A 55,539-nucleotide genomic window follows, 5' to 3' on the forward strand; every position below is an offset into this window, starting at 1 on the left:
CACCCGTCGCTGCCGCCCTCTCGCGGCCCGCGCGGCGCGGGGCGGCACCGCCTGCCGCGAGGCATACTCACTGCGTGAGCGAGCACCTGCTGGTCTTCCCCGACCGTGACACCGCCGACGAGGTCGCGGCCGAGCTCGTGGAGGAGGGTTTCGCGGCCCAGGTCGTGCGCGAGGCCCTGGCCGGCGAGGACGACTCCGAGGACCACGAGTGGGCGGTCCACGTGGTCGAGGAGAACGTCGCCGACGAGTCCGGCCCCGTCGAGGGTGGCCTGCGTGACCGGTTCAGCGCGCTCGCCGAGGAGCGGGGCGGCTGGTACGACCCGGAGCCCACGACGCCCGCCGGGCTCTGACGACGGTCGACGGGACCTAGTACTCCTGCGCTCTAAGGTTGAGCGGAATACACTCAACTTTGGAGCGGTTGCCTCCAGTGAGCGACTGACCAGCAGCTGCACGACCCCGTTTGAACCACACAGGAGCACCCAGGCATGGATCTGAAGCCCACCGCCAAGGTCGGCGAGGCCCTCGCCCTCGCCCAGCGCGCCGCCCAGACGGCCGGCAACCCCGAGATCACCCCCGACCACCTCACGAGCGCCCTGATCCAGCTCGAGAACGCTCAGGCCGACGTGCTGCTCCAGGCTGCCGGCACGGGGGCGGCCCACGTGCTCGGCCAGGCCGACGCGCGGCTGCGCACCCTGCCGACGACCACGGGCGCCAACCAGCCGCCGACGTTCGGGCGCGAGGCGGTCGCCGTCCTGCAGCACGCCGACACCCTGATGCGCGCACGGGGCGACGCCTACCTCGCGGTCGACCTGCTCCTGCTCGCGCTGGCCGAGACCGGCCACCTCGCGGCGGTGAAGCAGCGCGGCGCCAAGGACATGGAGGCCAAGATCGACGCCCTGCGGGCCGGTCGCAAGGTCAGCAGCGAGACGCCGGCCGAGGCCGGCGAGGCGCTGGAGAAGTACGGCTCGGACCTCACCCAGATGGCCCGCGACGGCAAGCTCGACCCGGTCATCGGCCGCGACACCGAGATCCGCCGCGTCGTCCAGGTGCTCGCGCGCCGCACCAAGAACAACCCCGTCCTGATCGGCGAGCCGGGTGTCGGCAAGACCGCCGTGGTCGAGGGGCTGGCCCAGCGCATCGTGGACGGCGACGTGCCGGAGTCCCTGCGCGAGAAGCGGCTCATCAGCCTCGACCTCGGGGCGATGGTGGCCGGCGCGAAGTACCGCGGCGAGTTCGAGGAGCGGCTCAAGGCCGTGCTCGAGGAGATCAGGGCCAGCAACGGGCAGATCGTCACGTTCATCGACGAGCTGCACACCGTCGTCGGGGCGGGGGCGACCGGCGAGGGCGCCATGGACGCCGGCAACATGCTCAAGCCGCTGCTGGCCCGGGGCGAGCTGCGCCTGGTCGGCGCGACGACGCTCGACGAGTACCGCCAGCACATCGAGAAGGACCCCGCCCTCGAGCGCCGGTTCCAGCAGGTCTTCGTCGGCGAGCCGTCGGTCGAGGACACCATCGCCATCCTGCGCGGCCTCAAGGAGCGCTACGAGGCGCACCACAAGGTCGAGATCGAGGACGCCGCGCTCGTCGCCGCGGCCAGCCTGTCCGACCGCTACATCAGCGGGCGCCAGCTGCCCGACAAGGCCATCGACCTGGTCGACGAGGCTGCCTCCCGGCTGCGCATGGAGATCGACTCCTCGCCGGTCGAGATCGACCAGCTCCGGCGTGCGGTCGACCGGTTGCGCATGGAGGAGCTGCACCTCGCCCGCGAGACGGACGAGGCCTCGGTCGAGCGCCTCGAGCGGCTGCGCAAGGACCTCGCCGACAAGTCCGAGGAGCTCGCCGCCCTCAACGCCCGCTGGGAGTCCGAGAAGTCCGGCCTCAACCGCGTCGGCGACCTCAAGTCGCAGATCGACGAGGCGCGCAGTCAGGCCGACCGGCTCCAGCGCGAGGGCGACTACGAGAAGGCGTCGCGGATCCTCTACGGCGAGATCCCGGCCCTGGAGACGTCGCTGCGCAGCGCGCAGGAGGCCGAGGGCAGCCAGGCCGAGGACCTCATGGTCAAGGAGCGCGTGGGCGCCGACGACATCGCCGAGGTCATCTCCGCGTGGACCGGCATCCCCGCCGGCCGCCTGCTGCAGGGCGAGACCGCGAAGCTGCTGTCGATGGAGTCGATCATCGGCGCGCGCCTCATCGGCCAGTCCACGGCGGTGGCGGCCGTGAGCGACGCGGTACGGCGCTCGCGGGCCGGCCTCGCCGACCCCAACCGGCCGACCGGGTCGTTCCTCTTCCTCGGACCGACCGGTGTCGGCAAGACCGAGCTCGCGAAGAGCCTCGCCGACTTCCTGTTCGACGACGAGCGCGCCATGGTGCGCATCGACATGAGCGAGTACTCCGAGCGGCACTCGGTCGCGCGCCTCATCGGGGCGCCCCCCGGGTACGTCGGGTACGAGGAGGGCGGCCAGCTCACCGAGGCGGTGCGCCGGCGCCCCTACTCGGTCGTGCTCCTCGACGAGGTGGAGAAGGCTCACCCGGAGACGTTCGACATCCTGCTGCAGGTCCTCGACGACGGCCGGCTCACCGACGGGCAGGGCCGCACGGTCGACTTCCGCAACGTCATCCTCGTCATGACCAGCAACCTCGGCAGCCAGTTCCTCATCGACCCGCTGATGGACGAGCAGGCCAAGCGCGACGCCGTCATGGGGGTGGTGCGGGCGAGCTTCAAGCCGGAGTTCCTCAACCGACTCGACGAGGTCGTCATCTTCGACCCGCTGTCCTCCGACGAGCTCAGCCACATCGTCGAGCTGCAGGTGCGCGAGCTGGCCACCCGCCTGGTCGACCGCCGCATCACCCTCGAGGTCACCGACGCGGCGAGGGAGTGGCTGGCCATCACCGGCTACGACCCGGCCTACGGCGCGCGCCCGCTGCGGCGACTGGTGCAGAAGGAGATCGGCGACCGGCTGGCCAAGGCCGTGCTGTCCGGGCAGGTCCGTGACGGCGAGAGCGTGGTGGTCGACCGCGACGACGACGCCGACCACCTCGTGGTGCGCGCCGCCGCCTGATCGCGCAGACTTCCAGCATGAGCGAGGAGCACGTGGACGGGCAGGGTGGCCGGCGGGCCCGGCCGGGCGAGGAGGGCCTCGACCGGCGGCCGGAGGGTGTCGACGACGCCACCGTCGAGGCGGTCGGCAAGGTGAGCGAGGCGTTCGAGGCGATCGAGGAGGTGCGCGGCCGGCTCTACGGCCTGCACCGCCTCACCGGCACCGCCGACCTCGCCCTCGGCGACGCCTGCGACCTGCTGCGCAAGGCCGGCCACGACGCGCTCGCCGACCGCCTCGAGACCGAGCTCGTCGGCCGCAACGTCCTCGACGGCCGCTGGACCTTCCAGCTCGTCGAGGAGTTCGACGACGGCTACTACGCCGACTTCCAGCGGCTGGAGAAGCTGGTGCGCGACGAGCTGGTGCAGGGGCGCCGGCACGTCTTCGAGGCCGAGATGAAGGCCGAGCGACGCACCCCCGGGCGGCCCGGTCACGAGGCGACGCCCGACTGACGCTGGGGTATGGCGCGTGGTGACCACGCGCCATACCCCAGCCCGGTGGTGCTGGTCAGCGGATCGGGCGCACCACGTAGGGCATGACGCCGGACTCGCCGCGGGAGAAGGCGCGGACGCGGATGTCGGGGCCGCTCACGCGGTTGGCCTCCGCGATCTTGCCGTCACCGATGTAGAGGGCGACGTGGTGGATGCCGGACGCGGTCCTGCTCGAGCTGGACCAGAAGACCATGTCTCCGGCCTTGATCTGGGAGATCGGGACGCGGGGCCCGTCGGCGTACTGGCTGCGCGAGGTGCTCGACAGGCGCAGGCCGGCGCCCTTGTGGAAGACGTACTCCATGAAGCCGGAGCAGTCGAAGCCCACGGTGTTGCGGTCGTCGATCCCGCTGGGGCTGCAGCAGATCCCCTTGGTCGGGCCGAAGGCGTTGCCGCCACCCCATGAGTACGGGTACCTGCCGAGCATCCCCTTGGCGGCGGCGATCGTGGCGGTGACCTTGGCCGACTGGGTGTGCGTCGGCGGCGGAGGCGTGGTGCCCTTGCAGAGCGGGGCGACCAGGCCGTCGGAGCCGGTCTTGACGAAGGCGTCGCTGACGTAGCCGCCGCTCTTGAGCTTGTCCCAGACCGTCGAGCTGCCATAGGTGCCCGACACCTGCTGGCCGTAGGTCTGGCAGGTGATGGTGACGCGCGCCCCGTCGGCGCGGGTGCCGACGACGGTGGAGCTCGTCGTCGGGGCCGAGCGGACCTTGAGCGCGGCGCCGCTCGTGTTGACGCGGCCCGTCGCGGTGTCCGCCGCGTTCGCTGCGACGGTCGAGACCAGTGGGGCGGCGACCAGGACGACGGACGCGGCGGCGGTCGCCAGCCGGCGGCGGTGGGTGCTGAGCAGCTGCATGGGAGTTCCCCCTCGTGACGGCCGGCACGGTGCCGGTGTGCGGGGAACGCTAGGAGCCGCAAGGCGAACCGACCATGGGGAGCGGTCCCCTGCGCGGCCTGCGCGTCCGGACCTGTGGTGGGTGCCGGGCGGTTACGGTGGGCCTGTGCGCGCCACCCTCCGCCCAGCCGTTGCAGCTGTCGCCGCCGTCCTGTCGTTGCTGGCGGTGGCCGGCTGCTCGAGTGGTGGCGACGGCGGTGCGGTGGAGCAGTCCCCGGCCCAGCAGCTCGCGGCGGCCCGCGCCAAGCTGGAGAAGAGCCCTGCGGTGGACTTCACCCTCGAGTCGACGGGGCTGCCCGGCAAGGCCGTCGGCGTCTCGGCCGCCAAGGGCACCGGCGTCTTCACCCCGCCGTCCTTCCAAGGCACCCTCAACGCCTCGATCCGCGGCATCACCGGCACAGTGCAGGTCGTCGCCGTGGAGCAGGACGTCTACATGAAGTTCTTCACGCCGTCGTTCGTCAAGATCGACCCGGCCAAGTACGGCGCCCCCAACCCGGCCCAGCTGTTCAACACCTCGACCGGCATCACCAGCCTCATCACGAGGACGCAGGACCTCGCCAAGGCCTCCACCGTCCGTGACGGGGCAGACGTCCTCAACACCTTCACGGGCAAGCTCCCCGGCGGCGCGGTGGCCGACCTGCTCGTCACCGGCGACCGCAACGGCACCTTCGACGTGACCTACGGCGTGACCCGCTCCGACAAGGAGCTGCGCACCGTCGTCATCAAGGGCCCGTTCTACGCCGGCGCCACCTCGACCTACACCCTGCACCTCACGAGCCTGGCCAAGGCCGTTGCGATCACCCGCCCCTAGGGCCCTGCTCGCCACGGCCTCCGTGGCCGTGGCGCTCGCGGCGGCCGACACGTATGTCGTCGTGCTGGCGCTCACCGACATGATGACCGGCGTCGGCCTGGGCATCGACGCGCTGCAGAAGGCGACCCCGATCATCTCGGGCTTCCTGCTCGGCTACATCGCCGTGCTGCCGCTGATCGGACGACTCGCGGACCTCGTTGCGCGGCAACGGATCCTGGTGGCCTGCCTGGCGATCTTCGTCGTCGGGTCGGCGGTGACCGCCCTCGCCGTCGAGCTGCCGGTGCTCGTCTCGGGGCGAGTGCTGCAGGGGATCGGCGGCGGTGGTCTCGTGCCGGCGACCCTGGCCCTCGTGGCCGACCTCTGGCCCGTCGGGAGGCGCGGCGTGCCACTGGGCGTCGTGGGGGCGGTGCAGGAGCTCGGCAGCGTGCTCGGGCCCGTGCTCGGCGCTGTGGTGCTCGCGGTCTCGGGCTGGCGGACGATCTTCTGGCTCAACGCGATCGCCGGTGTCGTGCTGACCGGCGCGGTGCTGCTCGCCGGCGGTCAGCGGCCGGGGCGGCCCCGCGCCGTGCCGCTCGTCGTCGGTGTCCTGGCCCTCGTCGTCACGGGCGTCGCCCTCGCGGCGCCGCAGCGGTTGGTCACGGACGTGACCCTCGGTGTGCCGTTCGTGCCGTTCGGCGGGTCGACCTCGCGGCTGGCCACCCCGGTCGGCGTCGTGGCGCTCGTCCTGGTGCTCGCGTGGCTGGCGGTCAGCGCCCGCGGCTGGTGGGCCGTGCTCGGGCGCGCCGACCTGCCCGGCGCGCTGCTCCTGGCCGTCGCGCTCGGCAGCGTCGTGCTGACCTTCGCCGCCAGCGACCCGGAGCGGGAGGTCGTCGGGCCGCTGGGGCTCGCGCTCCTGCCGTTGGGGGCGTTGGCCTTCGGCGCCTACCTGTGGCGGCACCGCCGGGTCGAGACGCCGCTCGTGGCGCGTGGGGTCGTCCGCGGCCGCGCGCGGTACGCCCTGCTGGTGAGTGCCTGCGCCGGGGTCGCGCTCGTGGCCGTGGTGGTCGACGTGCCGGTGCTGGCCCGGCTCACGCTGACCAGCTCCCAGACCGAGGCCGCGCTGGTGCTCGTCCGGTTCCTGGTCGCCGTGCCGGTGGGTGCGCTGCTCGGTGGATGGTCGCTGCGTCGGCTCGGCGACGGCGTCGTCAGCGGCGTGGGCCTGGCCCTGGCGGCGGTCGGCCTGTTCGTGATGAGCCGCTGGGGCGACGGCGCCCTGGACCACCTCTCCGCGACGGTCGTCCTGGCGCTGGTCGGCCTCGGCATCGGGCTGGCCCTCGCCCCCGTCAACAACGCCGCGCTGACCGCCGCCCCCCACGAGGCTCACGGTGTCGCCTCCGCGCTGGTCGTCGTCGCACGGATGGTCGGCATGGTGGTCGGGCTCGCGCTCCTGACCGCCATCGGCCTGCACCGCTACTACGCCACGGTCGCGGCCCTGCCCGACCAGTCCGACACCAAGGCGCTGGTCGCTGCCGGGGTCGTGCAGGTGCAGACCGTCTTCGCCGGGGCCGCCGTCGCCGCCCTCGCCGGGGCCGCCGCGTCCACAGGGCTGGGCCTCCGCCCGGCCGTCGCGACACCGGCGCAACACGGCGTCTTCTCGGCAGAACGGGCTCTGTAGTCCCCGTTTCCCAGAGCAACCGCCGTGTTGCGTGGCTCGGTCAGTCGGCGATCTCGACGACGACGGGGGCGTGGTCGGAGGCGCCCTTGCCCTTGCGCTCCTCGCGGTCGATGGCCGCGCCCAGCACCCGGTCGGCGAACGCCGGGGAGCCGAGGATGAAGTCGATCCGCATGCCGCGGCGCTTCTGGAAGCTCAGGCGCGTGTAGTCCCAGTAGGTGAAGGTGCCGGGCTCGGACGTGTGGGGCCGCACGACGTCGACGAAGCCGGTGTCGAGCACCGCCTGGAAGGCCGCCCGCTCGGGCGCCGACACGTGGCTCTTGTCGAGGTAGTACTCCATCGACCAGACGTCCTCGTCCTGAGGCGCGATGTTCCAGTCGCCCATGATGGCGGCGGTCTCGCCGGCCTCGACCGAGTGCTGGGCCTGCGCACGCAGGGCGGCGAGCCACTGCAGCTTGTAGGCCATGTGGGGGTCCTCGAGAGCCCGGCCGTTCGGCACGTAGACGGAGGTGACCTTGATGCCGCCGCAGGTCGCGGTCAGCGCGCGGGCCTCCACCACGGGCGGCTCGCCCCACGAGGGTGCGTCCGCGAAGGAGGGCACCACGTCGGCAAGCCCCACACGCGAGACGATGGCCACGCCGTTCCAGTGGTTGAGCCCGTGGTGGGCCACCTCGTAGCCGAGCGCAGCGAGCCGGTCGAACGGGAACTGGGCGTCCGTGGCCTTGGTCTCCTGGATCGCCAGGACGTCGACGTCCGTGCGCTGGAGCCACGCCTCGACGCGGTCGATCCGGGACCTGATGGAGTTGACGTTCCACGTCGCGATGCGCACGGGGCAACCCTAAGGGGACGCACCTACAGTGGGCCCATGAGCACTGCCCTCGTCACCGGCGCGACCGCCGGCATCGGCCTCTCGTTCGCCCACCAGCTCGCCGAGCGGGGCCACGACGTGGTGCTCGTCGCCCGCGACCGCGCCCGGCTCGAGAACGTCTCGGACGAGCTCCAGGCCAAGTACGGCGTGGCCACGGAGATCCTCGTGGCCGACCTGTCCGACCGGGCCGACACCGGCAAGGTCGCCGAGCGCCTCGCCGACGCCGCCCGGCCGGTCGACCTGCTCGTCAACAACGCCGGGTACTCCCTGCGCAAGCGGTTCCTCGACAACGAGGTCAGCCAGGAGGAGGCCGTCTTCGACGTGCTCTGCCGGGCCGTCCTGGTCCTCTCGCACGCGGGGGCGCGGGCCATGCGCGAACGCGGGCACGGCGCCATCGTCAACGTCTCGTCGGTGGCCGGCTTCATCACCTCGGGCAGCTACTCGGCGGAGAAGTCCTTCGTCACCGTCTTCACCGAGTCGCTCGCCGGCGAGCTGGCCGGGACCGGGGTCACCGCCATGGCGCTCTGCCCCGGTTTCACCCACACCGAGTTCCACCAGCGTGCCGGGGTCACCATGTCGGGTGTGCCGGGGTTCATGTGGCTCGACGCCCGTCGTCTCGTGCACGACTGCCTCGAGGACGTCGCCAAGGGCAAGGTCGTGTCCGTGCCCGGGGCGCAGTACAAGGCCATCGTCGCCGGGCTGCGCTTCCTCCCTCGCGCACTGGTCCGCTCGCGCGCCCGTACGGTGCACCGTCCGAAGCAGCGTCGCGACGCTCGGTAGGCTGCTGAGCCGTGACCGACACCTCCGCCGCCCGCGCCCGCCTGCTCGAGATCATCAAGGACAAGGCCATCGTCCACGGCCGCGTCACCCTCTCCTCGGGCAAGGAGGCGGACTACTACGTCGACCTGCGCCGGATCACCCTCGACGGTGAGGCGGCGCCGCTGGTGGGCCTGGTCATGCGCGACCTCGTCTCCGACCTGGCGTACGACGCGGTGGGCGGTCTGACCCTCGGTGCCGACCCGGTCGCCACGTCGATCCTGCACGCCAGCGCCGCCGCGGGGGAGCGCAAGGACGCGTTCGTGGTCCGCAAGGCCGGCAAGGCGCACGGCCTGCAGCAGCGCATCGAGGGCCCCTCGATCGAGGGTCGCCGTGTCGTCATCGTCGAGGACACCTCGACCACCGGCGCCTCGCCGCTCGAGGCCGCGAACGCCGCCCGCGAAGCCGGCGCCGAGGTCGTCGCCGTGGCCACCATCGCCGACCGGGCCACCGGTGCCGCGGAGAAGTTCGCCGAGGCCGGGTTCGAGTACCGCTTCGTCTACGGGCTCGAGGAGCTCGGCCTCGCCTGAGCCGCCCGGCGCACTGCCCGCGGCCGCGCGCAGGGCCTAGGCTCAGGGCACTCGCGCAGACCAAGGGGAGTCTCATGATCGTCTGGATCGTCATCGCCGTCGTCGTCGTGCTGCTGGTCCTCGCGGCCGTCGGCATCTACAACGGCCTCATCAAGCTGCGCAACCTCGTGCAGGAGGCCTGGCGCCAGATCGACGTCGAGCTCAAGCGCCGGCACGACCTCATCGGCAACCTCGTCGAGACGGTCAAGGGCTACGCGGCCCACGAGCGCGGCACCCTCGAGGACGTCATGAAGGCCCGGTCGGCCGCCATGGCCGGTGGCCAGAGCCCCGCCCAGCAGGCGCAGAGCGAGGGCCTGCTGAGCCAGGCGCTCGGCCGCCTCATCGCCGTCGCCGAGGCCTACCCCGACCTCAAGGCCAACCAGAACTTCCTGGCCCTGCAGCAGGAGCTCACCGCGACGGAGGACCGCATCGCCTCCGCGCGGCGCTACTACAACGCCAACGTGCGCGAGCTCAACACCAAGGTCGAGACGGTGCCCAGCAACATCGTGGCGAACATGTTCGGCATCCACCGCGAGGAGTACTTCGAGGTGCAGGGCGAGGAGCGCGACGCGGTGAAGGTCGACTTCGGCCAGCGCGACGCGACCATCCCGCCCCCGAGCGGGTACGCCGCCGGGTCCGGCCCCGCGGCGACCCCGCCGCCTGCCGGGCAGCCCCCGGCGTCGCCCCCCACCCGGCCCTGACCCGTCGTCCACCGGTCGGTGGACGACGGTTCAACCGGAAAGTGCTCCCGCGCGGGTCTGCTGTCGCGGCAGGCTGGTCCCATGGACGCACCCATCACCGTGACCGGCCTGCGCAAGACCTACGGGTCCCGTGAGGCGGTCGACGGCATCGACCTGCAGATCGAGGCGGGCGAGGTCTTCGCCCTGCTCGGCCCGAACGGCGCCGGCAAGACCACCACCGTCGAGGTCCTCGAGGGCTTCCGGCGCCGCGACGGCGGGGACGTGAAGGTCCTCGGCAGCGACCCGGAGGACGCCGATCTCGCGTGGCGCAACCGCATCGGGATCGTGCTGCAGACCTCCACCGGCCTCGACCTGCTCACCCCGCGGGAGGCCGTCGCCAGCACCGCCAAGGTCTACCGCGACCCCCGCGACGTCGACGAGGTCATCGCCGCGGTCGGCCTGCAGGACAAGGCGGACGACCGCATCGGCAAGCTCAGCGGGGGCCAGCGACGCCGGCTCGACGTCGGCCTCGGGATCGTCGGCTCCCCGGAGCTGCTGTTCCTCGACGAGCCGACGACCGGGTTCGACCCGCAGGCGCGTCGCGACTTCTGGGACCTCATCCGCTCCCTCGCCGACGGCGGCACGACGATCCTGCTGACCACCCACTACCTCGACGAGGCCGAGCACCTCGCCGACCGGGTCGGGGTCATCGCCGCGGGCCGGATGCTCGCCCTCGACACCCCGGCCAACCTCGGTGGCCGCGCCTCCTCGGAGGCCACGGTCTCGTGGGAGGAGGGCGGCGCCCGCCGCACCGAGCGGACCAGTCTCCCCACGCAGTACGTCGCGGAGCTGTCCGCCCGCCTGGGGGGTGAGGTGCCGCGGCTCACGGTCACGCGGCCCTCGCTCGAGGACACCTACCTGTCGCTGATCGCCCCGCACCTCGACGAGGTCGCGCCGGCCGATTCGATGGCGGTGTCGGCATGAACGCCGCAGCGATCGGCTGGGACCGCACGGTCCTGGAGCTGAAGATGTACTTCCGCGAGAAGGAGGCGGTGTTCTTCTCGTTCGCCTTCCCGATCCTCATGCTGTCGATGTTCGCGGTGATCTTCGGTGACTCGTTCTCCGAGGGCGACGCGGCCGACGCCGGCGTCAATGCCGCCCGGTTCTTCCTGCCCGGCATGGTCGCGGCCGGCGTGATGCTCACGAGCTTCCAGTCGATGGCGCTCAGCGTCGCGGTGGAGCGCGACGACGGCACGCTCAAGCGGCTGCGCTCGACGCCGATGCCCCCCGTGGCCTACTTCCTCGGCAAGGTCGGGCTGGTCGCCAGCACCTCCCTGGCGCAGTTCGTGCTGCTCATCGCCATCGCGCGGCTCGGGTTCGGCGTGCAGCTGCCCACCGACGCGGTGCACTGGTTCACGTTCGTGTGGGTCTTCCTGCTCGGCGTCGCCTGCGGCACCGTGCTCGGGATCGCCTACTCCTCGGTGGCGACGTCCTCCCGGTCGGTGGGGGCCGTGGTCATCGCCCCGACGCTGGTCCTGCAGTTCATCTCCGGCGTCTACTTCGCCTTCACGGACCTGCCCGACTGGCTCAAGCAGGTGGCGTCGCTCTTCCCGCTGAAGTGGATCGCCCAGGGCATGCGCTCGGTGTTCTTCCCCCAGGACTGGCAGGGCCAGGAGATGGCCGGGGTCTGGGAGCACGGCCGGACCGCGCTCGTCCTGGGCGCGTGGCTCGTCGCGGGGCTCGTCATCTGCGCGCGGACGTTCCGCTGGACCAAGCGCGGCACGACATGATGGGCCGATGAGCGCCGACCAGCCCGTGGACTGCCGGCCGGTGCCGGGCACCTCCACGGGTGAGCTCGACGAGATGTGGCGTCGCCAGCTCGTCTGGTGGCACGTCTTCTTCGGCGTCCTGGTCGCCACGACGGCCGGCGTCCTGGTCGCCGAGAAGCCAGACCACCTCGGGTGGTCCCTGCTCGGGGTGGGCGTCATCGCCGCCGCGTACCTCGTCTGGGGCCGTCGCGGCATCGGTGACGAGGAACGGACCGCCGGCGTCCGCTACGTCGCCGTCGCCTGGGTCGCCCTCGTGGCGCTCATGGCGGTGGACGGGACGGGTACGGCGTGGGTCCTCACCTTCGGGCTCTTCCCCCAGACCTGGGCGATGCTGCGGCGCAACCACGCCGCTGCGGTGGTGGTCGCCGCGGTCCTGGCCATCGGCGCCGTACGCCTCTGGCAGGCCCCCCGCACCGGCGACGACGTCCTCGGCATCGCCATCAGCACGGTCATCACGCTGACCCTCTCCCTGGTCATGGGGCTGTTCATCCACAAGCTCATCCGCGAGGCCGACTCCCGGGCGTTCACCATCGACGAGCTCCGTCGCACCCAGGCGCAGCTGGCAGCCGCCGAGCGTGCCCAGGGGGTCGCGAGCGAGCGCGAACGCATGTCCCGCGAGATCCACGACACGCTGGCCCAGGGGTTCACCTCGGTGGTCACCCTGGCCCGGGCCACCGAGGCGGCGCTCGACCGGGGCGACCTCGAGGTGGTCCGCGAGCGCGTGCGCCTCATCGAGCAGACCGCCGCCGACAACCTCTCCGAGGCGCGGCTCATCGTGGCCGAGATGACGCCGGGCCACCTGCAGTCCCGCACGCTGTCCGAGGCGCTCGGCCGACTGGTCGACGCCGTCGCCGCCGAGTCTGGCATGGCGGGCACCCTCGTCGTGCAGGGTCAGCCGACGGTGCTCCCCGCCAACTCCGAGGTCGTCCTGCTCCGCACCGCCCAGGAGGGGCTGGCCAACGTCCGCAGGCACGCGCAGGCGCGGACCTTCGAGGTCCGCCTCACGTATGCCGCCGACGCGCCGGTCTCGCTCGAGGTCGCCGACGACGGCGTGGGCTTCGCCCCCGACGACCCGGATCGCGGCTACGGCCTCGACGGTGCCACCGCGCGGGCCGGCGAGGTGGGCGGGCGCTTCGAGGTCAGCAGCGCCCCCGGCGCGGGGACACGGCTGCGCATGGAGGTGCCCCGATGACGTTGCGGCTGCTGGTCGTCGACGACCACCCGGTCGTGCGGATGGGGCTCGCGGCGATGCTCTCGGAGCACCCCGACTTCGAGGTCGTCGGGGAGGCCGCCGACGGTGCGGAGGCGGTCCTGCTCGTCGAGCGGCTGTCGCCCGACGTCGTCCTCATGGACCTGCGGATGCCGGTGCTCGACGGCGCCGCCGCGACGGCCCGGCTGCGGGCACGACCCGACGCCCCGGCCGTCCTCGTCCTCACCACCTACGACACCGACGCCGACATCGTCCGGGCCGTCGAGGCGGGGGCCAACGGCTACCTGCTCAAGGACTCGCCCCGCGAGGTGCTGGCCGACGCCATCCGGCGAGCGGCCCGCGGCGAGACCGTCCTCGCCCCGCCGGTCATGGCGACCCTGGCCAGCCGGCTCCGCGCGCCGGCCGGACCCTCGCTCACCGAGCGGGAGACCGAGGTCCTGCGCTGCGTCGCCCGTGGGCTGTCCAACGCCGCGGTCGGGCGCGAGCTGCACATCGGCGAGGCCACGGTGAAGACGCACCTGCTGCGGGCGTTCGAGAAGCTCGACGTCACCGACCGCACCGCCGCGGTCACCGCAGCCCTGCGGGCCGGCCTGATCGAGCTGTAGGGATCAGGCGCGCTCGTCGGTGAGGTCGTCGTACGCCTCGCCGGCCTCGTCCACGATCGTCTCGGAGGTGGTGTAGCCGCGACGGGCCCGGACGACCTCGACGACCATCGGGACGACCGAGACCGCCACGATGGCCAGGATCGCGAGCTCGAGGTGGTCCTTCAGCGCGGGGAACGAGTTGCCGAGGAAGTAGCCGAGCAGGGTGACGACCCACACCCACAGGACCGCGCCCACGCCGCTCCACACGAAGAAGTGGCGGCGGTCCATGCGGCTGACGCCGGCGACGACGGTGATGAACGTGCGCACGATCGGCACGAAGCGGCCGATGACCAGCGCCTTGGCGCCGTGCTTCTCGAAGAAGGCGTGGCTGTCGTCGAAGTACTTCTTCTTGAGCAGCCGGCCGTCGCGCTCGTACAGGGGACGTCCCACGGCGCGCCCGATCTCGTAGCCGACGACGTTGCCGGCGAACGCGGCCGCGCTCAGGACGAGCAGGGCCACGACGAGGTTCATGCTGAAGTCGCCGGTGCTGATGAACAGCCCGATCGCGAACAGCAGCGAGTCGCCGGGCAGGATCGGGAAGAGCAGCCCGCACTCGACGAAGACGATCGCGACGCTCACCCAGAAGAACTGGGAGCCGAAGTGGTCGAGGAGCCACTGGGGGTCCATCCAGTTGGTGCTGAGTGAGTGCATGGGTCAAGGGTACGGGTCGCAGCCGGGTGCTCCCTGTGCGTCACCTGAGCGCGGGCTCGCCGGGGGCCTACCGGGCTGGCCAGCTGCGCAGGACACGCCCCAGTCTCCGACCTGCGCGAACGGGTCGGGCAGGGCCCGGGTGCGACGCGGTGGGGGACCGGTCACCGGCGCGTGGTGGTCCAGGACGGTGGTGAGCACCCCCTCGCCCCGCGTCAGGTGCGGCAGCCGCTGGGCGAGGCCGTGGACCTCGTCGGCCGGCACGTCGCCGCTCAGCACGGCGGCAGCGGTCGCGGAGGTGCCGGGCACCCGGGTGTCGTGGGGTACGGCGCGGTGGTGGGGCAGCTCGGCGAGCACCGTCCCGACCAGGTCCTGCGGCACCTCGAGCTCGAACCGGTGCACGGGCGCGCAGACGACCGTCCCGGCCCGGGCGAGGGCCTCGGCGAGCACGAGCCGGGCCAGGCTGCGGAAGTCCGCCGCGGTGCTCGACATCTTCTTGTCGAACCCGGCGTGCATCGCGCTCTGCCTCGGGTAGTAGCCCGAGTGGGTCACCACCACGCGGCAGTCCGGCACCGACCAGCCGTGCACGGCCTCGGTGAGGGTGCCGTCGACGCCCTCGCGGACGGCGGCGAAGAACGCCGGTGGCATCGAGCCGAGCTCGACCTCCAGCGCGAGGTCGACGCCGCTGCCGACCGGCGCCGGCTCGACCCGCAGCCCCACCGTGGCGAGGAACGGGTTGGGGCTGACGTCGATCAGCTGGTGCGCCGATCCGGCCGCCCGGACGCGCTCGACGCAGATCGGGGTCGTCGGCCGGAACGACGCCTGCACGCCGTGGTCCTCGGCGAGGAAGGTGGCGATCACCTCCTTCTGGACCTCGCCGTAGAGCGAGACCGCCACCTCGCCACGGCCGTCGTCGAGGCGCAGGGCGATGAGCGGGTCCTGCTCCGCGAGCTCGGTCAGGGCGGCGAACAGCCGTCCTCGTTGGCTGGGCTCGACCGGGTCCACGACCGTCTCGAGGCTGGGCCGGCCCAGCTCGACCTGCCGCGCCCGGAGCCCACCGGTGCCGAAGGTGTCGCCCACCCGGGCCGTCACCGGACCGCGGAGCACGGCGATCCGCCCCCGGTCGACCTGCTCGACCCTGCGCAGCCCGTCGGGGCCGAAGACCTCCAGACCCGTCACGCGTTCGGGTGCGCGTCCGCCCAGCTCGAGCCGGTCGCGGACCCGCAGCGTGCCGCCCGTCACCCTCACGTAGGTCAGCCGGCTCCCCGCGGCGGACCGGTCGAGCTTGAAGACGGTCCCGGCGGCGGGCTCGTGGTCGTGGTCGTGGTCGGGGTCCTGGCCCTGCAGGAGGTGGTGGTGGTCCTCGCCCGGGGGTGTCGTGCAGGCGGCGTCCTCGGCGACGAGGTCCGTGAGGGCGTCGAGCAGGGCCGGCACCCCGGCTCCTGTGATCGCCGACCCGAAGACCACCGGCTGCACCCGGGCCGCCCGCGTCCCCTCCCGCAGGTCGGCGCGTTCGCCGTCCGACGGCACGAACGGCAGGTATGCCGCCTGCGGGGTCCCGGGCGCGTCCACCGTCCCGAGGGGCACCGCGTCGGAGGTGAGGCGTTCGCCCACCTGTGCGAGGACCCGGTCCGGGTCGGCGCCGGCGCGGTCGAGCTTGTTGACGAACAGCACGGTCGGCAGCCCGAGCCGCTGCAGGGCGCGGGCGAGCACCAGGGTCTGCGCCTGCACCCCCTCGACCGAGCACACGACGAGGACGGCGGCGTCGAGGACGGCCAGCGAGCGCTCGACCTCGGCGACGAAGTCCGAGTGCCCGGGGGTGTCGACGAGGTTGACGAGGGTGTCGTGCCACGCGAACGAGGCGACCGCGGAGCGGATCGTGATGCCGCGGCGTCGCTCGAGGTCGAGCGAGTCGGTCCGGGTGTCACCGGCGTCGACGCTGCCGGGGTGGTCGAGGACTCCCGCCTCGTGCAGGATCCGTTCGGTCAGGCTGGTCTTGCCGGCGTCAACATGCGCGACGACCCCGACGGTCAACGTGCGCAACTGCCTTCACATCCATTCGGTAGGTGGGTACCTGGCGGGACGTGTCGGCAGCTCGCATCGGTTTCTCCGGTCTGTGGGTCGTTCGGGTGGGTGGGTCGTGCTCCTCCATGGCAGCAGCCGCACCCCCGGCCGGGCAACGGCTTTTCCGTCGTGGGGTGGCCGCGCGCCTAGGGTGGCCCCCGTGAGCGACGACGACCTGGCGGGCGCTGGCCGTGGCCGCGCCGGCCGTGATGACGAGATCGGCGTCGGGCCGTGGGTCGGTGAGTGGCCGGCGGGGGACCAGTGGGATGCCGAGCTGCTGCGCGACGGCGACCGCCGCAACGTCGTCGACGCCTACCGCTACTGGCGGCACGACGCGATCGTCGCCGACCTCGACACCCGCCGCCACGACTTCCACGTCGCCGTCGAGAACTGGGGCCACGACTTCAACATCGGCTCGGTCATCAGGACCGCGAACGCCTTCAACGCCAAGGCTTTCCACATCGTCGGCAAGCGGCGCTGGAACCGGCGTGGGGCGATGGTGACCGACCGCTACCAGCACGAGCACCACCACCCCACGGTGGACGACCTCCTGGCGTGGGCCGAGACCGCCGGACGCGCCGAGGACGGCACGGCACGCGCCATACCCGTCGTCGGCATCGACAACCTCCCCGGTTCGGTGCCGCTGGAGACCTACGACCTGCCGCGGGAGTGCGTCCTGCTGTTCGGGCAGGAGGGCCCCGGGCTGTCGCTGGAGGCGCGCCGGGCCTGCGCTGCGGTCCTGCACATCGAGCAGTTCGGCTCCACGCGCTCGATCAACGCCGGGGCTGCCGCGGCGGTCGCCATGCACGCCTGGGTCCGCCGGCACGTTTTCGGGCAGGCTGTCGATTAGAGGGGCGCTCGTGCGTCATCAGGGTGCACGCACCCACCGATGAGAGGACCAGCCATGACCCAGTACCTCGTGCTCCTGCCGAGCCCGGAGGCGCGCTACGCCACCGCGACCGACCAGGAGAAGCAGGAGCTGCACACCGCCCACACCGAGTTCGTCGAGCTGCTCGGGACCCGTGGCCACAAGATGGTCGGCGGAGCCCAGCTGACGCCCTCGACCCACGCGCGGGTCGCCCGCGGCAGCGCGCTCGACGACGTCACCGTGACCGACGGCCCCTTCGCCGAGAGCGCCGAGCAGGTCGCCGGCTACTACCTGGTCGAGTCCGACGACGTCGACGACCTGGCGCAGGTCTGCGGCCGCCTGCTGTCGACGCCTTTCCACCCGGCGGTCGAGATCCGTCCGACCGTGGCGATGTGAGGGGAGCGCGATGACCGAGTACGTCGTGCTGATCATGGGGGACGCCGACCGCTGGTGGACCACCATGAGCGTCGAGCAGCGCACGGCCGGGTACGCCGAGTACACCCGGTTCGGTGAGGAGCTCGGCCGCCGGGGGCACAAGATCACCGGCGGCGCCGAGCTCCACGCCTCGGGCGAGGCCCGCAGCATCCCCGCCGGTGGTGGCACCCCGACCGACGGTCCGTTCGCCGAGGTCACCGAGCAGGTCGGCGGCTTCTACCAGGTGGAGACCGACGACCTCGACGACCTGGTGGACTGCTGCCAGATCATCGCCGCCCTCGGCGACGGCATCGAGGTACGGCGCGTGGTCAAGCCGGAGGACCGTCCCTCGTGAGGTACGTCGTCCTCATCGCCTATGAGCCGGGTGAGTGGGAGGCTGCCGACGAGGAGGCCCGCCAGGAGCTCTTCGACGCCCACCACGCCTTCGAGAGGTTCGTCGACGAGCACGGAAGCAGGCGGGAGAGCGCCGCCCTCGCCGATGCCGAGACCGCGACGACCATCCGCCACCGTGCAGGCGGCCCGGTCGTCACCGACGGCCCCTTCGTCGAGCTGACCGAGCAGGTCGGCGGCTACTACGACGTCGAGCTCCCCGACCTCGACACCGCCATCGCCGCAGCCAAGCTCCTGCCGAGGTCCTACACGGTCGAGGTCCGGCCGACGGTGCAGGTCGAGGGGTACGAGGGCCGGTGACCGCCGGCGCCGACGAGCACGACCCGGGCAAGCCGGGCGGCCCTGGCGGTCGGCACGGTCCGGACGGCCCGGACGACGCGCTCGCCGGGGTCGTGCGCGAGGAGTGGGGCCGGTTGGTGTCCCTCCTCCTCGCCCGGTTCCGCCGGCTCGACCTCGTGGAGGACGCGCTGGCCGACGCGGTCGAGGCCGCCGCCCGGCGCTGGGCGCGTGACGGGGTGCCCGACAACCCGGCCGGGTGGCTCCACACGACCGCACGGCGCCGGATCCTCGACCGGCTCCGCGGTGAGGCGATGGCCCAGCGCAAGGTGCCGCTGCTCGTCGTGGCGGCCGAGGAGGAGGGGAGTGGCGCCGTGCGGGCCGACCCGGGTGACCTCGTCGAGGACGACCTCCTGCGCCTGGTCCTCATGTGCAGCCACCCCGCGCTCGACCCGGCGGCCGCGAGCGCCCTCACCCTGCGCCTCGTCCTGGGTGTCACCACGGCCGACGTGGCGCGCCTGTTCCTCGTGCCGGAGCCGACCATGGCTGCCCGTCTCACCCGGGCGAAGAAGAAGATCGTCACGGCGGGCATCCCCTTCGCCGTCCCCGCGGCCACCGAGCTGCCCGAGCGGCTCGACGTCCTGGCCCAGACGGCCTACCTCGCCTTCACCGCCGGGTACGCCCCCGGCAGCGGCCCCGACGCCCTCCGCGCCGAGTTGGCCGGTGAGGCGGTGCGGCTGGTACGGGTGGTCCTCGGCCTGCGTCCCGGCGAGCCGGTCCTCACGGCGTTGCTCGCCCTGATGCTGCTGCAGCACTCACGCCGCGACGCCCGCGTCGACGCGCACGGAGCGATCGTGCTGCTGCCCGACCAGGACCGCAGCCGCTGGCACCGCGACGAGGTCGACGAGGCACTGGCGCTGCTCGCCTCTCCTGCCCTCACCGGACGGGTCACCGTCCAGGCGGCCGGGTATGCCGTGCAGGCCCGGATCGCGGCCGAGCACGCCACCGCCCCCGACGCCGCCTCGACGCGCTGGGACCGCGTCGTCGCCCACTACGACACGTTGCTCAGGCTCGCCCCGACCCCGAGCGCCCGGCTGGCGCGCGCCGTCGCGGTCGCGGAGGCCGACGGACCACGAGCCGGACTCGCCCTGCTCGACGACCTCGACGAGCAGCTGCCGCACAGCCACCGCCTGCCTGCGGTGCGGGCCGAGCTGCTCAGCCGCGCCGGAGACCACGACGGTGCCCGCGCCGCGTACGCCGTCGCGATAGCGCGCTGCGCCAACGACGCGGAGCGGGCCCTGCTGACGGGGCGCCGAGACGCGCTTGACGCCTGAGACGACGGGTGTCGTGGGCGGCTGCGGACGTGAAAGGATCGGCGCGACGACGAAGTCCCGCAGATGGCTCTAAGGAGACCCCATGCCCATCGCCACCCCCGAGGTGTACGCCGACATGCTCGACCGCGCGAAGGCAGGCTCCTTCGCCTACCCCGCGATCAACGTGTCGTCCTCGCAGACGCTCAACGCCGCGATCCGCGGGTTCGCCGAGGCGGGCAGCGACGGCATCGTGCAGGTGTCCACCGGCGGCGCGGAGTACCTCTCCGGTCCCACGGTCAAGGACATGGTGTCCGGCGCCCTGGCGCTCGCGGCCTACGCCCACGAGGTCGCCAGGAACTACGACGTCAACATCGCGCTGCACACCGACCACTGCCCCAAGGACAAGCTCGACGGGTTCGTCCGGCCGCTGCTGGCCGCCTCCACCGAGCGGGTCAAGGACGGCGGGACCCCGTGGTTCCAGTCGCACATGTGGGACGGATCGGCCGTGCCGCTCGACGAGAACCTCACCATCGCCCGCGAGCTGCTCGACGCCTGCAAGGCGGCGAACGTCGTCCTCGAGATCGAGGTCGGCGTCGTCGGTGGCGAGGAGGACGGCGTCGCCAACGAGATCAACGACAAGCTCTACTCGACGCCCGAGGACGCGATCGCCACGGCGAGGGCCCTCGGTACCGGCGAGAACGGCTACTTCATGACGGCCCTGACCTTCGGCAACGTCCACGGCGTCTACAAGCCGGGCAACGTCAAGCTGCGGCCCGAGGTCCTCAAGGCCGCGCAGGACGCCGTGCACCGCGAGTTCGGCACGCCGGACGAGAAGCCGTTCCACCTCGTCTTCCACGGCGGCTCGGGCTCCACGGCCGAGGAGATCGCCGCGGCCGTCGACTACGGCGTCGTCAAGATGAACATCGACACCGACACCCAGTACGCCTTCACCCGCCCCGTGGCCGGCTACATGCTGACCAACTACGAGGGCGTGTTCAAGATCGACGGCGAGGTCGGCAACAAGAAGCAGTACGACCCGCGCGCCTGGGGCAAGGAGGCGGAGGCCGGCATGGCGGCCCGCGTCGTCGAGGCCTGCCAGCACCTGCGCTCGGCGGGCACCCACGCATGAGCGACAACCTGCTCGGCATCCCCGAGACCCGCCTGCCCGTCGACCCCGCGGCAGCCAAGCTGGAGGAGGGCGTCGCTGCCGACCAGGTGGCCGCGGCACACCCCACCTCCTCGCTGGCCTGGGCGACCCTCGCCGAGGACGCGCTCGCCGACGGCCGCACCGTCGAGGGCTACGCCTACGCCCGCACCGGCTACCACCGGGCGCTGGACTCGTTGCGCAAGAACGGGTGGCGCGGCCAGGGACCCGTCCCCTGGGAGCACGAGCCCAACCGAGGGTTCCTGCGCGCGCTTGCTGCCCTGGCCAAGGCGGCCGGCGCGATCGGCGAGACCGACGAGGAGCACCGCTGCACCGAGTTCCTGCGCGACTCCTCCACGACCGGGGCCCGCGAGCTCGGCCTCTAGCCGACGACGCCCCACCACCTGCAGCGCCACGGAGCCGGCGACCCCCGAGGTCGCCGGCTCCGTGGCGCGCGGCTGCTCGGTGCTGCTCGGTGCTGCTCGGTGCTGCTCAGTGCCGGAAGGCGACCTCGGCCACGGCGTGTGGCTGTCCCGTGGAGGCGGTCTCGTTGAGGATGCGCAGCTGCAGCGTGTACTCGTCGCCCTCCCAGGTGCAGTAGCTCGAGCCCGCGGCGCCCTCGCAGTGCTGGAACCGCGGCGCCACGCCGGGCCGCACGGCGAACGCGTCCTTGACCGCTGCCTCGCTGCCGAGCTGGGTGGCGCGGGTCCGGTCGCCCTTGACCCACGCGGTGACGAAGGCGATGCCGTAGTCCTGCGCCGAGCGCGGGATCGCCGGGGCGTCCTTGCCCGGCGGTGGCGTGGTGGGCGACGGGTCGATGGTCGGCCGGGTCGGCTTCGTCGGCACGGGCCTGGTCGCCGTCGGTGACGCGGTCACGGTGGTGGTCACGGTGACCGTCGCCGGCGTGGGCGTCGTCGAGCTCGTGCCGGTCGTGGTGGCGGGGCCCTTCGAGGGTCCGCACCCCGCGAGCACGACGGCGATCGCGATGGCGAGCATCACGGCCGAGAGGGCGGATGCAGTGGCTGGCGTGGTGGGCTGGTGTCGCGTGGTCATCGGACTTCCCCCGTCGTGGACGTGCGGTCACCAGCACAGACGTCGCGGGACGGCGGGGGGTTGGGCGGCCGTTGGTCGGCGGGTTGGTCGGCGGGTTGGTCGGGCCGTGGGCATGGTGACGGCGGAGGGAGGGATCTGGTCGGATCCCTCCCCCCGCCGTCGCCCCCTGGGGGAGGACCGTGGTCCGTCCCGCGTGCCCGTCGTCGGTGCGTCCCCTGCGTCGTCGACGAGGTGGCGCGCTCATTGTGCATCGCCTTCGGCCTCAGTGGTGTCACTATGGTGCCAATGGCCAGATGATGCCGACTGAGGACGGGGGCCTGTGACCAGCACCGATGAGCCGCGCCGCCAGGTGCAGGCCCTCTTCGTGGACCCCGTGGAGCGCCTGCAGCGCATCCTCGAGCGCGGCGAGCGGCAGCTCGAGGCGAGGCGCGACGACCTGGCCGAGGTGCGCTTCGCCCTCTACGAGCTGACCTCGGCGGCGGGCAGCGTCTCCACGCGCGGGCAGCGCGTCGTCGAGCCGCTGCCAGCGGACCTCGCGCCGTCGGTGCTGCGCCACCTCGTCGACAGCACCACCTCGATCGTGCGCCACTGCGCCATGACCGTCGAGGTCGGCTCGGGGCTCGACCCGGACGTCAACCGCCAGACCCGCGAGCTGCTGTCCGCCGGTGCGTTCCGGCAGCAGACGATCTACCCCATCGACATCATGGACACCAAGGCCGGCCGGACCTGGGTGCGCGCGTGGGCCGACGCGGGTGAGGAGCAGCGGCTGAGCCTCGTGCCCCCCACCGACTTCGCGGTCTTCGACCAGGAGGCGGTGGTGGCGGTCGCCGACTGGGGCAACCCCGCCGCCGACTACGTGCTGATCCGTGACCCGATGCTGGTGTCCGCGTTCACGGCCCTGTTCGACCGGTCCTTCGCCCGAGCCCTGCCCGTGGCCCCGGAGGGCGGCCCCGACCCTGCAGAGCAGGAGCTCATGCGGCTGCTGGCGCTCGGGCTCAAGGACGAGTCGATCGCCCGCTACCTGCACTGCAGCCTGCGCACGGTGCGCCGCAGGGTGGCCCAGCTCATGGACCGCCACGGCGTCCAGACCCGGTTCCAGCTCGGCGTCGCTGCGGCCCGGGCTGGTCTCGCCACGCTGGCCGATCCCACGGACCGGTAGCCTTCACCGGTACGGGCCCCGCGCAGTACGCGAGGGGCTCGCTGCATTTCTGCTCGAGACCGTGGTGATGGAAGAGGTGCTGGTATGCCGGCGATCGTGCTCGTGGGCGCGCAGTGGGGCGACGAGGGCAAGGGCAAGGCGACCGACCTCATGGGCTCCGACGTCGACTACGTCGTGAAGTTCAACGGCGGCAACAACGCCGGCCACACCATCGTCATCGAGAAGGACGGCAAGCGCGAGAAGTACGCGCTGCACCTGCTGCCCTCCGGAATCCTCACGCCGACCTGCACCCCCGTCATCGGCAACGGTGTCGTCGTCGACCTCGCCGTGCTCTTCGAGGAGCTCGACGGCCTCGAGGCCCGCGGCGTCGACACCTCCCGGCTGCTGGTGAGCGCCAACGCGCACATCATCGCGCCGTACAACCGGGTCCTGGACAAGGTGACCGAGCGCTTCCTCGGGTCGCGCAAGATCGGCACCACCGGCCGCGGCATCGGACCGACCTACGCCGACAAGATGGCCCGCAACGGCATCCGGGTGCAGGACCTGTTCGACGAGAAGATCCTGCGCCAGAAGGTCGAGGCCGCGCTGGCCTTCAAGAACCAGATCCTCGCCAAGATCTACAACCGTCGCGCCGTCGGGGTCGAGGAGGTCATGGACGAGCTGCTCGGCTACGTCGACCGCCTGCGGCCCATGGTCGCCGACACCTCGCTCGTGCTCGAGAAGGCGCTCAACGAGGGCAAGACGGTGCTCCTCGAGGCCGGCCAGGCCACCCTGCTCGACGTCGACCACGGCACCTACCCGTTCGTCACCTCGTCCAACGCGACGGCCGGTGGCGCCTGCACCGGGTCGGGCATCCCCCCGACGCGGGTCGACCGGGTCATCGCCATCCTCAAGGCCTACTCGACCAGGGTGGGCGAGGGGCCGTTCCCGACCGAGCTCTTCGACGACAAGGGCGAGTTCCTGCGCAAGACCGGCGCCGAGTACGGCACGACCACCGGCCGTCCGCGTCGCTGCGGCTGGGTCGACACGGTGGTGGGCCGCTACTCCACGCGCGTCAACGGCACCACGGACTTCGTCATCACCAAGCTCGACGTGCTCACCGGCCTCGACACGATCCCGGTGTGCGTCGCCTACGACGTCGACGGCGTCCGCCACGACGAGATGCCGGTCAACCAGACCGACTTCCACCACGCCAAGCCGGTCTACGAGGAGCTGCCGGGCTGGTGGCAGGACATCTCCACCTGCCGCACCTTCGAGGAGCTGCCGGCGAACGCCCGGGCCTACGTCCTGCGGCTCGAGGAGCTCATCGGTGCCAGGGTGTCGGCGATCGGCGTCGGCCCCGGCCGCGACGAGATCATCAGCCGCCACTCCCTGCTCGGCGACTGACGCCCGCGGCGCACGCACAACCGGGCGCCGCCTCCGGGGAAGAGGCGACGCCCGGTACGACGCGGTGGCTGCGAAGCCCCGCCGCGTCGGTCTGGTGGACCGTCAGTGCTCGCGGCGGCGAGCCACGACGGTGAGGCCGGAGCCGACGAACAGGAGCACCAGGCCGCCTGCGACATACAGCTCGGGGTCGAAGCCGGTGAAGGCCAGGGTCGGCACGGCGCTCGCCGAGCTGGTGGTCTTCGCGGCGCCCGAGCCACCGGGGCCCGCGATCTCCTCGCCGCCGGTGCTGATGACCGGGCACGCCTCGCCGGCTGGGACCGCAGGCGTCACGAGCTCCTGGGTGTCGTAGGCCGGGGTGGTGACGATGGTGTCCTCCATGTGGGAGACCTCGTCGGTGGCAGGGACCTCCGGGGAGACGAGGACCTGGCGCTCACCCATGACCGCCGGGACCTCGGGCTGGGCCGGGGTGACGACGACGGTGCGCGCCCACTCGTACTCGGTGTAGGCCGGCTTGAGGACGGTGGTCTCCTGGCCCACGAGCGAGTAGCCCTCCGGGGCCGCCTCGTCGTCCACGGTGAAGACGGTGTCGGTCTCGGTGGTGACGAGGGGCTCGGTGGCGCTGCGCACCCAGCCGTCGGCCGGAGCCTCGGTGGGGGAGGTCGTCCACTGCTTGTCGTAGTGGCTCTTCTCGGGCGTCGTGACGGTCTCGTCCCACGCCTCGGTGACCACCGGGTGGACGTAGGGAACGACGATGTCCCAGCCCTGGTCGTGCCCATCGGCGGTGTTCCAGCCGAACGGCTTCCACTTCGTGTCGCCGTTCTTGAGCTCGTAGAGGTAGAGGTCCATGTCGTAGACGGCGTCGTGGTGGACCGTGGTCGAGGTCTCGGCCTGGTCGATGACCTTGACGACCCACTCGTACTGCGTGGTCGTCGTCACCTTCTCCCACTGGTACTGCGTCTGGGTGACGGCGGCGTGGTCCCTGGTCCGGCCGGTCGTGGCCCACCCGTCACCGTCCGGGCCCGTGCTGTTGCCGACGGTCCACTTGGTCTCCTGGGCGGTCTGCTCAGGCACCGCCGGGACGGCAGGAGTGACGACGTAGGACTCAGTGGTCCAGACGGCAGGCACCGCCGCCTGGGCCGGCTGGTCGACGACCTTGTGCTGGCCGGTGACGACGCTCTCCGGGTCGTGGTGGACCGTCGTGAAGACGGCCTCGACGGCCGGTGTGCCGCAGCTGGGTGCGGCGTGGGCGGTGCTGGCGATCAGCAGCGGGCCGGTGGCCAGGGTCAGGGCCAGTACGACGCTCTTGCGCGTGGACATCATGAGTTTCCCCTTCGCAGTGCGGGTCTCCCGGACCTTCACGAGCAGGTATGGGAATCCCCGTAGAAAGGAAAGTATTAGTAAAGATGAAGTAAAGGCATCCGTCTTTGATGCGTAGTCGTGACGCCGTTCAGCCGATGACAAAGCACCGCATATTGCCATTTCACAGACATGTCGGCATCACGATCTGGTCGTGGAAGTCATGAGGCAGACGCGCGAGAGCCGGCCGAGAAGCGCCGGGAGAGGCCTGCCGGGGCGGTCAGGCGTGGCGGTCAGGCGGGGCGGTCAGGCGTGGCGGAGCACCGTCATGCGGTGGGCCGCGCGGGTCAGGGCGACGTAGAGGACGCGGATGCCGCCGGGTGACTCGGCGGTGATCTCGTCGGGGTCGACGATGACCGTGGCGTCGTACTCCAGGCCCTTGGTCGACATCGGGTCGATGACCACGACCCGGTCGTCGAGGTCGGCCAGCGCCGCCAGCTCCGCTGCGTGCCGGGCGGGGGTGACCACCGCGACGGAGCCCTCGACCTCACCGAGCAGGGTCTCCACCGCGTCGGTGCCCACCTCCGCCCAACGGCCGCCCGTCACCACTGCGTCGACCGGCTGCGCACCGGTCTCCCGCACCGCCTGGGGGATGTCGGCGTCGGGGACCGAGGCCCGGACGACCTCGGCGGCGTAGTCGAAGATCTCGCGCGCGTTGCGGTAGTTGGTGTCCATGTGGAACAGGCGTCGCTCCTGGGCGCCGAACGCCTCCTCACGCGCCCGGCCGGCCTCCATTGCGTCGGGCCACGACGCCTGGGCCGCGTCGCCGACGACGGTCCACGACGAGTACCGGCCGCGGCGCCCGAGCATGCGCCACTGCATGGGGGACAGGTCCTGGGCCTCGTCGACGAGGACGTGGGCGTACTCGCCGGGGCCCTCGACGCGGCCCTGCAGCAGTCGCTCGCGCGGGTCGGTCGGGGCCGTGCGCGACGTGCGCGTGCTGGAGCCGTCGCTGCCCTGGCGGCTGGCGCGGACCTCGGCGACGCCGAACTGCGAGACGTCGTCGAGCTCCTCGATCTCGTAGAAGCCGCGCTCCTCGGCGGGCGCGTCCTGCACGGTGCCCAGGCGGGCGGCGAGGTCGTCGACGAGCGCCGCGTCGGCCGCCGACCAGGTGCCCGTCTCCAGCGCCACCTGCATCGAGGCCGCGAAGTCGTCGCACTCCTGGGGCGTGAGGGCGCCCTTGCCGTGGCGGTGTGCCAGGGAGGGGTCGGCGAGCCAGAGCAGCACCTCGCGCGGGTCGACCTGCGGCCACCACTGCTCGAGGAAGGTGTCGACCTCGAGGTGGTCCTCGAAGCGGTCCATGAACTCGGCGCGGTCGCCCTCGCGCACGCTGGCCCACGCCGCCTCGGCGAGCTGGGCGCGCACCGCCTTCGCCGCGTTGTTGCGCTGGTGGCCGCGGAGCACCTGGCTGCGGATCCGGTCGAGGGCAGGGGTGTCGACGCGGACCGCCTTGCCGTTGACGAACGCGCGGAACTGCTTCGGCGCCCCCGGCGGGGTGTCCGAGGCCGCGCGGGCGAGCAGGCGGCGTACGCGGAGCGAACCCTTGGTGGCTGCGACCGCCGGCGGGTCGAGACGCACGGCGGTGACGCCGTCGACGACGTCACCGAGGGACCGCAGGGTCACCGACTCCTCGCCGAGCGAGGGGAGCACGCGCTCGATGTAGGCGGTGTAGGCGGAGGAGGGGCCGACCACGAGGATGCCGCCGGACTCGAAGCGGCGGCGGTCGGAGTAGAGCAGGTAGGCGGCGCGGTGCAGCGCCACGACGGTCTTGCCGGTCCCTGGGCCGCCCGTGATCTCGGTGACGCCGCGGGCGGAGGCGCGGATGGCCTCGTCCTGGTGCCGCTGGATGGTGGCCACGATGTCGCGCATCTGGGCGCCGCGGCTGCGGGTCAGGGCGGCGAGCAGCGCGCCGTCGCCGACGACGACGAGGTCGTCGGGCGCCTCGGCGACCATCAGGTCGTCCTCGACCCCCACGACGTCAGGACCCTTGCAGCGCAGCACCCGTCGGCGCAGCACGTCCATCGGCTCGACCGGGGTGGCGCGGTAGAAGGCGGCCGCGGCGGGGGCTCGCCAGTCGACGACCAGCGGCTCGTAGTCGTCGTCACGGACGCCGAGGCGACCGATGTAGCGCGTCTCGCGATCGGGGTCGGCGCCCTCCTTGCCCAGCGCGTGGTCGAGGTCGAGACGGCCGAAGACGAGGCCTTCGTACTGGGTGTCCAGGGTCGAGCGACGACGAGCGGCGTTGAACACCAAGGCGTCACGCTCGAACAGCCCGGTCAGCTCCTCGTCGCGGACGTCGCCGGTGCGGTCGGTGCGCCCGCGCGCCAGGCCGTCGGCCTCCACGAGACCGGCCCGCGCCTGGGCCTTGGCGAGCTCGGCGTGGACGAGGTCGACGTGCGCCTGCTCGACGGCGATCTCGCGCGCCACCTCGGCGGTGGTCGCCTTGGAGGTGGTGTGGTCCGGAGCGGTCACGGTGGTGACTTTCTTGTCGTACGGCCTGCTCGTCCTGCAGAGAACGCACGAGTCTAGCCATCCGCGCCGACGCCCCACCGCCGCATCCCACAACCCGACGGGCCGTGCAGGACGGGAGGGGGCCGGGTCACAGCATGCCGCGTCGCGCGGCCTGGACCCCGGCCTGGAACCTGGTGTTGGCGCCCAGCTGGTCCATGAGGGCCCGGACCCGTCGCTCGACGGTGCGCTGGGACACCCCGGTCTGGCGGGCGATGGTCGCGTCGGGTGCCCCTGCGGCGAGCAGCGACAGGATCTGCTGGTCGCGCTGCTCCGCCGCCGCACCGCCACCGGGGCGGTGCAGTGGCGACCCCAGGGCCCACAGGTGGTCGGCGAGGGCGATGAGGGCCAGCACCATGGGCCTCGACCGGACCAGGGCCGACCCCGAACCGCTCGCGTCGAAGGCGCTGAGGTCGACCACCGCCGCGGCGTCGTCGACGATGACGCAGGAGAACGGCACCGCCGAGGTGAACCGGTAGCGCTCACCCCCGCGTTCGCGCGCCTCGAGGACGGTGAGGACGTCCGGCGCCTCGAGGATGCGGGTGTCGTAGACGGACATCATGTCGAGCACCCGGCCGCCGGCACCGCGGCTCGGCTCCTCGTGGCTGTGCAGCGGGCTGGAGAAGATGGCGTCGGTGCGCGGGGACGGCGCGCGGAAGGTGCGCACGAGCTCGGTACCCGCCGCGATCGCCTCCGCCGTCGCGGCCGCCACCTCGTCGAGGGACGTGAGGATCCGGATCGAGCCCGGGTCCGGGGCCGTCGACGATGAACGCGCCTGGAAGAACACCTGGGCCAGCTCGTGCGCCGCGGAACGGGTCTCGCGGGCACGGCGCTCGTAGGTGAGGGCCAGGGTGGGCAGCGAGATGTCCGGCGGCACCACCTCGACCATCCCGCCCCCGTGGAGCCGGACCAGGCCGCGGTCCTCCAGGACGGCGAGGCAGCGGTCGACGACGTCCGACCGCATACCCTGCGCCACCAGGAGGGAACGGGAGGGCTCGGGGTGCTGGAGGGCGGCGAGGTAGACGCGGGTCACCGCGGCGTCGGCGTCGCCCTCCGCAGGCTCGAGGTCGAGGGGCAGAACGGGCCCGGAGGCGGTGGCAGGGGCCACGTCGGGTTCAGCGGGCATGGCGCGGCAGCGGGGTGGTCGTGCGGGACCTCGTGCCCATGCTCTGCTCCTCCCGGGCGCGTGCTGGGACCATGGTGGTGTCCTGTCGAGATCCCGTCAATGGCGAAAGTCCGACAGTCCGGGGCTTTACGGGCGGCCGGGTCATGGTCCACTCTGGCGGGGTCGACACTGTCGACCCGCGTGCCGTGTTGCAGGTTCCCCCGCCAGGCGACCGCACGTCGGCTGCGCGGCGTCCCCAGGGAGAAAGTCCCCCCCTGCCTCCCGGGGACGCCGCGCACTCATCTCCGCCGCGGTTCCCTACGCTGGGGCCGTGAAGGTTCTCGTCATCGGATCCGGTGCCCGCGAGCACGCCATCGTCCGCAGCCTCGGCGCCGACCCGGCGGTCGACGCCGTCGTCGTGGCCCCGGGCAACCCGGGCATGGACGTGGTCGCGCTGTGCGAGCCGCTGCCCGGCGGCCTGCTCGACGGTGAGGGCGTCGCCGACCTCGCGCGTCGCCACAGCGTGGACCTCGTGGTCATCGGGCCCGAGGCCCCCCTCGTGGCCGGTGTCGCCGACGTGGTGCGCGAGGCGGGCTTCGCGGTCTTCGGCCCGTCCGCTGCGGCGGCCCGGCTCGAGGGCAGCAAGGCGTTCGCCAAGGAGGTGATGGCAGCCGCCGACGTGCCGACGGCCATGGCACGCGTGTGCAGCACCGTCGAGGAGGTGGCCGACGCCCTCGACGCCATCGGCGCCCCCCACGTAGTCAAGGACGACGGCCTCGCCGCAGGCAAGGGCGTCGTCGTCACCGACGACCTCGAGGAGGCGCTGGAGCATGCCCGCGCCTGCCTTGCCAAGGACAGGGGTCAGGTCGTCGTCGAGGAATTCCTCGACGGACCGGAGGTGTCGCTGTTCGTCCTGTGCGACGGCGAGACGGTGGTGCCCCTGGCGCCCGCCCAGGACTTCAAGCGGGTGTTCGACGGCGACCGCGGCCCCAACACCGGCGGCATGGGGGCCTACTCGCCGCTCGACTGGGCGCCGGCGTCGATGGTCGACGAGCTCGTCACCCGCGTGGCCCAGCCGACCGTCGACGAGATGCGCCGCCGCGGGACGCCGTTCTCCGGTGTCCTGTTCATCGGGCTCGCGCTCACCTCCCGGGGCCCGCGCGTCATCGAGTTCAACGCCCGGTTCGGCGACCCCGAGACCCAGGTCGTGCTCTCCCGGCTGCAGACGCCGCTCGGCGGGCTGCTGATGGCCGCGGCCACCGGCCACCTCGCCGACGTGGGCGCCCTGCACTGGTCCGGCCAGCACGCCGTGACCGTGGTCGTGGCCTCGCACAACTACCCGGGCACCCCGCGCACCGGTGACCCCGTCACCGGCATCGAGGAGGCGACCGACGTGCCCACCGCGTACGTCCTGCACGCCGGCACCGCCCGCGACGACGACGGGACGCTGGTGTCCGCCGGCGGCCGCGTGCTGTCCGTGGTGGCCCTCGGCGACAGCCTCTCCCAGGCGCGCGAGCGGGCGTATGCCGCCGTGGACGCCATCGAGCTCGACGGCTCGCACCACCGCAGCGACATCGCCCTGGCCGCCGAGCGCAACGAGCTCCACGTGGGCTGACCGCATCCTGCGGCTCGGCCGCCGGCGCCGCGGGCGTCGGCTCAGCCGGCGCGGCGGGCTGCGGCCCAGCCGACGGCGCCGACGGCCGCGCTGGCGGCCATCACCCCGGCGAAGAGCCAGCCGGGAAGCGCCGGAGCCTGCCAGGCGATCAGGGCACCCGCCGCTGCCAGCGCCACGGCCTGCGCCACGGACGCCGTGAGGCTGGACGCCGCGGTGACCCGACCCTGGTCGGAGACCGGCGCGAAGAGCAGCAGCTGGGTGGACAGCGTGGGTGACACGATGCCCATGCCCAGCCCGGCGACCCCCCAGAGCGCCAGCCCCGCCACCACGCCGAGGGCGTCGAGGCTGGTCAGCGCCGGCCCGAGGACGCCGACCGTGATGAGGGCGAAGCCCAGCTGCAGCCGGCGGACCGCCCTGACGCGGCGCTGCACGACATCGAGGCCGTGCAGCTGCGACCCGGCCGCCCAGCACAGCCCCGTCACGGTCAGGCTGGTCCCGGCCGCAGCCGGCCCCAGCCCGTGCACCGTCGACAGCATCAGCGGCAGCAGGCTCCCGGCCGTGCCGAACGCTGCGGCCACGAGCCCCCGCAGGGCCACGAGGGCCGGTATGCCGCGGGCCAGCCGCAGGGTCCCGGCCGGCAGGACGGTGCGGACCGCCGGGACCGTGCACGCCAGTCCGGCGACAGCCAGGCCCACCCCGAGCGCCCTCGTGCTGCCGTCGCGTCCCAGCAGCGACCCGCCGGCGGTCAGGCCGGCGAGGCCGACGGCAGCGAGGGCGGCCGCTCGTACCGCGCGGTGCTCCTGGCCGGTCCACCGGGTGGGCGCTGCGGTGGTTGCCGCGGCGCGCATCGACGGACGCAGCAGCAGCCAGGCCGGCACCAGGAGGGCGACGCCCACCGCGAAGATCGCCCGCCACGACCACACCTCGGCGAGCACGCCCGCGATGGGCGGACCCAGCAGCGACGGCAGCACCCAGGCCGCGGCGAACGCCGCGAAGACCTTGGCCCGCAACGCTTCTGGCAGTGCCCGGGCCAGCAGGACGGTGAGGGAGACGTCCATGAAGGCCTCGGCGATCCCCGAGCCGAACCGGCCCAGGGTGAGCACCGCCATACCCGGCGCCGCGGCCATCGCGACCTGGGAGGCGACGAACACCGCCATCCCCGCCTGCAGCGGCCGCACCGGTCCCCGGTGGTCGGCCCACGCGCCGGCCACCACGGTGGCGAGCACGAACGACACGAGCGGTGCAGCGCTGGCCGCGCCGAACAGCCACAGCGCGTCGAGGTCGCGGGCGGCGGTGGGGAGCACCGTCGTCGTCGCGCGGTTCTCGAACGCCCCCAGCGTCACGAGCGCGACCGCCCCGACCGCGAAGGGCAGGTGGTCGCGGGTGAACAGGCTCGCCGGCCTGCTGTCGCGGCGGCTGGGCGCCGTGGTGGTGGGCATGCGGCCCATCCTCGAAGTTCAAGTCGACTTGAGGTCAAGTCTCGGCGCTGGACCTCCACGCAGTGACCCGGCGACGACTGGGAGGATGTCGGCCATGACGTCCTCCCAGCCGCTCGTGCTGCCCGGCTACGCCCACGTCTACTCGGGCAAGGTCCGCGACCTCTACGCCCCGCTCGACGAGTCGGGTGCGCCGCGCGGCGACCAGCTCCTTCTCGTCGCCAGCGACCGCATGTCCGCCTACGACTTCGTCCTCGACACCCCCATCCCCGACAAGGGCGCGGTGCTGACCCAGCTGTCGCTGTGGTGGTTCGAGCGACTCACCGACCTCGTGCCCAACCACGTCGTCTCGACCGACGTCCCCGACGCCGTGGCGGGGCGGGCGGTGCTCGTGCGACGCCTCGAGATGCTGCCCGTGGAGTGCGTGGCTCGCGCCTACCTCACCGGCGGGGGGCTCAACGAGTACCGCGCCGACGGGCACGTCTCCGGAGTGGCGCTGCCCGAGGGGCTCGTCGACGGGTCGCGCCTGCCGTCGCCCGTCTTCACGCCCTCGACCAAGGCGCCGATGGGCGAGCACGACCAGCCCATGCCGTACGCCGACGTCGAGGCCGAGATCGGCGCCCCCCTCGCCGCACGCGTCCGCGACCTGACCACCGCGATCCTCGCCCGGGGCAACGAGATCGCCGCCGAGCGGGGGATCCTCATCGCCGACACCAAGGTCGAGTTCGGCCTCGACGGCGACGACGTCGTGCTGGCCGACGAGGTCCTGACCCCGGACTCGTCGCGCTTCTGGCCTGCCGACCTCTGGGAGCCGGGCCACCAGCAGCCGTCCTACGACAAGCAGTTCGTGCGCGACTGGCTCACCTCCTCCGCCAGCGGTTGGGACCGGGCGTCCGGCGAGGCGCCGCCCGACCTGCCCGGGGACGTCGTCGAGCAGACCCGGGCGAAGTACGTCGAGGCGTACGAGCGCCTGACCGGGCGATCCTTCACCTGACGCACGCCTGATGCGGGTTCTCCCCACCGGCACGCGGGCGTAGCCTGCGGGCGTGGAGGACCTGGAGGACCACCCAGCCCTCGCGGTGGCCGCCTCGGCCGCACGCGCCCACCTCGACGGACTGCGTGACCGCCGGGTCGGTCCGACCGCCCCCACCGCCCGCCTCGACGGCTTCGCCGGACCGCTGCCGGCCGAGGGCAGCGCGCCGGAGGACGTCGTGGCCCGGCTGGTCGCGGCAGCGGGTCCGGGCCTCGTGGCCTCCAGCGGCCCGCGCTACTTCGGGTACGTCGTGGGCGGCACCCTCGAGGCGGCGATGGCGGCGGACTGGCTCGCCGCCGCGTGGGACCAGGTCGCCGGCCTCAAGGTCATGTCGCCGGCCGCAGCGGCCGCCGAGGAGGTCGCGGGGAACTGGCTGCTGGAGCTGCTCGGCCTGCCCGAGGGCTCGTCCTACGGCTTCCCCACCGGGGCGCAGATGGCCAACTTCACCGCCCTGGCCACGGCCCGGCACGCGGTCCTCGCGCGGGCCGGGTGGGACGTCGAGGCCGACGGGCTGCAGGGGGCGCCGCCGGTGCAGGTCGTCGTGGGCGGACAGGCCCACGCCACGATCGCGCAGGCGCTCCGGCTGGCCGGGTTCGGCAGCCGCCCGGATGTCGCCGCGAGCGACGACCAGGGCCGGATGCTCCCCGGCGAGCTCGAGCGCGTGCTGCGCCGCGACCGCGGGCCGGTCATCGTCTGCGCCCAGGCCGGCAACGTCAACACCGGTGCGTTCGACCCCTTCCCGGCGATCGCCGACCTCTGCGGCGCCGCCGGTGCCTGGCTGCACGTCGACGGTGCGTTCGGGCTGTGGACCGGGGCCAGCGAGCGACTGCGCCCGCTCGTCGCGGGCGTGGACCGGGCCGACTCGTGGGCGACCGACTGCCACAAGTGGCTCAACGTCCCCTACGACGGGGCGTTCGTCGCCACCCGGGACCCGGACGCCCACGTCGCCGCGATGTCGTGGGAGGCGCCGTACGTCGTGCCCGGAGCCGGCCGCGACCCCTACCGGTACGTGCCCGAGGCCTCGCGGCGGGCCCGAGGCTTCGCCGTCTGGGCGGCGCTGGTGCAGCTGGGCCGCCGTGGGGTGGCCGACCTCGTCGACCGGTCGTGTGCCCACGCGCTGCGCTTCGCGACGGGCCTGGCCGACGCCGACCCGGGCGTCGAGGTGCTCAACGACGTGGTCCTCAACCAGGTGCTCGTCCGCTTCGACGACTCCGACGAGGTCACCCGGGCCGTCGTCACCGGGGTGCAGGACGCGGGGGAGGCGTGGCTGGGTGGAAGCACCTGGGAGGGCCGGGCGGTCATGCGCATCTCGGTCTCCGGGTGGATGACCACGGCCGAGGACGTCGACCGCACGGTCGCCTCGATCCTCGCGGCGCTCGCCGCCGCCCGCACCTGACCGGCCGTCGCCTGGGCGAGCAGGCCCGGCGGCGGCTACGGCGTCGGGGTCAGCAGGGCGAGTGGCATCTTCCTTGTGGTCTTCTGCTCGTACTTGCCGAAGGGCGGGCAGCGGACGAGGACGATGTCGGTCCAGGCCGTGTCGCGCTCGGCGCCGGTCAGCTCCCGGACGGTGACCGGGAAGGCCCGGCGACCCACCTGGACCTCGGCGCTGCTCGCGGCACGCAGGTTCCTGAACCACTGCGGGTCCTGCGGCGTCCCGCCGGCCGACCCGACGACGAGGTAGCCACCCTCGTGCTCGAAGTAGCCGACCGGGTTCGTGTGGGGCTGGCCTGTCTTGCGTCCTGACACGGTGAGGAGCAGCACCGGGACCCCGCCCGCGGCCCGGCCGCCGACCTTCCCTCCCGACGCCTTGTAGACGGCTACGGCGAGCTTGGACGCTCCACGCATCACGGTCCTCATGACGGGGTTCATGCCGCCTCCTTGGCGTCCAGGTGGGTCCTGCGCCGGACGCTCCTCCCCGTCGACCGGGGTGTCAACCGTCGTCGTCAAGCCCGTGGGCTGACCGCGGGCTGACCGTGGACGGCGGCACCGCACGGCCCCGATAGACTGCCGACGCCTTCACCCCGCGCCATCCCCCGCGCTGGACCCCGCATCAACCCAGGAGACACCCGAATGGGCCACGTCGTCATTGACGTCATGCTGAAGCCAGAGATCCTCGACCCCCAGGGGCAGGCCGTGAACGGGGCGCTCCCCCGGCTCGGCTTCGAGCAGTTCACCGACGTGAGGCAGGGCAAGCGCTTCGTCCTCACCGTGGACGGCGAGGTCACCGACGAGGTGCTCGCGGCGGCGCGCGAAGCGGCCGAGAAGCTGCTGTCCAACCCCGTGATCGAGGACGTCGTGAGCGTCCGCGACTCCGCGCACGACGAGGACCCCGGCCGGTGAAGGTCGGGGTCGTCACGTTTCCGGGCTCCCTCGACGACCGTGACGCCGCCCGCGCGGTGCGCGCCGTCGGCGGCGAGGCCGTCAGCCTCTGGCACGGTGACGCCGACCTCAAGGGTGTCGACGCGGTCATCCTCCCGGGCGGGTTCTCGTACGGCGACTACCTGCGCTGCGGTGCCATCGCCCGTTTCGCGCCGGTCATGGACGCGCTCATCCCGGCCGCCCAGGGTGGCCTACCGGTCCTGGGCATCTGCAACGGGTTCCAGGTGCTCTGCGAGAGCCACCTGCTGCCGGGCGCGCTGATCCGCAACGACCACCGCAAGTTCAACTGCGTCGACCAGCGGCTCGTCGTCGAGAACGCGTCGACCGCCTGGACCTCCGACTTCGAGGCCGGGCAGGAGATCACCGTCGTCCTCAAGAACGGCGAGGGCGGGTTCGTCGCGGACGAGCGCACGCTCGACGAGCTCGAGGGTGAGGGCCGCGTGGTCTTCCGCTATGCCGGCGACAACCCCAACGGCTCCTACCGCGCCATCGCGGGCATCAGCAACGACCGCGGCAACATCGTGGGCCTCATGCCCCACCCCGAGCACTGTGTCGAGGAGGGCTACGGCCCCTCGACCGACGGGCTCCCGTTCTTCACTTCCGTTCTGCGACAGGTGGTTTCGGCATGACGGCCCAGGTCGACCGACCGGTCCTCGACACGGTCTCGCACGCTGCGCAGACCCCGGACACCGAGCAGCCCTGGGCCGAGCTCGGGCTGAAGGCGGACGAGTACCACAACATCCGCGAGATCGTCGGCCGCCGCCCCACCAGCGCCGAGCTCGCGATGTACTCCGTGATGTGGAGCGAGCACTGCTCCTACAAGTCCAGCAAGGTGCACTTCTCCCTCTGGGGCGAGAACACCACCGACGAGATGCGCGAGAAGCTCCTGGTCGGCATCGGCGAGAACGCCGGTGTCGTCGACATCGGTGACGGCTGGGCGGTGACCTTCAAGGTCGAGTCGCACAACCACCCGTCCTACGTCGAGCCCTACCAGGGCGCTGCCACCGGTGTCGGCGGCATCATCCGCGACATCATGTCGATGGGCGCCCGGCCGATCGCCGTGATGGACCCGCTGCGGTTCGGCAACCTGCACCACCCCGACACCCAACGCGTGCTGCCCGGCGTCGTCGCGGGTGTCGGCGGCTACGGCAACTGCATCGGCCTGCCCAACATCGGCGGCGAGGTCGTGTTCGACGACTGCTACCAGGGCAACCCGCTCGTCAACGCCCTGTGCGTCGGCGCCATGCGCGTCGAGGACATCCACCTCGCCAAGGCCTCCGGCGTCGGCAACAAGGTGATCCTGTTCGGCGCCAGGACCGGCGGCGACGGCATCGGCGGCGTCTCGGTCCTCGCGTCCGAGACCTTCGACGAGGGTGGCCCCACCAAGCGCCCCGCGGTGCAGGTCGGCGACCCGTTCGCCGAGAAGGTGCTCATCGAGTGCTGCCTCGACCTGTATGCCGCGCACGTCGTGGACGGCATCCAGGACCTCGGCGGTGCGGGCCTGTCCTGCGCCACCAGCGAGCTCGCGTCCAACGGTGACGGCGGCATGCAGATCGAGCTCGACCGGGTCCCGTTGCGTGACGCCTCTCTCCGCCCTGAGGAGATCCTCATGTCGGAGAGCCAGGAGCGCATGATGGCCGTGGTCGAGCCGGGGAAGCTCGACGAGTTCATGGCCATCACCGACCGCTGGGACGTCGAGGCGACCGTCCTCGGCGAGGTGACCGACGGCGACCACCTCGTCATCACCTGGCACGGCGAGGTCATCGTCGACGTGCCGCCGCGCTCGGTCGCGCACGAGGGCCCGACCTACCACCGCCCCCTTGCTCGGCCGGACTACCTGGACCTGTTGCAGGCCAACGGGACCGAGACGCTGGCCAAGCCGGTCGACGGCGAGGGCCTGAAGGCCGACCTGCTCACCCTGCTGGCCTCGCCCAACCTGTGCGACAAGTCCTGGGTCACCGACCAGTACGACCGCTACGTCCTGGGCAACACCGCGCTCGCGATGCCCGACGACGCAGGTGTGGTCCGCGTCGACGAGGAGACCGGCCGCGGCGTCGCGATCTCCACCGACTGCAACAGCCGGTTCGCCAAGCTCGACCCCTACACGGGGGCGCAGCTCGCGCTCGCCGAGTCCTACCGCAACGTCGCCACCGCAGGTGCGACGCCGCTCGCCGTCACCGACTGCCTCAACTTCGGCTCGCCGGAGGACCCGGGCGTGATGTGGCAGTTCCGCGAGGCGGTCAAGGGCATCGCCGAGGGCTGCAAGACCCTCGGCATCCCGGTCACCGGCGGCAACGTCAGCTTCTACAACCAGACCGGCGACACGGCCATCCACCCCACCCCGGTCATCGGCGTCCTGGGCGTCATGGACGACGTCGCCCGGCGCACCCCGTCGGGCTGGAAGACGCCCGGCCAGGTCGTCTACCTCCTAGGCACCACCCGGGACGAGCTCGCCGGTGGCGAGTGGGCGCACGTCGTCCACGGCCACCTGGGCGGCCTGCCGCCCAAGGTCGACCTCGGCGCCGAGCAGCTCCTCGGCGAGATCCTCGTCAACGCAAGCCGCGACGGCCTCGTCGACGCGGCCCACGACCTCTCCGACGGCGGCCTCGCGGTCGCCCTCGCCGAGGCGACGATGAGGTACGGCGTCGGTGCGCGGATCTGGCTCGACGAGGTGTGCGAGCGCGACGGCATCGACGCCTTCACCGCGCTCTACAGCGAGTCGACCGCCCGGGTCGTCGTCAGCGTGCCCCGCTCGGAGGAGGTGCGGTTCACCGACATGTGCACCGCCCGAGGACAGGTCCACGCGCGCATCGGTGTCGTCGACGACCAGACCGACGGGATCGACGTCCAGGGCCACTTCTCGGTGGGTCTTGCCGCGCTTCGCGACGCCCACACCCGTACGCTGCCGGAGGTCTTCGGCAGGTAGGCGGCCGGAGCGGGGGCGACCAGGTAGGGGGGAACGCAACCGAGGAGTGTCGTTGAGCTCAGTGCAGGACCTCGCGCGCCGCGAGGCGATCGACGAGTACGAGGTGCTGGGGCGGGAGCCCGAGCCGGAGCTGCAGAGGCTGGTCGAGCTGGCCGCCGCCGTGTGCGACGTGCCCACGGCGGTGATCAACATCATCGACGACCGGCACCAGCACCAGGTCGCGGCCGTCGGCCTCACGGCGAGCGTGTGCGCCCGTGAGGACTCCATGTGCGCCCGGGTCCTCGGCGACGCCGAGCTGGTGGTGGTGCCGGACGCGCGCCTCGACGCGCGGTTCGCCACGAACCCGTTCGTCACCGGCGACATCGCGTCGGTGCGCTTCTACGCCTCGAGCCCGCTGGTGACGCCGACGGGGGTGCCCATCGGCACCCTCTGCGTCTTCGACGACGTCCCGCGTGGCCTGTCCGCCTCGGGGGCCCGGGCGCTGGAGGTCCTCGCGGAGCAGGTCGTCGACGTCCTCGAGCTGCGACGCCTGAGCCGGGAGCTCGCCCGGTCCAACGAGCAGCTCACCCAGTTCGCCGGACAGGTCAGCCACGACCTGCGCAACCCGCTCGCGGCGCTCGTCGGGTTCCTCGAGGTCGCGGCCGACACCCCCGGCGTCTCGGAGGTGCCCGACGCCGCCCGCGCACTCGCCCGCGCCGAGTCGTCCGCCGCGCGCATGACGGCGATGATCGGCGACCTGCTGGCCTTCGCCCGCGTCGGCGGGGGAGCGCGGCTCGCCCCGGTGGACCTGCAGCAGGAGGCCAAGGCGGTGCTGGAGGACCTGTCCGCGGAGGTCGTGGCGCGGCGAGCCGAGGTGGAGGTGGCCGCCCTGCCCACGGTCACCGGTGACGGCACCCTGCTGCGCGCCCTGCTGCAGAACCTCCTCGCCAACGCCGTGAAGTTCAGCGCCGGGCACGGGCAGCGGCCTGTGGTGGGCGTCGGCGCAGAGGCCGTTCCCGGCGGGTGGCGCGTCACGGTCGACGACAACGGGCCGGGCGTCGCCGTCGAGGACCGCGACCGGGTGTTCGAGCTGCTGGCGCGCGGCGAGGACCAGGAGTCGGTCGACGGCCTGGGCATCGGCCTGAGCACGTGCCGCCGCATCGTGCAGTCGCACGGGGGGCGCATAGGCATCACGGATTCTGAGCTGGGCGGGGCCTGCGTCTGGGTCTTCCTGCCCCAGCGCAAGGCCGCCTGACCCACCGCAAGGCCGCCTGGCCCACCGCAAGGCTGCCCGACCCGACGCGGCGAAACCACCCGTACCGGCCCGTGACGTGCGAGCGGTCCGGTCGCGCTCCCCCTCCGCGCGGCCGGACCGTTCGTCCCCTTGGTGTCCCCGCCTCGAAGACTACGGCCGGGTGCCGACAGCGTCGATGGGTAGAACTACCCATGGAGTGACCATGTCCGGACGAGGACGAGGCATGTGTCAGGCACGTGTCAGGCGCCGTGGCAGGCATCGCGTCCACGCCACCTACGATGCCGGTATGCCGCCGCGTCGCCGAGTCCCCGTCGCCGCCGGCCGCTCCGCCGTGGAGCGGTGGCGCGCTGAGCGGCTCGACACCTCGCGGGACGACCTGGCCACGGCTGTGCGCTACACCCTCGAGGAGCTGGCGACCGTCGCCCCCGGACGCAGTGTCGAGGTGCGCGTGCCACCGTTCGGGGCGGTGCAGTGCGTCGCAGGGACCACCCACACCCGCGGCACGCCGCCCAACGTCGTCGAGACCGACGCCCAGACGTGGCTCGAGGTGGCCACCGGGCTGGTGAGCTGGCAGGCGGCCTGGGACGCCGGGAGCCTGCGCGTCAGCGGGCACCGCGCCGACCTCGACCAGCACATGCCCCTGGCCTGAGCCACGCGCTCACTCGCCGGGGAACGTGACGCCCAGCTGGCGGCGTACCGAGTCCATCGCGGCCATGACCGCCACGGTCTCCGACCACGGCATGAGGGGCGACTCGGTCGCGCCGGCGGCGATGCACCGCGCTGCCTCCGCGGCCTCGAAGTGCAGCCCGTGCTCGCGGTCGCTGGGCTCCAGCACGTCGAGCACCTCGTCGTCGGGGCCGACCAGGCGCAGGGTCGACTGGGCGAAGAACGGGGTGGCGAGCTCGAGCCGCGCGGTGGTGCCGGCGATCGACGCCGTCGTCGGGGTGCTAGCCACCATGCTCGACCCGACCAGGCCGATCGCGCCGTGCTCGTTGCGGACCACGACCGACTCCTGCGCGTCGACCCCCAGCCGGGTGAGGGAACCGGTGGCCGTGACGTCGGTCAGGGTGCCCAGCACCATCGAGGCGAACGAGAGCGGGTAGACCCCGAGGTCGAGGAGGGCGCCACCGGCGAGGGCGGGGTCGGACAGCCGCTGGGGACCGTCGGGGTGCAGCAGCTGACCGTGGTCGGCAGCGACCATGTGCACCTCACCGAGCAGTCCCTTCTCGAGGCACTGGCGCAGGACGTCGAGGTGCGGCAGGAAGCGCGTCCACATCGCCTCCATCGCGAACAGGCCCCGGCCCCCGGCCGCCTCGAACACCGCGCGGGCCTCGGCGGCGTTGCGGGTGAAGGCCTTCTCCACGAGGACCGGTTTGCCCGCACCCAGCGCCAGTAGCGCGTGGGCGGCATGCTCGCTGTGCGGCGAGGCGACGTAGACGACGTCGACCTCGGGGTCGGCCACGAGCTCCTCGTACGATCCGTACGCCGCCGGCACCCCGAAGTCGCGGGCGAAGGACTCGGCCCGGTCGGTGCTGCGGGAGGCGACCGCGACGACCTGCTGACGGGTCCTGGCCTGCAGGGCCGCGACGAACGACCGCGCGATGCCGCCGGGCGCGATGACGCCCCAGCGCAGGACAGGCGCCTCCATGGGGTCGGGGGTGCGGGTCGTCGGCAGGCGCAGGCCAGCGGCAGTCGTCATGGCCTCATCCTGCCGGGTCAGCGCACGCGCCAACGATCGACCACCGGTGGCTCCGGCGACGCCTGGGCGTCCTCGTCGCCGAAGGGCTGGGCCGATCCGAGTGACCTGGTGAGCTGCGGCCCGTGGAGCAGCGTCGCGGAGAACGCCGTCATCGCGATGCGGCGCGTCATCGCCTCCAGCGGCAGCGGCTGGGCACTCGCGGCGAGGACGGTGTTGCCGAAGCGGCGGCCCTTGCGCACCTCCGAGGTGGCCACGGCTGCGGTGTGCGGCAGCACCTCGCTGATGGATGCGTGCAGCCGCGCGAGGTGGCGGCGGTTCGGCTCGTCAGCGGTGTTCATGAGCAGCAGCCCGCCGGGGCGCAGCACCCGGCGCACGTCGGTGAACCACGGGGTCGTCACCAGCTCGGCGGGCACCCGGCCGCCGGCGAACGCGTCGACGACCACGACGTCCGCGCTGGACTCCGCCAGTGCGCGCAGCCCACTGCGGCCGTCGACCGGGCGCACGCGGATCCGGTGACCGCGCGGGAGGGGGAGCTGGTCGCGCACCGCCTGGGTGAGGTCGGCGTCCGGCTCGAGGACGACCTGCGGCGAACCGGGGCGGGTGTGGGCGAGGTAGCGCGGAAGGGTCAGTCCGGCCCCGCCGACGTGGGTGACGACCAGTGGTCCCTCGGGCAGGGCGTCGAGGAGCGCAGCGAGGAACTGGACGTACTCGAAGACGATCAGGCGCGGGTCGTCGAGCTGCACGTGCGACTGGGGGTGGCCGTCCATCATCACGACGGTCCCGCCGCTCCCGTCGTCGACGAGCTCGACCGACGTCACCGTCAGGGCCGCAGCAGCGACTTGATGGCGCGCCGCTCGTCCATCGCCGCGTAGCCCTCGGCGACCTCGGTCAGCGGGAGCTCGAGGTCGAACACCAGGCCGGGGTTGATGGCGCCGGCAAGGACGTCGTCGCGCAGCTCGGGCAGGTACTGCCGCGCCGGGGCCATGCCCCCGGCGACCCCGACGTTGCGCACGAACATGTCGCGCACCGGGTACTCGACACCGTGGGGGGCGCCGACGTAGCCCACCGTCGCACCGGGCCGGGCGGCCGCGATCGCGGTGAGCATCGACTCCTTGGTGCCCACGCACTCCAGGACGGCGTCCGCGCCGACGCCGCCGGTGAGCTCGAGGACGGCCGCGACCGCCTCGTCACCACGCGCCTCGACCACGTCGGTGGCGCCGAACTCGCGCGCCACCTTCTGCCGCGGCTCGTGGCGTGACATGGCGACGATGCGCTCGGCCCCCATCCGGGACGCCGCGAGGACGCCGCTCAGCCCCACCGCGCCGTCGCCGACGACGACGACGGTGTCGCCCTCGGCCACCCGGGCGGCCACGGCGGCGTGCCAGCCGGTGCCCATCACGTCGGACAGCGTCAGCAGCGACGGCACCAGCGCGTCGTCGGGGACCTCACGGGTGGAGACCAGGGTGCCGTCGGCGAGCGGCACGCGGACGTACTCGCCCTGGCCGCCGTCCGCCATCACACCGTCGCGGTCCGGCCCGCCCCAGAACCCGCCGTGGTCGCACCGCGACTGGATGCCGACGCGGCAGTGCGGGCACGTGTTGTCGGAGTACATGAACGGCGCGATGACGAAGTCGCCCGCGCGCAGGCTGCGCACCTCGCTGCCGACCTCCTCGACGATGCCGACGAACTCGTGGCCGATGCGCGACGGCTCGGTCACGTCGTTGATGCCGCGGTAGGGCCACAGGTCGCTGCCGCACACGCAGGCAGCGGTCACCCGCACGATCGCGTCGGTGGGCTTGGCGATGGTCGGGTCCGGGACCTCGTCGAGTCGGACGTCTCCGGGGGCGTGCAGCACGGTGGCCTTCATGGGCCCAGCCTCCCACGCCACCGGTGTCGTGCCTCGGCGGAGGTGTGGCGCGTGGGTCCGCCCCCGGGACGGGATACGGTCGCGACATGCGCGTCGGCATCACGATCCTCCCGGAGCACCGCTGGACCGAGGCCGCGCCGTTGTGGCGCCGCGCCGAGGAGTACGGGTTCGACCACGCGTGGACCTACGACCACCTCGTGTGGGCGGGACTGCCCGACTCCCCGTGGTTCGGCGCGTTGCCCACCTTGACCGCGGCGGCCACGGTCACCTCGCGGATCCGGCTGGGCACGTTCGTCAGCTCACCCAACTACCGCCACCCCTATGCGTTCCTGCGCGACCTGCTCGCCGTCGACGACGTCTCGGGTGGGCGCCTCGTCGTCGGCCTCGGCACCGGCGGCGACCTCGACGCGCGCATCCTCGGCGAGGACCGGCCGCTCAAGGAGCGCGTCGACCGGTTCCACGAGTTCGTCGAGGTGCTCGACCGGCTCCTGCGCGAGGACCACGTGGACCACCGCGGCGAGCACTACACGACCGCTGACGCGCGGACGCTGCCCGGCGCGGTGCAGCAGCCGCGCCTGCCGTTCCTCGTGGCGGCCAACGGCCCGCGGTCGCTGCGCCTGGCGGCTCGGTACGGCCAGGGCTGGGTGACCTACGGCCGCGGTGGCGACACCCTGGAGGACTGGTGGTCGGGCGTCGAGGCGCTCGGTCGGCTGCTCGACGAGGCGGAGGCCACCGCGGCCCGGGAGCAACCGCTGGACCGCTACCTGTCGCTCGACGGCTCACCACGGTTCTCGCTCGAGAGCGTGGAGCTCTTCGAGGACATGGTGGGCCGGGCGGGGCGCCTCGGGTTCACCGACGTCGTCACGCACTGGCCGCGCGCCTCCGAGCCCTACGCGGGCTCGGAGGCAGTGCTGGAGCAGGTCGCCGAGAGGCTCGACGACCTGCGCTCGCTCAGCTGAAGGAGAACAGCGCCAGCGGAGCGCTCGTCGGCGCGGTCGAGCCCCCGGCCGGCTCGAGCGTGACCCCGGCAGCCGAGGCCGTCGAGGCGTCGCCCTCGAGCATCACCGTCAGGGTCGAGGCGCTGCCGTGCGGCATGACGCCGGCGTTGACCATTCCCTTGCCGGGCTGGTCGAACCAGAACTGGTAGTCCTTGCCGGTGGGCGCGGCAGCCATGTTGTCGGCGACCACGACGGCCTTGTGCAGCGAGGCGCTGCGCACGATGGTCACCTTGGCGTCACCGATGTTCTTCACGACCCGCTGGGCGTCGGGCGCCTCGAGCACCTGCTCGGACGCCGACACGGGCGCCTTGGCCGGCCCGTTGTCCCAAGGGCTCCACGCGATGCCCCCGGCGATGAGGGCGACGGCGGCGGCGGCGCCGACGAGCCACTCCGCCACCGGGCGACGGCGACGACGCAGGGGGACCACGTTGGCCGGCAGGTCCGGGGCCGGGGCATCGGGTGCCGGCTCCGGGTCGTCGTCGATGACGACGGGGATGCGTGCCGCAGGGGCGTCGGGGTCCGGGGCGTCGTCGTCCTGGAGCCCGCGCCCGCCGGCTTCCGGCTGCTCGAGCGGCGGCAGGGGGCGGACGGTGCGGATCCCGGCGAGGACCGCTGCCCGCATGCCGGGCGGGGGAACGGCCTCGCTGACGAGGGAGAGGTGGGCGCCGGCCTCGACCAGGCTGGCGACCTCGGCGCGGCACTCGGGGCACTCGGCGAGGTGGCGCTCGAACGCGGCACGCTCCTGCTCGTCGATCGCGTCGACCGCGTAGGCGCCGACCAGGCTGTGGACGTCGGCACTCATTGCTGCACCCCCAGGGTGTCTCTCAGGCGGATCAAACCGTCACGTATTCGGGTCTTGGCCGTCCCCAGCGGGACGCCGAGGAGGGAGGCCACCTCGGTGTGGGTGTAGCCGCCGAAGTAGGCGAGCTCCACGGCCTTGCGCTGGGTGTCGGTGAGCACGTCCATCGCGTTGCGGACCCGCTGGGCGTCCAGGCGCCGCTCGACCGTCTCGACCGTCTGGTCGAACGAGCGTTCCTGGTTGCGGGAGCCGTAGCTGTCCTCGCGGTCGGTGGAGGCCTGCGCGGATCGCACCCGGTCGACCGCCTTGCGGTGGGCGATGGTGAGCATCCAGCTCACCGCGCTGCCACGCTCGGGGTCGAACCGGGCGCTGGTGCGCCAGATGTCCAGCAGGGCCTCCTGGGCGACCTCCTCCGACTGCGCCGGGTCACGCACGACCCGCAGCACCAGCCCGTAGACGCGTGAGGACACTGCGTCGTAGAGCCGGGCGAACGCGGACTCGTCGCCGAGGGCGCACGCTCGGAGGAGCTCGGAGAGGTCCGGCGCCACGGCAGGACCTCCCCATGCCGGGACGGGGCCTGGGGACGTCGCTGCCATGGACACCATCATCACTGATCAGGCTTACTTCGGCAGCAGCACGCCGTCGATGATGTACACCGTGGCGTTGGCGGTCTGCACGTTGCCGCAGATCACGTTGGCCTCGCCGACCTTGAACGACTCGCCGGAGCCGGAGACGGTGATGGTCCCGCCACCCAGGGTCTTGTGGTCGCCGGCCAGCTGGTCGGGGGTCAGGCGACCCTCGACGACGTGGTTGGTGAGCACCTTGGTGAGCAGGCCCTTCGGGTCCTTCATCGCGGCGTCCATGGTCGCCTTCGGCACGGCCTTGAAGGCGTCGTTGCTCGGCGCGAAGACGGTGATGTCCTTGGCGGAGTTGAGGGTCTCGCCGAGGCCGGCCTCGCCGACGGCGGTGACCAGGGTGGACAGGACCGGGTTGTTGCTGGCGGCGGTGGCGACCGGGTCGGTGGCCATGCCCGAGAAGGAGCCCTTGCCGTCCGCGGGGACCGCGGAGCAGCCGGCCCCGAACGGCTTGGCCATCATGTCGTCCGAGGAGGACGACGAGGAGGAGGAGCTCGAGCTGCTGGAGCTCGGCATCGAGGACGACGAGGACGAGGCAGCGGTGTCCGAACCGGAGTTCCCACAGGCCGCGAGGGACAGGGGGAGGGCGAGGCTGAGGGCAGCGATGGTGCTGCGGCGGGCGAGTCGCATGATGTGGCTCCTTGGTGGGTGACGTTCTTACACCCGGTATTCGCCTCTACTGGGAGGGTGGATTGGCTTCTGCCGCAACTATTTCCAGAAATCCCTACGTCCCTTCGTCGACACAGGAATCCCCTGCCACCGCGAAGGGTGACAGGGGATTCCTTGTGGCAGTAATGGATTCGTCAGGACACGATGACCACGATCGAGTGGTAGCCGGATGCCCCACCGGGGAACGGGTCGGCGCGCTCCGCGGTCTGGACCGTGCCGGTGCCGTCGGTGGCGCGCACCGCGAGGTCGTGCCGGCCGCTCTTGGCGTCCCACGCCCAGTACCACTGCCGCCAGTAGTCGGTGCCGCCGTCGGGTCCCAGGGTGGCCTTCTGCCACGGGCCGTCGTCGACGCGCACCTCGACCTCCTTGATGCCGCGGCCCTGGGCCCAGGCGACACCGCCGACCACGATGCGTCCGGGGGCGTACGTCGCCAGCCCTCGGGGGGTGTCGATGCGGGCCTGCGTCTTCACCCGCCCGTCCGTCGCCCAGTCGCGCTGGGTCCAGTACGCCTTGTCCTTGGCGTAGGTGGTGGCGGTCAGCCTGGTGAGCCACTTCGTGGCACCGACGAACCCGTACAGTCCCGGCGTGACGAGTCGGGCGGGGAAGCCGTGGCGCGCGGGGAGCGGCTGGCCGCCCATGGCGACGGCCACCATGGCGTCGCGGTCGTCCGTGAGCGCCTCGACCGGGGTGGAGATCGTCATGCCGTCGGTCGACTCGCTGAAGATCTGGTCGACGCCCTGCTTGACGCCTGCGCGCTCGAGCAGGTCGCGGACGAGCACGCCCTGCCAGCGGGTGGAGGAGATGTAGGGACCGCCCACCTCGTTGCTGACGCAGTTGAGGGTGATGTCGCGCTCGACCATGGGCATCTTCACGAGCTCGTCGAAGGTGATCGAGAACGGCCGCTCGACCATGCCGTCGACCTCCAGCTTCCAGCTCTCCACGTCGACCCGCGGGATGACCAGGGCCGTGTCGACGCGGTAGAAGTCCTTGGGGTCGGTGACGAACTTGGTGATGCCCTTGACCTTGCCGTCCAGCCCGGTCGGCAGCGGGTCCGCCGTGCTCGCGGGGGCGGGGAGGCTCACCGAGGCCGGCAGCGTCGGGGCCGCGGCGAGCCGCTGGCCGAGGGCACCGACCGCGGCCGCGCCCACCGTGGCGCCGGCGGCGCCGACGAGGAAGGTGCGGCGACCGGTCGTCGACGGCACGCCGTCGGCCTGGGCCGAGTGGTCGAGCGGTGACTCGTGGTGGTCGCCCGCGGATGCGGACGCGGCTGCCCGGTGGCCGGGGAGCAGTCGTAGAAGTCCGTGGAGCACGGCGACACCGACCACTGCGGCGGCGAACGCGGGCAGGACGTCGACCGGTGAGGCGGTCGGCCGCAGCAGGGCGGCCAGGCCCGCAAGGCCCGCGAGCACCACGACGAGCGCGCCGGCGAGTGACGGCCTGCGTCGCGCCACCAAGCCGATGCCCAGCGCGGCCAGCGCGGTGACCACGGCGACGCTGCTGAGCAGGACCGCCTTGTCGGCGGTGCCGAACGTCCGCACCGCCCACTCCTTGACCGGTGTGGGCGTCGCGTCGACGACGGTCGAGCCCACCGCGAGCACGGGCGATGACGCGGGGTCGACGAAGGCAGCGACGAGGTGGCCCACCGCCATCCCGGTGAGGGCGGCGAGGAGGCCGCACACGGCGTACCCGAGGCGCTGGGTCTTCGTGGTCGGCTGCATGAACGTCATTCGTACCCCTCCCCGCTGTGGATGGGTACGGGTCCGGCGCCCTGCGGTGGGCGGGTAGCGTGACCGTGTGCCTCCCACCCGTCGTCGCCGGCCCAACTTCGTCGCCTTCATCGCCACGGGGGCGATCCTCGGCTTCGTGGTCGGGTCCGCCTACGCCTACCTCGGCGGGAGCCAGGACACGACGGAGTACGGCCGCAGCTTCAGCGACTCCTCGGCCGTGGTCTTCCTCGGGCTTCTGGGCGCTTGCGTGCTCGGGCTGGCGGCTGCAGTCCTCGCAGTCCTGCTGGAACGCCGCGACTGAGGCCTCCGCCGCTGTGGGAGACTGGCGCACGTGGCACGCGGCGACGGACAGCTGACGCACGACCTCCTCCCTGGTGAGAAGGGCCCGCAGGACGCCTGTGGGGTCTTCGGCGTCTGGGCTCCCGGCGAGGAGGTGGCCAAGCTCGCCTACTACGGCCTCTACGCGCTGCAGCACCGCGGGCAGGAGTCCGCCGGCATCGCGACCTCCGACGGTCGCTCGATCCTCGTCTACAAGGACATGGGGCTGGTGTCCCAGGTCTTCGACGAGCGCTCGCTCGCCTCGCTGCGCGGCCACCTCGCGGTCGGGCACTGCCGCTACTCCACGACCGGTGGCTCCACCTGGGAGAACGCCCAGCCCACCCTCGGCGGCCACGCCGAGTCCACCGTCGCCCTGGCGCACAACGGCAACCTCATCAACTCCGCCGAGCTGCGCGACCTCGTCGCCGACCGCAAGGCCGAGGGGTTCAACCACGGCGGCGGCGAGCTGGTGCGCGGCAACACCACCGACACCGCGCTGGTGACCGCGCTGCTCGCCGACGACCCCGACCGCTCGCTCGAGGCCGCGGCGATGGACCTGCTGCCCCGGCTCCGGGGTGCCTTCTGCTTCGTCTTCATGGATGAGCACACCCTCTATGCCGCCCGCGACCCGCAGGGCATCCGCCCGCTGGTCCTGGGCCGCCTCGAGCGCGGCTGGGTCGTCGCCTCCGAGACCGCGGCGCTCGACATCGTCGGCGCCTCGCTGATCCGCGAGGTCGAGCCGGGCGAGCTCATCGCCATCGACGAGGACGGCCTGCGCTCGCAGCGCTTCGCCGAGACCGACCGCAAGGGCTGCGTCTTCGAGTACGTCTACCTGGCCCGCCCCGACACCACCATCAACGGCCGGGGCGTCCACGAGTCGCGGGTCGAGATGGGTCGCGCCCTCGCGCGGGAGCACCCGGTCGAGGCCGACCTGGTGATGCCGACGCCCGAGTCCGGCACCCCGGCCGCGATCGGCTACGCGCAGGAGTCCGGCATCCCCTACGGCCAGGGCCTGGTCAAGAACTCCTACGTCGGCCGCACCTTCATCGCCCCGTCGCAGACGATCCGCCAGCTCGGCATCCGGCTCAAGCTCAACCCGCTGCGCGAGGTCATCAAGGGCAAGCGCCTCGTCGTGGTCGACGACTCCATCGTGCGCGGCAACACCCAGCGGGCCCTGGTGCGGATGCTGCGCGAGGCCGGCGCGGCCGAGGTGCACGTGCGGATCTCGAGCCCGCCGGTGCGCTGGCCCTGCTTCTACGGCATCGACTTCGCGACCCGGGCCGAGCTCATCGCCACCGGCATCGGGGTCGAGGAGGTCTGCACCTCCATCGGCGCCGACTCCCTCGGGTACATCAGCGAGGAGGGCATGGTGGCCGCCACCGAGCAGCCGCGCGACCAGCTGTGCACGGCGTGCTTCTCGGGCCAGTACCCGGTCGAGCTGCCCGACTCCAGCCGCCTCGGCAAGAACCTCTTCGAGACCCTGCCGCTCGACGTCGACGGCGTGAGCCTCGGGGTCTCCGGCGGGGCCGCCGACGCGCTCACCCGCCCCTGACGCCCAACCTTCTCTCGTTCGAGGTATTCGCCTACCCGGACCTGGTTGCCGAATACCTCGAACGAGGCTGGGCCGAGGACGGTCGGCGCCGGGCTGACAGCCGGGCATGGGCGGCGACCACCTGGTCCATGAACCGCCGTTCCTCCAGCCGCAGCACCACGAGGTCAATGCGCAGGACGGTGTGGTCGGCCAGCGCGAGCTCGTTCTGGCGCAGGTTGTCGTCGGTGACGGCCAGCCCGAACCGGTGGCCGACGCCGTCGATCTCCACGGCGAGACCGATGTCCTCCCACGCCGCATCGAGGTAGACCCGTCCGCGAACGCCGTGGCGCAGCGCCTGTCGGGTCGGCTCCGGCAGGCCGCGGGCGCGGCACAGGCGTGCGAAGTCGAGCTCCCCGAGCGACTGCGCACCGAGGGCGACGTCACGGGCGATGACCGGTGTCAGGCGCCGCCTCGTCCGCCCTCGCGTCGCCTCGGCCGCCTCGAGCAGCTGCGCCCCGGTGCACAGCCACTGCTGAGCGGGCATCACGAGCAGGAGTGCCGCCTGGCGGTCGCTGGTCGCCCACCTGGCCGCCCGCACCGCAGCGAGCGCCGGTCGGGTCCTCGCGACACCGGCCGTAACCAGCTCGCCCTCCACCCGTCGCGCGAGCTTGTGCACCCGCACCCCGTCGACCGCCCGGACCGCAGCCGTGTGCCTGACCGACACGTGGACCACGTCGTCCTCGAAACCGGTGAGCCCGGCCGCCTGGAGTGCGCTCACCCCGTCGAGGGCGGCGATGCCGGCACCCACCTCCCACACGGCTCGTCGCCGCCACGCGCCGGGGCCCAGAGGGCCCGTGTGGACCGCGACGGTCTGCCTGCCGTGCAGGCGCCAGCGCCCGGCCGACACCTCGCGACGAACCATGCGGTCGTCGACCCCGATCCCGGCGAGCGTGTCACGGGACAGCACGCCGTCAGTGGCCTCGGCCAGCCGAGTAGCAGCGGCACGCCGCCAGCTCGTCGTCCGAGATGCCGGGACGCCCGTCGTGGTCATGCGACGACGCTGGCTCATGGAACGGCCGCGGGGTGGTCGTCCACCGCCGACGTGTGGACGCCCGGGCGGTGGGCGACCCCCTGTGGACGGCGACTCCCCACCGGTCGAGGTATTCAACGACCCGATCGTGGTCGGCGAATACCTCGACCCGGGGGGCTACGGGGGGCAACCAGGACAACAGGGCAACAGGGCGGACGGGCGAACCGAGGGGCGGCGGGCGGGGACTAGGCTGGCCCGCGTGAGCGAACCGATCACCTATGCCTCCGCCGGTGTCGACGTCGAGGCCGGTGACAGGGCGGTCGAGCTCATGAAGGCCTCCGTGCGCAGGGCCACCCGGCCCGAGGTCCGCGGCGGCCTCGGCGGGTTCGCGGGCATGTTCGACGCGAGCGCCATCGCACGGATGACCCACCCGGTCCTCGCCACGTCCACCGACGGTGTCGGCACCAAGGTCGCGATCGCCCAGGCGCTCGACCGCCACGACACCATCGGGTTCGACCTCGTCGGCATGGTCGTCGACGACATCGTCGTGTGCGGCGCCGAGCCGCTGTTCATGACCGACTACATCGCCACCGGCCGCGTGGTGCCCGAGCGGGTCGCGGCCATCGTCTCCGGCATCGCCGCGGCCTGCGAGCAGGCGCGCGTGGCACTCGTCGGTGGCGAGACGGCCGAGCACCCGGGGCTGCTGGACCCCGACGAGTACGACGTCGCCGGCGCCGCCACGGGCGTCGTGGAGCACGCCGACGTGCTGGGACCGGACCGTGTCCGGGCGGGTGACGTCGTCCTGGCGCTGGGTTCGAGCGGGCTCCACAGCAACGGCTACTCCCTCGTCCGACGTGTCGTGGCCTCGGCCGGCTGGGCCCTCGACCGTCACGTCGAGGAGTTCGGCCAGACGCTGGGGGAGGAGCTGCTCACCCCGACCCGGGTCTACTCCGCGGACCTGCTCGACCTCATCCGGACCGACGGCATCGACGTCCACGCCCTGTCGCACGTCACCGGTGGCGGACTGGCGGCCAACCTCGCCCGCGTCCTGCCGCAGGGCGTCCTCGCACGCCTCGACCGCTCCAGCTGGACGCCGCCCGCGGTGTTCTCCACCGTCGGCGCCCTCGGTCAGGTGCCCCGCGCGGACCTCGAGCGCACCCTCAACATGGGCGTCGGGTTCGTCGCCATGCTGCCGGCTGACCAGGTCGACGCCGCGACCCGCGAGCTGTCGTCCCGGGGCATCCCCGCCTGGGTCCTCGGCGAGGTCGAGGCGCTGGAGGGCGCGTCCCTCGAGCCCGGGGTCGAGGTCGTCCACGGAGCCAAGGGCGTCGACGGCGGCGCCGTCCAGGTCGTGGGTGACCACCCCGCCTGAGTAGCGGCACGGATGGGGCGGCCCGTCGGGCAGGCTCCACACTGTCGCCATGGACAGCGGGCCCACCACGGACAGCTGCCACGGCGCCCGTTCGACGACGACCTGGTGCTGGTCGGCAGCTGTCGGCACCTTGGGCGCCCTCGGCCTCGTGTTCGTGGCCGTGGCGTTCACGGCCCTGCTGGGCATCGTGGGCACCGTCGCCGGCGCGGTGACACCCGGGCACCCGCTCGACACCACGCCGGTCACGGTCGTCACGACCCTCGCCGTCCTGCTGTGCCTCGGGGTCTCGTGGGGACTGGGCTGGGTCGTCGCCGGAGCCGCCGAGGGCCTCACCCCGCGTTGGCTCGCCGGGCTCACCACCGGCCTGCTCGGCGCCGGGGCCGGTGCGGTGGTGCTGTCCCTCGGGCTCGGGCTGCGCCCCTTCTAGGACGGGACGCGGCGGCGTACCGTCAGCAGATGGACGCGGAGCGGGCCGAGCGCGAGGACGTCGTCGTGCGCCAGTACCGGTTCCTGCTGCGCACCGCCCCCGCCGACGCCCTGGAGATGGCGCACGTGGAGGCGCTCTCGGGGCTCGGGTGGCGCGACCGCGGGCAGGTCCTCGCCGCGGTGCAGGACGGGCTCGTCGCCGGCCTGCGGCTCGACCGTGGCGACGTGCGGGCCCTCGCCCACCTCGTGACCCTGGGCGAACGCCGAGCGCCCGGCGCCTTCCTCGCGGCCATGCACCCGCCCACCCTGCGCCGGCTCGCGGACCTCGTCGTCCTCGCCGAGGCCTCCTTCGGGCTCTTCGGCGGGTATGCCGCCTGGGACGGCAGCGACCCCGTGGCCGCCGAGGAGCCGTGGACCGACAGCGGGTTCGCCGAGCGCTGGAGGACCCCCCTCACCGTGCGGGTCAGCTACCTCGACTACGCGGGCGGACCCAGCACCCCGGACTCCTTCGGCCGCGGCCGCTGAGCCGGGCGGACTCGCCTCGTTCGCGCCCGCACGCCCGTCGTGGCGTCCTACCCTGAGGCATGACGAGCAACCGGTGGGGTGGGGACGGACGTCGAGCTGACGCGGCGGGAGCTGACGAGGACCCGGTGGTCCGGCAGTACCGCTACCTGCTGAGGACGGCTCCGGCCGACGCCCTCCAAGCGGCCCACGACGAGGCGCTGTCCGGTCCGGCCGCCGGCGTCCGCGGGCCGGTGCTCGAGGCCGTGCGCCAGGCGTTCGTCGCCGGTCAGCGGCTCTCGCCGGATGCGACCTCCGCGACGGCTCGGCTCGTCGTCGTCGGCGAACGCCGCAGCCCCGGTGCGTTCCTCGCGGCCTGCGAACCGGGCGTGCTCCGGGTCCTGGCCGAGGCGGTGGTCGGCTCGGACGCGGTGTTCGGCCTCTTCGCCGGGTATGCCGCGTGGGACGGCGCCGACCCCGCGCCCGCGGACCCCGGGGTCGACCAGGGCGGAGCCCGCGTCATCGGCACACAGCCGGACCCGGCCGCGGAAGCCAAGGCCTTCGCGACCGGCCACGGGAGCTCCATCCTTCCCTGGGGCGGCGCCGGGGCAGGCTACTGACTTCTGGTCCGAGCCTCGGGGGATGCGTGCACCTGGCGCCCCTGGGACCGCCTCGGTGGCGTAGCGGGCTGCCGGCCGTGACCGTGCTACGCGAGGCTGGCGAGCAACTCGTCGGTGGTGGCGAGGGTGACCAGCGGTCCGTAGAGGGCCATGACGTCGAGCGCCTTGGCGTGGTTGTCGTCGGTCGAGCCGGCGCACGCGTCGGCGACGACGGTGACCGAGGCGCCTGCGTCCGCGGCGGCCAACACCGTCGAGATGACGCAGCAGTCGGTGGCCACCCCCGTCACCACCAGGCGTGGGCGCTCGCCCACCACCGGCAGCAGCTCGGCCCACTTGCCGAACGTCGGCGCCGTCACGACCCGGCCGGGCAGGTCGGCCACCTCGTCGGTGAGGGCGTAGAGCGGGTCCTCGTCACCGACCAGGGCCCACGGGAACTCCTCGTAGTACGGCGCCCACGCGCCCTCGGGACGCTGCGGTGCGACGAAGCGGGTCAGCACGGTCCGGTCACCGAAGGCGCGCGCGAGCCGGGCCACCTGGGCGGCCGCCGCGCCGTACCGGGGGGCGCACCAAGCGCTCGCGGGGTCGCCGAAGACGTGCTGGAGGTCGATGCCCACCAGCCAGGCCGGCTGGGTCACGCGCCGACCCCGGCTCCCGGCCCCTGCTCCGGGTGGCCCTCCCCGTGGCCTTCGAGGTGGCCTTCGCGTCCGGCGCCGAGGTGCTCCTCCTGGCGCCGTACGGTGCCGCGCCGCAGGGCGAGCGTGCCGACCAGCCCGATCACCAGGGCGAGCAGCACGCCGAGGTTGGCGTAGGCCCAGTCGCCGTCCTTGCCTCCGAGGCCGAGCGGACCGAGCAGGTAGCCCTGCCAGTTGTTCCACGAGGCGTCGTCGGCGAACAGGTTGACGACCAGCCCCCAGCCGACGACCGAGGCCACGACCATCAGGCCGATCGACACCCAGTCCCACGCGCCGTAGCGGCCGCGGGCGTCGAACAGCGCCTCCTCGTCGTAGTCGCGACGGCGGAGCCAGATGTCGCCGATCATGATCCCGGCCCAGGCGGCGAGCGGGACGCCGAGGGTGATGAGGAACGACTGGAACGGGCCCAGGAAGTCCTGGGCGAAGAAGACGACCCAGATCGTGCCGAGGGTGAGGATGACGCCGTCGACGAACGCGGCGCTCGGCCGGGGGATGCGGACGCCGAGCGAGAGCAGGGTGAGGCCCGAGGAGTAGATGCCGAGGACCGCGCCGCTGACGAGCGCGAGTATCGCGGCGACGAGGAACGGCACGAGCACCCAGGTGGGCAGGATGGTCGCCAGGGTGCCGACCGGGTCGGCCGAGATGCCGTCCATGAGCTTCTGGTCAGAGCCGGCGAGCAGCAGGCCGTAGAGGACGAGCAGCACCGGCGCGAGCGCCCCACCGAAGGTGTTCCACCAGACGATCGAGGCGCCCGAGGCGTCGCGGCGCTGGTAG

At 72.8% G+C, this 55,539-nt stretch carries 56 protein-coding genes (1 of these 56 only partly in view); 36 read left to right on the top strand and 20 right to left on the bottom strand.

What is annotated here, in order from left to right; genetic code table 11:
* Nucleotides 1–74: 74 nt before the first annotated feature.
* From AB4Z02_RS10310 to AB4Z02_RS10320, 3 genes are all read left to right on the top strand, one after another.
* Nucleotides 75–350: a ribonuclease E inhibitor RraB gene (locus tag AB4Z02_RS10310; RefSeq protein ID WP_056884313.1), complete on the top strand. Its 276-nt coding sequence runs from the start codon at nt 75–77 to the stop codon at nt 348–350.
* Nucleotides 351–485: 135 nt separating this feature from the next.
* Nucleotides 486–3,059, top strand: coding sequence for an ATP-dependent chaperone ClpB (gene clpB, locus AB4Z02_RS10315; RefSeq protein ID WP_056884314.1), 2,574 nt, complete (start codon nt 486–488; stop codon nt 3,057–3,059).
* A 17-nt stretch (nt 3,060–3,076) separates the two neighbouring features.
* Entirely contained in the window at nt 3,077–3,547 is a 471-nt protein-coding gene (locus tag AB4Z02_RS10320; RefSeq protein ID WP_441970772.1) for a hypothetical protein, read from the top strand.
* A 55-nt stretch (nt 3,548–3,602) separates the two neighbouring features.
* Here the strand turns inward: AB4Z02_RS10320 and AB4Z02_RS10325 are convergent, their stop codons facing one another.
* Nucleotides 3,603–4,436 carry a C40 family peptidase gene (locus AB4Z02_RS10325; RefSeq protein WP_441970773.1) on the bottom strand — a complete coding sequence of 278 codons (834 nt, stop codon included), beginning with the start codon at nt 4,434–4,436 and terminating at the stop codon, nt 3,603–3,605.
* A gap of 145 nt (nt 4,437–4,581) precedes the next feature.
* Here AB4Z02_RS10325 and AB4Z02_RS10330 point away from each other — a divergent pair, with 145 nt between their 5' ends.
* Both AB4Z02_RS10330 and AB4Z02_RS10335 read left to right on the top strand, forming a co-directional pair.
* Entirely contained in the window at nt 4,582–5,286 is a 705-nt protein-coding gene (locus AB4Z02_RS10330) for an LppX_LprAFG lipoprotein (protein ID WP_056884317.1), read from the top strand.
* Nucleotides 5,267–6,940 (top strand): MFS transporter, encoded by a 1,674-nt coding sequence (locus tag AB4Z02_RS10335; protein WP_441970775.1) that lies wholly within the window; start codon nt 5,267–5,269, stop codon nt 6,938–6,940. The genes AB4Z02_RS10330 and AB4Z02_RS10335 overlap by 20 nt, the downstream gene beginning before the upstream one ends.
* A 40-nt stretch (nt 6,941–6,980) precedes the next feature.
* Here the strand turns inward: AB4Z02_RS10335 and AB4Z02_RS10340 are convergent, their stop codons facing one another.
* Nucleotides 6,981–7,766, bottom strand: a complete 786-nt coding sequence (locus AB4Z02_RS10340) for an exodeoxyribonuclease III (RefSeq protein ID WP_441970777.1) — start codon at nt 7,764–7,766, stop codon at nt 6,981–6,983.
* A gap of 36 nt (nt 7,767–7,802) precedes the next feature.
* Between AB4Z02_RS10340 and AB4Z02_RS10345 the strand changes: the two genes are divergently transcribed.
* The 7 genes from AB4Z02_RS10345 (at nt 7,803) to AB4Z02_RS10375 (ending at nt 13,514) form a co-directional block, all read left to right on the top strand.
* Nucleotides 7,803–8,585, top strand: coding sequence for an SDR family NAD(P)-dependent oxidoreductase (locus AB4Z02_RS10345; RefSeq protein ID WP_441970779.1), 783 nt, complete (start codon nt 7,803–7,805; stop codon nt 8,583–8,585).
* An 11-nt stretch (nt 8,586–8,596) separates the two neighbouring features.
* Entirely contained in the window at nt 8,597–9,151 is a 555-nt protein-coding gene (pyrE, locus tag AB4Z02_RS10350) for an orotate phosphoribosyltransferase (RefSeq protein ID WP_441970781.1), read from the top strand.
* A gap of 74 nt (nt 9,152–9,225) precedes the next feature.
* Entirely contained in the window at nt 9,226–9,891 is a 666-nt protein-coding gene (locus tag AB4Z02_RS10355) for a LemA family protein (RefSeq protein WP_441970783.1), read from the top strand.
* Between the two features lie 81 nt (nt 9,892–9,972).
* Nucleotides 9,973–10,854, top strand: coding sequence for an ABC transporter ATP-binding protein (locus AB4Z02_RS10360; RefSeq protein ID WP_441970785.1), 882 nt, complete (start codon nt 9,973–9,975; stop codon nt 10,852–10,854).
* Entirely contained in the window at nt 10,851–11,660 is an 810-nt protein-coding gene (locus tag AB4Z02_RS10365) for an ABC transporter permease (RefSeq protein ID WP_441970787.1), read from the top strand. Before AB4Z02_RS10360 ends, AB4Z02_RS10365 begins: the two co-directional genes overlap by 4 nt.
* A 7-nt stretch (nt 11,661–11,667) precedes the next feature.
* Complete coding sequence (locus AB4Z02_RS10370; RefSeq protein ID WP_441970789.1) at nt 11,668–12,891, top strand: sensor histidine kinase; 1,224 nt, start codon at nt 11,668–11,670, stop codon at nt 12,889–12,891.
* Nucleotides 12,888–13,514: a response regulator gene (locus tag AB4Z02_RS10375; RefSeq protein ID WP_056884326.1), complete on the top strand. Its 627-nt coding sequence runs from the start codon at nt 12,888–12,890 to the stop codon at nt 13,512–13,514. Before AB4Z02_RS10370 ends, AB4Z02_RS10375 begins: the two co-directional genes overlap by 4 nt.
* Nucleotides 13,515–13,517: 3 nt before the next feature.
* Here AB4Z02_RS10375 and AB4Z02_RS10380 read toward each other — a convergent pair whose 3' ends face one another.
* Both AB4Z02_RS10380 and AB4Z02_RS10385 read right to left on the bottom strand, forming a co-directional pair.
* Nucleotides 13,518–14,204 (bottom strand): DedA family protein, encoded by a 687-nt coding sequence (locus AB4Z02_RS10380; protein WP_441970791.1) that lies wholly within the window; start codon nt 14,202–14,204, stop codon nt 13,518–13,520.
* Between the two features lie 3 nt (nt 14,205–14,207).
* On the bottom strand, nt 14,208–16,244 hold the full coding sequence (locus AB4Z02_RS10385; protein WP_441970792.1) for a GTP-binding protein: 2,037 nt from the start codon (nt 16,242–16,244) through the stop codon (nt 14,208–14,210).
* Nucleotides 16,245–16,425: 181 nt separating this feature from the next.
* Here AB4Z02_RS10385 and AB4Z02_RS10390 point away from each other — a divergent pair, with 181 nt between their 5' ends.
* From AB4Z02_RS10390 to AB4Z02_RS10420, 7 genes are all read left to right on the top strand, one after another.
* Nucleotides 16,426–17,115 (top strand): TrmH family RNA methyltransferase, encoded by a 690-nt coding sequence (locus tag AB4Z02_RS10390; RefSeq protein ID WP_441970793.1) that lies wholly within the window; start codon nt 16,426–16,428, stop codon nt 17,113–17,115.
* 54 nt (nt 17,116–17,169) lie between these two features.
* The gene (locus AB4Z02_RS10395) at nt 17,170–17,529 is read left to right on the top strand and encodes a YciI family protein (RefSeq protein ID WP_441970794.1); all 360 of its coding nucleotides are present in this window, start codon (nt 17,170–17,172) and stop codon (nt 17,527–17,529) included.
* Nucleotides 17,530–17,539: 10 nt separating this feature from the next.
* Nucleotides 17,540–17,902 carry a YciI family protein gene (locus AB4Z02_RS10400; RefSeq protein ID WP_056884333.1) on the top strand — a complete coding sequence of 121 codons (363 nt, stop codon included), beginning with the start codon at nt 17,540–17,542 and terminating at the stop codon, nt 17,900–17,902.
* Nucleotides 17,899–18,258 (top strand): YciI family protein, encoded by a 360-nt coding sequence (locus AB4Z02_RS10405; protein ID WP_441970796.1) that lies wholly within the window; start codon nt 17,899–17,901, stop codon nt 18,256–18,258. Before AB4Z02_RS10400 ends, AB4Z02_RS10405 begins: the two co-directional genes overlap by 4 nt.
* Entirely contained in the window at nt 18,255–19,568 is a 1,314-nt protein-coding gene (locus AB4Z02_RS10410; RefSeq protein WP_441970798.1) for an RNA polymerase sigma factor, read from the top strand. Before AB4Z02_RS10405 ends, AB4Z02_RS10410 begins: the two co-directional genes overlap by 4 nt.
* 82 nt (nt 19,569–19,650) lie before the next feature.
* Nucleotides 19,651–20,676, top strand: coding sequence for a class II fructose-bisphosphate aldolase (gene fbaA, locus AB4Z02_RS10415; RefSeq protein ID WP_441970799.1), 1,026 nt, complete (start codon nt 19,651–19,653; stop codon nt 20,674–20,676).
* The gene (locus tag AB4Z02_RS10420) at nt 20,673–21,077 is read left to right on the top strand and encodes a DUF3151 domain-containing protein (protein ID WP_056884336.1); all 405 of its coding nucleotides are present in this window, start codon (nt 20,673–20,675) and stop codon (nt 21,075–21,077) included. The genes fbaA and AB4Z02_RS10420 overlap by 4 nt, the downstream gene beginning before the upstream one ends.
* 106 nt (nt 21,078–21,183) lie before the next feature.
* On the opposite strand, the gene AB4Z02_RS10425 is transcribed toward AB4Z02_RS10420, so the two are convergent.
* A complete protein-coding gene (locus AB4Z02_RS10425) occupies nt 21,184–21,744 on the bottom strand; it encodes a hypothetical protein (RefSeq protein ID WP_441970801.1) in 561 nt (186 codons plus the stop codon).
* Between the two features lie 319 nt (nt 21,745–22,063).
* On the opposite strand from AB4Z02_RS10425, the gene AB4Z02_RS10430 reads away from it, so the two are divergent.
* Together AB4Z02_RS10430 and AB4Z02_RS10435 are read left to right on the top strand one after the other, a co-directional pair.
* Nucleotides 22,064–22,903: a hypothetical protein gene (locus AB4Z02_RS10430; protein ID WP_441970803.1), complete on the top strand. Its 840-nt coding sequence runs from the start codon at nt 22,064–22,066 to the stop codon at nt 22,901–22,903.
* An 84-nt stretch (nt 22,904–22,987) separates the two neighbouring features.
* Entirely contained in the window at nt 22,988–24,289 is a 1,302-nt protein-coding gene (locus AB4Z02_RS10435) for an adenylosuccinate synthase (RefSeq protein WP_441970805.1), read from the top strand.
* 102 nt (nt 24,290–24,391) lie between these two features.
* Here the strand turns inward: AB4Z02_RS10435 and AB4Z02_RS10440 are convergent, their stop codons facing one another.
* From AB4Z02_RS10440 to AB4Z02_RS10450, 3 genes are all read right to left on the bottom strand, one after another.
* On the bottom strand, nt 24,392–25,609 hold the full coding sequence (locus AB4Z02_RS10440) for a hypothetical protein (protein WP_441970806.1): 1,218 nt from the start codon (nt 25,607–25,609) through the stop codon (nt 24,392–24,394).
* A gap of 282 nt (nt 25,610–25,891) precedes the next feature.
* Nucleotides 25,892–28,117 carry a HelD family protein gene (locus AB4Z02_RS10445; RefSeq protein WP_441970808.1) on the bottom strand — a complete coding sequence of 742 codons (2,226 nt, stop codon included), beginning with the start codon at nt 28,115–28,117 and terminating at the stop codon, nt 25,892–25,894.
* A 127-nt stretch (nt 28,118–28,244) separates the two neighbouring features.
* Nucleotides 28,245–29,279 (bottom strand): LuxR C-terminal-related transcriptional regulator, encoded by a 1,035-nt coding sequence (locus tag AB4Z02_RS10450; RefSeq protein WP_441970810.1) that lies wholly within the window; start codon nt 29,277–29,279, stop codon nt 28,245–28,247.
* A gap of 310 nt (nt 29,280–29,589) precedes the next feature.
* Here AB4Z02_RS10450 and purD point away from each other — a divergent pair, with 310 nt between their 5' ends.
* Entirely contained in the window at nt 29,590–30,873 is a 1,284-nt protein-coding gene (gene purD, locus AB4Z02_RS10455) for a phosphoribosylamine--glycine ligase (protein WP_441970812.1), read from the top strand.
* A gap of 41 nt (nt 30,874–30,914) precedes the next feature.
* Here the strand turns inward: purD and AB4Z02_RS10460 are convergent, their stop codons facing one another.
* Entirely contained in the window at nt 30,915–32,312 is a 1,398-nt protein-coding gene (locus tag AB4Z02_RS10460; protein WP_441970814.1) for an MFS transporter, read from the bottom strand.
* Between the two features lie 94 nt (nt 32,313–32,406).
* Here AB4Z02_RS10460 and AB4Z02_RS10465 point away from each other — a divergent pair, with 94 nt between their 5' ends.
* Both AB4Z02_RS10465 and AB4Z02_RS10470 read left to right on the top strand, forming a co-directional pair.
* A complete protein-coding gene (locus tag AB4Z02_RS10465) occupies nt 32,407–33,303 on the top strand; it encodes a phosphoribosylaminoimidazolesuccinocarboxamide synthase (protein WP_441970815.1) in 897 nt (298 codons plus the stop codon).
* 52 nt (nt 33,304–33,355) lie between these two features.
* On the top strand, nt 33,356–34,738 hold the full coding sequence (locus AB4Z02_RS10470; RefSeq protein ID WP_441970817.1) for a pyridoxal phosphate-dependent decarboxylase family protein: 1,383 nt from the start codon (nt 33,356–33,358) through the stop codon (nt 34,736–34,738).
* Nucleotides 34,739–34,773: 35 nt separating this feature from the next.
* Here the strand turns inward: AB4Z02_RS10470 and AB4Z02_RS10475 are convergent, their stop codons facing one another.
* On the bottom strand, nt 34,774–35,211 hold the full coding sequence (locus AB4Z02_RS10475) for a nitroreductase/quinone reductase family protein (protein ID WP_441970819.1): 438 nt from the start codon (nt 35,209–35,211) through the stop codon (nt 34,774–34,776).
* Between the two features lie 201 nt (nt 35,212–35,412).
* Between AB4Z02_RS10475 and purS the strand changes: the two genes are divergently transcribed.
* The 5 genes from purS to AB4Z02_RS10500 all read left to right on the top strand — a co-directional run bounded on the left by purS (nt 35,413) and on the right by AB4Z02_RS10500 (nt 40,530).
* The gene (gene purS / locus AB4Z02_RS10480) at nt 35,413–35,682 is read left to right on the top strand and encodes a phosphoribosylformylglycinamidine synthase subunit PurS (RefSeq protein WP_056884347.1); all 270 of its coding nucleotides are present in this window, start codon (nt 35,413–35,415) and stop codon (nt 35,680–35,682) included.
* Nucleotides 35,679–36,350, top strand: a complete 672-nt coding sequence (gene purQ / locus AB4Z02_RS10485; RefSeq protein WP_441970820.1) for a phosphoribosylformylglycinamidine synthase subunit PurQ — start codon at nt 35,679–35,681, stop codon at nt 36,348–36,350. The genes purS and purQ overlap by 4 nt, the downstream gene beginning before the upstream one ends.
* Nucleotides 36,347–38,647, top strand: a complete 2,301-nt coding sequence (gene purL / locus AB4Z02_RS10490; RefSeq protein ID WP_441970822.1) for a phosphoribosylformylglycinamidine synthase subunit PurL — start codon at nt 36,347–36,349, stop codon at nt 38,645–38,647. The genes purQ and purL overlap by 4 nt, the downstream gene beginning before the upstream one ends.
* 46 nt (nt 38,648–38,693) lie before the next feature.
* Complete coding sequence (locus AB4Z02_RS10495) at nt 38,694–39,881, top strand: sensor histidine kinase (RefSeq protein ID WP_441970824.1); 1,188 nt, start codon at nt 38,694–38,696, stop codon at nt 39,879–39,881.
* 286 nt (nt 39,882–40,167) lie between these two features.
* Nucleotides 40,168–40,530, top strand: a complete 363-nt coding sequence (locus tag AB4Z02_RS10500) for a sterol carrier family protein (protein ID WP_441970826.1) — start codon at nt 40,168–40,170, stop codon at nt 40,528–40,530.
* Nucleotides 40,531–40,539: 9 nt separating this feature from the next.
* Here AB4Z02_RS10500 and AB4Z02_RS10505 read toward each other — a convergent pair whose 3' ends face one another.
* From AB4Z02_RS10505 to AB4Z02_RS10515, 3 genes are read right to left on the bottom strand one after another with little or no spacing between them, the layout of a single operon-like run.
* Nucleotides 40,540–41,580: a Gfo/Idh/MocA family protein gene (locus AB4Z02_RS10505; protein WP_441970828.1), complete on the bottom strand. Its 1,041-nt coding sequence runs from the start codon at nt 41,578–41,580 to the stop codon at nt 40,540–40,542.
* Nucleotides 41,581–41,597: 17 nt separating this feature from the next.
* Nucleotides 41,598–42,398: a spermidine synthase gene (locus AB4Z02_RS10510; RefSeq protein WP_441970829.1), complete on the bottom strand. Its 801-nt coding sequence runs from the start codon at nt 42,396–42,398 to the stop codon at nt 41,598–41,600.
* A 2-nt stretch (nt 42,399–42,400) separates the two neighbouring features.
* Nucleotides 42,401–43,447 (bottom strand): zinc-dependent alcohol dehydrogenase family protein, encoded by a 1,047-nt coding sequence (locus AB4Z02_RS10515; RefSeq protein WP_441970831.1) that lies wholly within the window; start codon nt 43,445–43,447, stop codon nt 42,401–42,403.
* Nucleotides 43,448–43,533: 86 nt separating this feature from the next.
* On the opposite strand from AB4Z02_RS10515, the gene AB4Z02_RS10520 reads away from it, so the two are divergent.
* Nucleotides 43,534–44,406, top strand: coding sequence for an LLM class flavin-dependent oxidoreductase (locus AB4Z02_RS10520; RefSeq protein ID WP_441970832.1), 873 nt, complete (start codon nt 43,534–43,536; stop codon nt 44,404–44,406).
* Here AB4Z02_RS10520 and AB4Z02_RS10525 read toward each other — a convergent pair.
* The 4 genes from AB4Z02_RS10525 to AB4Z02_RS10540 form a co-directional block, all read right to left on the bottom strand.
* Complete coding sequence (locus tag AB4Z02_RS10525; protein ID WP_441970834.1) at nt 44,399–45,247, bottom strand: anti-sigma factor; 849 nt, start codon at nt 45,245–45,247, stop codon at nt 44,399–44,401. The genes AB4Z02_RS10520 and AB4Z02_RS10525 overlap by 8 nt on opposite strands.
* Nucleotides 45,244–45,840 (bottom strand): sigma-70 family RNA polymerase sigma factor, encoded by a 597-nt coding sequence (locus tag AB4Z02_RS10530; RefSeq protein ID WP_441970836.1) that lies wholly within the window; start codon nt 45,838–45,840, stop codon nt 45,244–45,246. Before AB4Z02_RS10530 ends, AB4Z02_RS10525 begins: the two co-directional genes overlap by 4 nt.
* Nucleotides 45,841–45,864: 24 nt before the next feature.
* Nucleotides 45,865–46,509 carry a fasciclin domain-containing protein gene (locus AB4Z02_RS10535; protein ID WP_441970838.1) on the bottom strand — a complete coding sequence of 215 codons (645 nt, stop codon included), beginning with the start codon at nt 46,507–46,509 and terminating at the stop codon, nt 45,865–45,867.
* A gap of 173 nt (nt 46,510–46,682) precedes the next feature.
* Nucleotides 46,683–48,275, bottom strand: a complete 1,593-nt coding sequence (locus AB4Z02_RS10540; protein ID WP_441970840.1) for a molybdopterin-dependent oxidoreductase — start codon at nt 48,273–48,275, stop codon at nt 46,683–46,685.
* Nucleotides 48,276–48,342: 67 nt separating this feature from the next.
* Here AB4Z02_RS10540 and AB4Z02_RS10545 point away from each other — a divergent pair, with 67 nt between their 5' ends.
* Complete coding sequence (locus tag AB4Z02_RS10545; RefSeq protein ID WP_441970842.1) at nt 48,343–48,576, top strand: hypothetical protein; 234 nt, start codon at nt 48,343–48,345, stop codon at nt 48,574–48,576.
* A gap of 30 nt (nt 48,577–48,606) precedes the next feature.
* Nucleotides 48,607–50,145 (top strand): amidophosphoribosyltransferase, encoded by a 1,539-nt coding sequence (gene purF, locus AB4Z02_RS10550; protein WP_056884359.1) that lies wholly within the window; start codon nt 48,607–48,609, stop codon nt 50,143–50,145.
* Between the two features lie 31 nt (nt 50,146–50,176).
* Here the strand turns inward: purF and AB4Z02_RS10555 are convergent, their stop codons facing one another.
* Nucleotides 50,177–51,175: a hypothetical protein gene (locus AB4Z02_RS10555; protein ID WP_441970844.1), complete on the bottom strand. Its 999-nt coding sequence runs from the start codon at nt 51,173–51,175 to the stop codon at nt 50,177–50,179.
* Between the two features lie 238 nt (nt 51,176–51,413).
* Here AB4Z02_RS10555 and purM point away from each other — a divergent pair, with 238 nt between their 5' ends.
* From purM to AB4Z02_RS10575, 4 genes are read left to right on the top strand one after another with little or no spacing between them, the layout of a single operon-like run.
* Complete coding sequence (gene purM, locus AB4Z02_RS10560) at nt 51,414–52,526, top strand: phosphoribosylformylglycinamidine cyclo-ligase (RefSeq protein WP_441970846.1); 1,113 nt, start codon at nt 51,414–51,416, stop codon at nt 52,524–52,526.
* Nucleotides 52,527–52,575: 49 nt separating this feature from the next.
* Nucleotides 52,576–52,953 carry a hypothetical protein gene (locus AB4Z02_RS10565; protein ID WP_441970847.1) on the top strand — a complete coding sequence of 126 codons (378 nt, stop codon included), beginning with the start codon at nt 52,576–52,578 and terminating at the stop codon, nt 52,951–52,953.
* 29 nt (nt 52,954–52,982) lie between these two features.
* Entirely contained in the window at nt 52,983–53,477 is a 495-nt protein-coding gene (locus tag AB4Z02_RS10570) for a hypothetical protein (RefSeq protein WP_056884364.1), read from the top strand.
* Between the two features lie 59 nt (nt 53,478–53,536).
* Nucleotides 53,537–54,073 (top strand): hypothetical protein, encoded by a 537-nt coding sequence (locus tag AB4Z02_RS10575; protein ID WP_441970849.1) that lies wholly within the window; start codon nt 53,537–53,539, stop codon nt 54,071–54,073.
* A gap of 86 nt (nt 54,074–54,159) precedes the next feature.
* On the opposite strand, the gene AB4Z02_RS10580 is transcribed toward AB4Z02_RS10575, so the two are convergent.
* Nucleotides 54,160–54,708, bottom strand: a complete 549-nt coding sequence (locus AB4Z02_RS10580; protein WP_082590763.1) for a cysteine hydrolase family protein — start codon at nt 54,706–54,708, stop codon at nt 54,160–54,162.
* Nucleotides 54,705–55,539 carry the 3' portion of a purine-cytosine permease family protein gene (locus AB4Z02_RS10585; RefSeq protein ID WP_441970850.1) on the bottom strand. It continues 707 nt past the right edge of the window, so 835 of the gene's 1,542 nt are visible here — the last part of the coding sequence; its start codon lies beyond the right edge, outside the window; its stop codon occupies nt 54,705–54,707. Before AB4Z02_RS10585 ends, AB4Z02_RS10580 begins: the two co-directional genes overlap by 4 nt.

This window comes from Pedococcus sp. 2YAF34 (assembly GCF_052114585.1).
In the GTDB taxonomy this organism is placed as follows: Bacteria; Actinomycetota; Actinomycetes; order Actinomycetales; family Dermatophilaceae; genus Pedococcus.

Bases quoted from the DNA above. Each gene is read 5' to 3' on its own strand.
- clpB (WP_056884314.1), top strand. From the start codon at position 486: ATGGATCTGAAGCCCACCGCCAAGGTCGGCGAGGCCCTCGCCCTCGCC.
- AB4Z02_RS10525 (WP_441970834.1), bottom strand. From the start codon at position 45,247: ATGAGTGCCGACGTCCACAGCCTGGTCGGCGCCTACGCGGTCGACGCG.
- AB4Z02_RS10460 (WP_441970814.1), bottom strand. From the start codon at position 32,312: ATGCCCACCACCACGGCGCCCAGCCGCCGCGACAGCAGGCCGGCGAGC.
- AB4Z02_RS10520 (WP_441970832.1), top strand. From the start codon at position 43,534: ATGCGCGTCGGCATCACGATCCTCCCGGAGCACCGCTGGACCGAGGCC.
- purS (WP_056884347.1), top strand. From the start codon at position 35,413: ATGGGCCACGTCGTCATTGACGTCATGCTGAAGCCAGAGATCCTCGAC.
- AB4Z02_RS10440 (WP_441970806.1), bottom strand. From the start codon at position 25,609: ATGATGTCCACGCGCAAGAGCGTCGTACTGGCCCTGACCCTGGCCACC.
- AB4Z02_RS10530 (WP_441970836.1), bottom strand. From the start codon at position 45,840: ATGGCAGCGACGTCCCCAGGCCCCGTCCCGGCATGGGGAGGTCCTGCC.
- AB4Z02_RS10425 (WP_441970801.1), bottom strand. From the start codon at position 21,744: ATGACCACGCGACACCAGCCCACCACGCCAGCCACTGCATCCGCCCTC.
- AB4Z02_RS10355 (WP_441970783.1), top strand. From the start codon at position 9,226: ATGATCGTCTGGATCGTCATCGCCGTCGTCGTCGTGCTGCTGGTCCTC.
- AB4Z02_RS10505 (WP_441970828.1), bottom strand. From the start codon at position 41,580: ATGACGACTGCCGCTGGCCTGCGCCTGCCGACGACCCGCACCCCCGAC.
- AB4Z02_RS10450 (WP_441970810.1), bottom strand. From the start codon at position 29,279: ATGCCCGCTGAACCCGACGTGGCCCCTGCCACCGCCTCCGGGCCCGTT.
- AB4Z02_RS10555 (WP_441970844.1), bottom strand. From the start codon at position 51,175: ATGACCACGACGGGCGTCCCGGCATCTCGGACGACGAGCTGGCGGCGT.
- AB4Z02_RS10540 (WP_441970840.1), bottom strand. From the start codon at position 48,275: ATGACGTTCATGCAGCCGACCACGAAGACCCAGCGCCTCGGGTACGCC.
- AB4Z02_RS10565 (WP_441970847.1), top strand. From the start codon at position 52,576: ATGGACAGCGGGCCCACCACGGACAGCTGCCACGGCGCCCGTTCGACG.
- AB4Z02_RS10535 (WP_441970838.1), bottom strand. From the start codon at position 46,509: ATGCGACTCGCCCGCCGCAGCACCATCGCTGCCCTCAGCCTCGCCCTC.
- AB4Z02_RS10395 (WP_441970794.1), top strand. From the start codon at position 17,170: ATGACCCAGTACCTCGTGCTCCTGCCGAGCCCGGAGGCGCGCTACGCC.
- AB4Z02_RS10515 (WP_441970831.1), bottom strand. From the start codon at position 43,447: ATGAAGGCCACCGTGCTGCACGCCCCCGGAGACGTCCGACTCGACGAG.
- fbaA (WP_441970799.1), top strand. From the start codon at position 19,651: ATGCCCATCGCCACCCCCGAGGTGTACGCCGACATGCTCGACCGCGCG.
- AB4Z02_RS10370 (WP_441970789.1), top strand. From the start codon at position 11,668: ATGAGCGCCGACCAGCCCGTGGACTGCCGGCCGGTGCCGGGCACCTCC.
- AB4Z02_RS10320 (WP_441970772.1), top strand. From the start codon at position 3,077: ATGAGCGAGGAGCACGTGGACGGGCAGGGTGGCCGGCGGGCCCGGCCG.
- AB4Z02_RS10325 (WP_441970773.1), bottom strand. From the start codon at position 4,436: ATGCAGCTGCTCAGCACCCACCGCCGCCGGCTGGCGACCGCCGCCGCG.
- purL (WP_441970822.1), top strand. From the start codon at position 36,347: ATGACGGCCCAGGTCGACCGACCGGTCCTCGACACGGTCTCGCACGCT.
- AB4Z02_RS10365 (WP_441970787.1), top strand. From the start codon at position 10,851: ATGAACGCCGCAGCGATCGGCTGGGACCGCACGGTCCTGGAGCTGAAG.
- AB4Z02_RS10345 (WP_441970779.1), top strand. From the start codon at position 7,803: ATGAGCACTGCCCTCGTCACCGGCGCGACCGCCGGCATCGGCCTCTCG.
- AB4Z02_RS10465 (WP_441970815.1), top strand. From the start codon at position 32,407: ATGACGTCCTCCCAGCCGCTCGTGCTGCCCGGCTACGCCCACGTCTAC.
- AB4Z02_RS10380 (WP_441970791.1), bottom strand. From the start codon at position 14,204: ATGCACTCACTCAGCACCAACTGGATGGACCCCCAGTGGCTCCTCGAC.
- AB4Z02_RS10360 (WP_441970785.1), top strand. From the start codon at position 9,973: ATGGACGCACCCATCACCGTGACCGGCCTGCGCAAGACCTACGGGTCC.
- AB4Z02_RS10400 (WP_056884333.1), top strand. From the start codon at position 17,540: ATGACCGAGTACGTCGTGCTGATCATGGGGGACGCCGACCGCTGGTGG.
- AB4Z02_RS10420 (WP_056884336.1), top strand. From the start codon at position 20,673: ATGAGCGACAACCTGCTCGGCATCCCCGAGACCCGCCTGCCCGTCGAC.
- AB4Z02_RS10570 (WP_056884364.1), top strand. From the start codon at position 52,983: ATGGACGCGGAGCGGGCCGAGCGCGAGGACGTCGTCGTGCGCCAGTAC.
- AB4Z02_RS10500 (WP_441970826.1), top strand. From the start codon at position 40,168: ATGCCGCCGCGTCGCCGAGTCCCCGTCGCCGCCGGCCGCTCCGCCGTG.
- AB4Z02_RS10575 (WP_441970849.1), top strand. From the start codon at position 53,537: ATGACGAGCAACCGGTGGGGTGGGGACGGACGTCGAGCTGACGCGGCG.
- AB4Z02_RS10375 (WP_056884326.1), top strand. From the start codon at position 12,888: ATGACGTTGCGGCTGCTGGTCGTCGACGACCACCCGGTCGTGCGGATG.
- AB4Z02_RS10475 (WP_441970819.1), bottom strand. From the start codon at position 35,211: ATGAACCCCGTCATGAGGACCGTGATGCGTGGAGCGTCCAAGCTCGCC.
- AB4Z02_RS10435 (WP_441970805.1), top strand. From the start codon at position 22,988: ATGCCGGCGATCGTGCTCGTGGGCGCGCAGTGGGGCGACGAGGGCAAG.